Genomic DNA, 46327 nt, shown 5'->3' on the forward strand with positions numbered 1-46327 from the left:
TCGCCACCCCCGGCCAAACACATCCACCCACCCGGGCAGTTGACTCGCCGGGCCAGCGGTTCTCGGGGGTGGCCGGCTGGCAAGCAACACATCTACCCACCCGGCGTTTGCTCGCCGGGCCGTCGGTTGCGGGGGTGGTCGGCCGGCCAAGCGCACATCCGCCCACCCGGGCATTCGCTCGCCAGGCCGCCGGTTTCGGGGGCGGTTGGCTGGGCAAGCGCATCCACCCACCCGGGCATTCGTTGCCGGACAGGGGGTTCTGGGGTGACTGGTTGTTGTTGCTGCGCCGGTGGTTGGTGACCGGGCCAGAGGTTTGCGGGGTGGCTGGCCGGCTTTGGGGCATGCCCTGGGGCGGTGGTTGCTCCGGCGTGTGGGGCGGCGGCGGGTTCGGGGCGGTGTCTGTCGGTGTGCCGTTGCGCTAGTTGACCTCGGCGTTGGGGGCGGTCCAGGTGTCGCAGGCGTTGGTGTTGCGGCCTTCGAAGCCCCGGGTGGCCCAGCGGGCCTGGGTGTCGGGGGCGCCGTGGGTGTCGGTGCCGGAGGTGTCGGCGAAGCTTCGCAGGGCTTCGTCACCGAGGGCCGTGGTGATCGCGGCGCGGCCGGTGGCGGCGGCGAGGAAGAGGCCCGCGAAGCAGTTGGCCTGCAGTTCGGTGCGCCTGCTCAGGCGGAGGGCCCCCGCCTCGTCCACACCGGACTCCAACCTGGTGGAGTCGTCGAGGATGCCGCTGAGCGACTGGACGTGGTGGCCGTACTCGTGGGCCAGGATGGCCAGGTGGTAGGCGGGTTCCGGGCCCGCGTCGCGCAGCAGGCGCGTTCGGGGCATGTAGATGGTGGTGTCGCGGGAGCAGTAGAAGGCGGTGGCCTCGTCCTCGGCCGGGGCGAAGCCGCACTTCGCCGAGGGGCGGTCGCCGACGTCGAGGTACGGGGCGGTGAACGGCAGGCCGGTGGCGCGCAGGGTGGGGCGCCAAGCCTCGTCGAGGCAGCGGATGCCCGCCAGGTAGTAGGCCCGCAACTGGTCGGGGCCGGTACCAAAGGCGGGCAGCGCGCAGTCGACGGTGGGCAGGGTGGCGCCGGGGCTCAGCAGCGGGTTGTCGGCGATGTCTGCGGGGGAGACCGCGTCGGACCGGTGGCGGGCACCGGGGCCGTCCTCCCCCACCGCAAGCGCCGTCCCCGGCACGACCGTGGTGAGGCCGCGTGACACCACCCGGCCCACCACGGCGATCAGCAGCACCCCGACCATCAGGGTGATCAGCACGGCCACCAGCACGACCGGTGAGTTGCGGCGCTCCGGAGGACTGCTCATGACCACCCCAGCGTCAGGTTCCCCGATCCGCCGCCGAGTGTACGGTCAGCCGCGCGGGACGCAGAGGCAGAACGGGTGACCGGCCGGGTCGAGCAGGACCCGCCAGGTCTCACCGGGCTGGAACTCGGGCTTCGCCGCCCCCAGTTCCAGGGCCCTGGCCTCGGCGGCGTCGAGGTCGTCGACGTAGAAGTCCAGGTGGTAGCGCTTGGCGTCCGGGCTGTCGGCCGACCACTGCGGCGCGACGTACCCCTCGACCCGGCCGAAGCCGATCGGGGCGCCCTCGCCGGTGATCATCGCGTACTGCTCCTCGCTGTGCGCGACCTTCCACCCGAGCAGCTCGCTGTAGAACACGGCGAGCGCCTGCGGGTCGGGACAGTCCAGGCTGACCATGGCCAGGCTCGCGGTCACGGGACACCTCCGGGGTTTCGAGTGCTGGTGGACGCCCATCCTGGCACCGGGGACCGACATTCCGCTGCGACACCCCGGATCTGCGCACACCCCGGAAACAACGTGCCAACCACCACGGCAGCCGGTGAACCATCACCCGAAAGAGTCCGGCTCGACCTCGGCCAGCGCCAGCGCGAACCATCGGGCAACCTCGTGCTCGTACGGGAACGCCTCGGTGAGGTGCGCCGCGACGGCCCTGGCCCGCCCCTCGTCCTGGATCAGGCCGTGGCGCCCCGGCTCCGCGCCCACCACCTGCCGCGCGGAGTCGACGAGACCACCCAGGCACAGCCAGGTGTGGAATGACCCGCCACTCGGCCCGACCGGCTCGAAACCCAGCGGCACCCCGGTCCGGAACGGCGCCCGCCGCCGGAGCCGGTCCAGCAGGTCAGGGTCCCAGCACGCCTCGTCCAGGTCCTCCAGCAGCCCGTCGACGTCGGTTTCGGCGACCCCGACCGCGACGACCCGGGTGCCCGGGTACCTGCGCACGAGTTCGCCCGCGGCCTCCGCCCCCACCGGCGAGGCGGACCACTCGTCGAGTTCCCGCACGTCGACCAGGCAGTTGCTCACCGACGTGATCGCCCGGCCCACCAGGGCGCGGTCCACCCAGTCGGTGCCCACCACCGGGTCCGCGACCACGTAACCCGCCAGGACGTAACCCTCCACGGGGTCAGTGTCCCGGGCTGCGCAGGTCCGGACAAAGGGAATCCGGCGGGGGAAGGCGATGCGCCCTCCCCCGCCGGGACCGTCGCAGATCAGCTGCAGCCGGAGGTGGAGCCGCAGCCCTCGCAGACGTAGCAGGAGCCCGCGGGGCGCATCTTCGTGCCGCAGGTCATGCACAGCGGAGCGTCGGCCGCCTTGCCCAGGTGCAGTTCCAGCAGCTCGGTGGAGCTGTGGGCCGCGGTGGGCTTGGCCTCGACCTCGGTCGTCGGGGTGGCGTCGACCGTGGTGCGGAGGGCTTCGAGGTCGACGTCGGAGCCGGGGGCGTAGTCCACGGCGACCTGGGCGGAGCGCTCGTCGGCGGTGAAGATGCCGAGCTGGGCGCGGCTGTCGTAGGGCAGGTGGTCCAGGGCGAGCCTGCGGAACAGGTAGTCCAGGACGCTGGTGGCGATGCGGACGTCCGGGTCGTCGGTCATGCCCGCGGGCTCGAAGCGGAGGTTCTGGAACTTCGAGACGTAGAACTCCAGCGGGATGCCGTACTGCAGGCCGACCGAGATGGACATGGAGAAGGCGTCCATCACCCCCGCCAGGGTGGAGCCCTGCTTGCCCAGCTTGACGAAGATCTCGCCCAGGCCGTCGTCCGGGTAGGACCCCGCGTGCAGGTAGCCCTCGGCGCCGCCGACGGTGAACGAGACCGTCTGGCTGGGGCGCTTCTTCGGCAGGCGCTTGCGGACCGGCCGGTACTCGATGACCTTCTCCGGCTCGGCCTTCGCCGACGCCGCGTTGCCCTTGCCCGCCGACAGGGGCTGGCCGACCTTGCAGTTGTCGCGGTAGATGGCGAGGGCCTTGATGCCCATCTTCCAGCCCTGGAAGTAGATGTCCTCGACCTCCTCGACGGTGGCCGACTCCGGCATGTTGACCGTCTTGGAGATGGCGCCGGACATGAACGGCTGCACCGCGGCCATCATCCGGACGTGGCCCAGCGGGGCGATGGAGCGCTCGCCCATCGCGCAGTCGAACACCTCGTAGTGCTCGCGGCGCAGGCCGGGGGCGTCGACCACGTGGCCGTGCTCGGCGATGAACTCGACGATGGCCTCGACCTGCTCGTCCTGGTAACCCAGGGCCTTGAGGGCGCGCGGCACGGTCTGGTTGACGATCTGCATCGAGCCGCCGCCGACCAGCTTCTTGAACTTGACCAGCGCCAGGTCGGGCTCCACACCGGTGGTGTCGCAGTCCATCATCAGGCCGATGGTGCCGGTGGGGGCGAGCACGCTGGCCTGCGCGTTGCGCCAGCCGTTGGCCGCGCCGATGAGCAGCGCGGTCTGCCACTCGCGGGTGGCGATCCGCTGCACCTCGGAGTCGAGGTGGTCGTAGGTGCGGATGAGGTCGTTGGCGGCGGCGTGCTTGCGCATGACCCGCTGGTGGGCGTCGGCGTTGCGGGCGTAGCCCTCGTACGGGCCGACGACGCCCGCCAGCTCGGCGGAGCGGCGGTAGGCGGTGCCGGTCATCAGCGAGGAGATGGCCGCGGCCAGCGCCCGGCCGCCCTCGGAGTCGTAGGCGTGGCCGGTGGCCATCAGCAGCGCGCCCAGGTTGGCGTAGCCGATGCCGAGCTGGCGGAACTTGCGGGTGGTGTCGGCGATCGGCTCGGTCGGGAAGTCGGCGAAGCAGATCGAGATGTCCATCGCGGTGATGATGATCTCGACGGCCTTGGCGAACCGCTCGGCCTGGAAGACGCCGTCGTCGCCGAGGAACTTCATCAGGTTGAGCGACGCCAGGTTGCAACTGGAGTTGTCCAGGTGCATGTACTCGCTGCACGGGTTGGACGCGGTGATGCGGCCCGACTCCGGGCAGGTGTGCCAGGCGTTGATGGTGTCGTCGTACTGGATGCCGGGGTCGGCGCACTCCCAGGCGGCCTTGGCCAGCTTGCCGAACAGGGACTTGGCGTCGACCTGCTCGATGATCTCGCCGGTGGTGCGCGAGCGGAGGCCGAACTGGCCGCCGGACTCGACCGCGTGCATGAACTCGTCGGACACCCGGATGGAGTTGTTGGCGTTCTGGTACTGCACCGAGGTGATGTCGGAGCCGCCCAAGTCCATGTCGAAGCCCGCGTCGCGCAGCACGCGGATCTTGCGCTCCTCCTTGGCCTTGGTCTCGATGAACTCCTCGACGTCGGGGTGGTCCACGTCGAGCACGACCATCTTCGCCGCGCGCCGGGTGGCGCCGCCGGACTTGATGGTGCCCGCGGACGCGTCGGCGCCGCGCATGAACGAGACCGGGCCGGAGGCGGTGCCGCCGGAGGACAGCAGCTCCTTCGACGAGCGGATGCGGGACAGGTTCAGGCCCGCGCCGGAACCGCCCTTGAAGATCAGGCCCTCTTCCTTGTACCAGTTGAGGATCGAGTCCATCGTGTCGTCCACCGCGAGGATGAAGCAGGCGCTGACCTGCTGCGGCGAGGACGTGCCGACGTTGAACCACACCGGGGAGTTGAAGCTGAACACCTGGTGCAGCAGCATCCAGGTCAGCTCGTGCTCGAAGACCTCGGCGTCCTGACCGGACTGGAAGTAGCCGTGCTCGACGCCCGCGGCGACGTACTTGCCGACCACGCGGTCGATCAGCCCGCGCAGCGAGTTCTCGCGCGCCGCGCTGCCCGCGGCGCCGCGGAAGTACTTGCTGGTGACGATGTTCGTGGCGTTGACCGACCAGAAGTCAGGGAACTCGACGCCGCGCTGCTCGAAGTTCACCGTGCCGTCGCGCCAGTTCGTCATCACGACGTCGCGGTGCTCCCAGGTCACCTCGTCGTAGGGGTGCACCCCCTCGGTGGTGTGGACGCGCTGCACGCGCAGCCGCTCGCGCGGTGCCCCGCCGCGCTCGGCCGTGGTCTCGACGGTCTCGGTCATGACCGTTCCCTCTCGTTCGTCAGTCCGCTGCTGTGCTGTGGCCACGGCCGTGCTCGCCGTCCGCTGCGACCCCGTGCTCTTGCTGTGGTCCCCGCTGTTGTTCCCGCCGCGGGGGTGGGGCGGCGCCGAGCGCCGTCGCCTCGTCTGCCGCCTACTGCTCATCTCGTTGCGCCGCCCCGTCCGCCATGGCGGCGCGGAGGTCGGCGATCTCCTTCTCGAAGTCCTCCACCGAGGAGAAAGACCGGTACACGCTGGCGAAGCGCAGGTACGCCACCCCGTCGAGTTCGCGCAGCGGGCCCAGGATCGCCAGGCCCACCTCGTGACTGGGGATCTCCGCGCTGCCGGTGGCGCGGATGGTCTCCTCGACCTTCTGCGCGAGCAACTGGAGCTGGTCCTCATTGACCGGCCGCCCCTGGCAGGCCCGGGCCACGCCGCGCACGACCTTGTCGCGGCTGAACGGCTCGGTCACCCCGGAGCGCTTGACCACGGCGAGGATCGCCTCCTCGACCGTGGTGAACCTGCGCCCGCACTCGGGGCACGACCTCCTGCGCCGGATCACCTGGCCGTCGTCGACCTCCCGCGAGTCCACGACCCGCGAGTCGGCGTGACGACAGAACGGACACCGCACCGGCTTCCCCCACTTCCCTGTCCCGGCACCCGGCCACCACGACCACGGATGGTGATCAATCTGTGGACAACCCTGTGTACAACTGCCACAACCTGTGGACTACTTACAGGGGTGCAACTACCAGATGTTGTGGTGGACAGTAGAGGGCACCACCAGAGAAGACAAATTGACGCGCCGCCGTGTTCCCGGGAAATCCACTACCGCGCGTGACTCGACCAGGGCACGCGGAGGCCCGGGAGTCACGGAGGCGAGACCTCGGCGCCGCGGCACCCGGCGACGACCTGCCAACACACCCGAAGCGGTCATCGGCCGACAGCGGACGGTTCCGCGCAGGCGACCACGGACCGTGAATACACCGAGGAGTGACCCCGGCCACCCCGGCCCGCGCGAGTGGGCATGATCATGCCAGGTCGCGGGACGTCGGCACCGCGGACGACCGGAGTGGGGCGGGTCAGCGCGAGAACGGGACGGTCAGCGGCTGGCCGGATCGCAGGGAACCGCCGGACAGCCGGTTCAGCTCCCGAATCCTGGCGACCACGGCGGCGTTGTCGCTGTCGGGAGCCATCCGCGCGGCCACGTCCGACAGGCCCTCCCCGGGCTGCACGCGGACCACCGTGGTCGTCACCGGGACGTCCGCGCCGCCCGCGACCGAACCCGCGAACAGGCCGAGGCCGTAGACCGCGGCGGCGGCGAGGGAGGCGAGGCCGAGCAGCACGGGGACCGGTACGGGTCCGCGCCGGGCGCAGCGGGCCTGCGCCACCACGCGCGGCGCACCGGCCACCCGCCTGCGCGTCGGCGGGCGCAACCTGCCCTGCCCCGGGCGGCGCGCGGGGCGGTCGAGCGGCGGCACCGGTATGGTCCGCACAGGGGTCATGAGCTGCGCGTACTTCCCGCCGGTGGGGATGACCGACTCAGCCGCAGGCGCTGCCGCCATCGCTGCCTCCTCGAACTGTCGTTCGATCGAACGTCCGTGCGAATGTCTACCACCCGGAACCGGTGGAATTCCAGACCCGACCGGCGTGTCGCTCGAACAGGTGTTTGATCTCCGCAGGTCGGCGGACTACCGTCGGGTTCGGAGATGATCGACAGTTGATCGACCGGCGATCGGCTCGGACTCAGCCCGGCGCGCGGTGCCGCGCCGGTACGCACGGGAGGCACAGCAGTGGCAGGCACAGGTGGTCGGAAGCCCTCGGGGGCGCCGAAGAGGAAGCCGTTGGCGGGGGGCAACGTGCGCAGCTTCCCCGAGCTCGACCAGACGCCCGACGGCGTGGAGCTGCCGCTGCGCCAGCGCCAGGTGCTGGAGGTCATCCGGTCCTGGGTCCAGCGCTTCGGCTACCCGCCCAGCGTGCGCGAGATCGGTGAGGCCGTCGGCCTGACCTCCACCTCCTCCGTCGCCTACCAGCTGCGCGCGCTGGAGGAGAAGGGCTACCTGCGCCGCGACCCGAACCGCCCGCGGGCGATCGGCGTGCTCCCCGCGGACGCGGGCCAGGCGCGGCTGCGCGGCGAGCAGGTCGCCCCGGTGCTCATCGAGCAGGCCGACCAGGGCCCGGTGCCCGCCTACGTGCCGGTCCTCGGCCGGATCGCCGCCGGTGGTCCGATCCTGGCCGAGCAGGCCATCGAGGACGTGTTCCCGCTCCCCAAGGAGCTGGTCGGCGAGGGCGCGCTGTTCATGCTCAAGGTCGCGGGCGATTCGATGATCAACGCCGCCATCGCCAACGACGACTGGGTCGTGGTGCGCCAGCAGCCGACCGCGGACAACGGTGAGATCGTCGCCGCCATGATCGACGGCGAGGCCACCGTGAAGACCTTCAAGCGCCGCGAGGACGGCCACGTGTGGCTGCTCCCGCACAACGACGCCTACGACCCCATCCCCGGCGACGAGGCGACCATCCTGGGCAAGGTCGTCGCGGTGCTGCGCAGGCTCTGACGACCGGGGGCCGGTGGTCACCCGGAAACCGCCGGCCCCGGTTGTGCCGCTGCTCGGGTGGACCCGCCTCGGACGAGGCGCGGCCTACGAGCGCCGGACCGCCCGCCGGTGCATGGCGAAGAGGATGCCGCCGACGACCACCGCGGTCACCCCGAGCGCCGGGAGCGTCGACAGCCCGCTGTCCTCGCTCGCCACCGCTTGCACCCCGTCGGTGGCAGCCGCGGCTCCCTCGCTGCTCCTCGGTGCGGTCGTGGACCCACCGGTCGCGGCGGGCGCGAGCGCCGCCGCACCCGGGACCACCCGGATCGGCTGACCGACCCCTTCCGAGGCCGAGACCAGCGAACCGTCCGGTTGGAACGCGATCGCCTCCCCCTGCTTCTCCCCCGCCAGGGGTATCCGCGCCGCCGTGCCCTTCAGCAGCGCGGCGGCCACATCACCACCGGGCGCCGAGAAGACGTACGCGTCGGTGTAGGTGCGCAGGGCGACGAGGTTCCCGTCGGCGCTGACCGACCCCCCGGTCACGGCCATCGAGCCGATGATCGGGTTGATGGGCCCGCCCTTGGTGTCGGTCCCCTCGATCTGCACGGACCCGAGGTGCTCCAGCGCGGTCGGTCCCGGACTGCTCAGCGGCCCCTTGGGCCGGTAGATGTCGGAGACGCCGAACGGGCTCTTGGCCACCAGGTACGGGACGCCGTTCTTGTCCAGGAGCAGCGTCTCGGTGTCGTGTGCACCGTCCGGGTAAGTCAGTCGGTGGAGGGTGGCCTTGCCCCCGGGGGTGAGGGCGATGAGCGCCACCGTCTCGCGCTTGCCGCCGTTGTCCCCGGTGTCGGACAGCCAGAACGTGCCGTCCGCGCCGCGTGCGAGGTCCTCGACGTCGAACGGGTCCACCGGGCCGCTGATGACGTCCTGGACCTCGCAGGTCTCGCGGCTGAGGACGTAGACGGTCGACTTGGTGCCGCCATCGTTGACCGCGTACCAGTTCTCCCCGTCGGACACGAGCCCGGACAGCTCGTTGAGCCGTTTGTCGTTCATCACGCAGGCGTCGACCGGCGCGGGCTGCGCGGACGCCACCGCGGGCCAGAGCACGGCGAGCGCCGTGGTGGCCAGGGCGACGAGCACAGCCCGCACCGGGGTCGACGCGGGTCGCACCGCCGGGGTCAGGCGGACGAGCCGTTGACCGCGAAGCGCTCCAGCGCTCCCGCGAGGTCGGGCTTGACCTTGGCGTGCAGCGCCGTGCCCGTCTCGGTGTGCCGCTCGCCGAGCACCTCGCCCTCCCGGTGCACCCGGGCCACGACCTCGCCCCGGTCGTAGGGGACGAGGACGTCGACCTCGACGTCGGGCCGGGGGATCAGCTCGGCGATCCGCTCGCGCAGTTCGTCGATGCCCTGCCCGGTCCGCGCGGAGACGAACACCGCGCCGGGCAGCAGGTGCCGCAGCCGGGCCAGCGCGATCTCGGTGCTCGCGTCGACCTTGTTGACCACCACCAGCTCCGGCGGCATCCGCGTGTCGCGGCGGTCGCCGATGTCGTTGAGCACCTCGCGCACGGCGGTGACCTGCCACTCCGGCATCGGGTCGGCGCCGTCGACGACGTGCACGACCAGGTCCGCGTCGGCGACCTCGTCCAGCGTCGAGCGGAACGCCTCGACGAGCTGGTGCGGCAGGTGCCGGACGAAGCCGACGGTGTCGGTGAGGGTGTAGACGTTGCCCTCGGTGGTCTCGGTGCGCCGGGTGGTCGCGTCGAGGGTGGCGAACAGCGCGTCCTCCACCAGCACCCCCGCCCCGGTCAGCGCGTTGAGCAGGCTCGACTTGCCCGCGTTGGTGTAGCCGGCGATGGCCACGCTGGGCACGTCGTTGGCCACCCGGCGACTGCGCTTGGTGTCGCGGAAGGCGGACATCTCCTTGATGTCCTTGCGCAGCTTGGAGATCTTGTTCCGGATTCGGCGCCGGTCGGTCTCGATCTTCGTCTCACCGGGGCCGCGCAGACCCACACCGCCGTTGCCACCGCCCGCCCGGCCACCGGCCTGCCGCGACAGGGTGGCGCCCCAGCCGCGCAGCCGGGGCAGCAGGTACTGCAACTGGGCCAGCTCGACCTGGGCCTTGCCCTCCCGCGAGCGGGCGTGCTGGGCGAAGATGTCCAGGATGAGCGCGGTGCGGTCGACGACCTTGACCTTGAGCCGGGCCTCGAGCTGCTGCAACTGCGACGGCGACAGCTCACCGTCGCAGATCACCGTGTCGGCGCCGGTCGCGCGGACGACGTCGGCCAGCTCGGTGACCTTGCCGGAGCCGATGTAGGTCGCCGGGTCCGGCCGGTCGCGCCGCTGCACCAGGCCGTCGAGGACCTCAGAGCCCGCGGTCTCGGCGAGTCGGGCCAGCTCGGCCAGCGAGGACTCGGACTCCAGGGCCGTGCCCTCGGTCCAGACGCCGACCAGGACGACCCGCTCCAGCCGCAACTGGCGGTACTCGACCTCGGTGATGTCCTCGAGTTCGGTGGAGAGTCCGACGACGCGCCGGAGCGACGAGCGCTCCTCGAGTTCGAGTTCACCGAGGGAGAGCTCAGCCGGACCGGTCCCGTCGCCGTGGATGTCGCGCTGGATGCTTTCCTCAGTCACGTGGTGAACCCGTCCTTCGTGTCGGTCGCCAGGCCTGCCCCGCGAGGGGCCGTGACCCCATCTTCCCACGTCGGCGCTCCCATTTCGACCTGATTGCCCACCGGGGTGGAGCACGACGTGGACGGCGGTCCGCTCCGGGCGCGGGGCGCGCCGGGGTGGCCGCTGGTGGTGGCGGGCTTCGTGGTGGTCGGCCTGGGGTGCTGGTGCCCGGTCCGGTGGTGCGGGTCAGACCTGGGCGTCCCACCAGGCCTGGTCGAGTTCGCCATGGGCGACGAAGGCGGCCGGGCCGGTGAGGGTGCTGCCGGTCCCGGTGATCTCGACGGTGACCGTGCCGCCGGGGACGTGGACGGTGACCGTGCCGGTGGTGCGGTCCTGGGCCGCCAGCGCGGCGGCCGCGGCGGCGACCGTGCCGGTGCCGCAGGACCGGGTCTCGCCGACGCCGCGCTCGTGGACGCGCATCCGGACCTCGTCGGCGCCCAGGGGTTGCACGAACTCCAGGTTGACGCCGTTCGGGAACACCGCCCGGTCGAAGTCCGGCTGGGTCGTGAGGTCCAGGGTGGGCACGTCGTCGGTGACGCAGGCCAGGTGCGGGTTGCCGACGTCGATGCCGAGACCGGGGTAGGTGCGGCCGGTGACCGTGGTCTCGGAGCGGCCGGTGCGACGCACCGGTCCCATGTCGACGGTGACCTGCCCGTCGGGGTGGACGGTGGCCGGGCGCAGGCCCGCGCGGGTGCCGACCGGGAACACCGGGCCGTCGACCAGGCCCTGGTCGCTGAGGTGGCGGGCGAAGACGCGGACGCCGTTGCCGCACATCTCGGCGAGGGAACCGTCGGCGTTGCGGTAGTCCATGAACCAGACGTCGCCGTCGATGCCCTCGGGTGCGTCGGGCAGGGCCTTGGTGCGGATGACCCGGAGGACGCCGTCGGCGCCGAGGCCCCGGCCGCGGTCGCACAGGGCGCGCACCCTCGCCCCGGTCAGGTCCAGGTCGCCGTCGGGGTCGGGCAGCAGCACGAAGTCGTTCTCGGTGCCGTGCCCCTTGCGGAACTCGATCGCCACGGCACCAGGTTACGACCGGGCGAGCGCGAGGGCGGCGGCGGCCAGGTCGGGGCGGGCGGCGTCGAGCCAGGTGATGCGGCGGTCGCGGCGGAACCAGGAGCGCTGCCTGCGGACGAACCGGCGGGTGGCGCGGGCGGTCTCCTCGGCGGCGGCGGCCATCGGGGTGTCCTCGTCGAGGGCGGCGAGGACCTGCTGGTAGCCCAGCGCGCGCGAGGCCGTGCGGCCCTCGCGCAGGCCGCGGGCGTCGAGCGCGCGGACCTCCTCGACCAGGCCGCCCGCGAACATCCGCTCGACCCGCAGGTCGACGCGGGCGTCGAGTTCGGCCGGGTCGCGGTCCAGGCCGAGCAGGACCGCGCCGTAGCGGGGTGGGCCGGGTTTGGGCATGGTCGCCGAGAACGGCTCGCCGGTCAGCTCGATGACCTCCAGCGCCCGCACGACCCGCCTGCCGTTGCTGGGCAGGATCGCCTCGGCGGCCACCGGGTCGAGGCCGCCGAGCCTGCGGTGCAGCGCCTCGGCGCCGACGGAGACGAGTTCGCCCTCCAGCCGGGCCCGCACCGCCGGGTCGGTGCCCGGGAAGCGCAGGTCGTCGACGACGGCCTGGACGTAGAGGCCGGAACCGCCGACCAGGATCGGCACCCGGCCGCGGGCGAGCACGTCCTCGACGGCCGCGCGCGCGTGCCGCTGGTAGGCGGCCACGGACGCGGTCTCGGTGACGTCGAGGACGTCGAGCTGGTGGTGCGGCACCCCGCGCCGCTCGGCCGGGGTGATCTTGGCGGTGCCGATGTCCAGGCCGCGGTAGAGCTGCATGGCGTCGGCGTTGACCACCTCGCCGCCGAGGCGCTCGGCCAGCTCGACACCCAGGTCGGACTTGCCGGTGGCGGTCGGTCCGACCAGGGCCAGGGCGGTGCTCATCCGGTCACCGGCGCCCAGACGGCCACGTGGTAGGCGACCCCGAAGGGCACGAAGGTGCGCGAGCGGGTGCCGCGCCAGCGCCTGCCGTCGGCGCGCACGGCGGCGGCCAGCACCTGCCACGGGGCGCGGCCGACCGCGCCGAGCTCGGTGGCCAGCCGCGCGTCGAGCCGGTCGAGGGCGTCGAGGTCGGCCGCGGCCAGGGCGCGGGAGACCGCGGCGTCGAAGTCGGCGGCCCGCTCGTCCGGCCTGCCGACCGCGTGGTCGCCGTGGCGGTGCGAACCGTCGCCGAGGACCAGCAGGCCCACCGGGTCGGGTCCGGCCAGCTCACCCGCCAGCGCGGCGCCGTCGTGGGCGCAGCGGGCGGGGTCGGAGTCGGCGGCGACCAGCCGCACGCCGACGTCCTCGGCGTCCGCCTGGCCGCGCAGCCAGGCCGCGACCAGCACCGGCAGCGGCAGCTCCGGGTCCGGCGCGGTGGGGTTCACCCGGGAGAGGGATACCGGGACGTCGACGCCGAACCCGCGGAAGGTGCCCGACACCCCCGCGTCGAAGCGCGCCGCGGCGGGGTGCGCGCCGACGGCGAGCCAGTGCCGCGAGCTGTCGGCCAGCGCCTTCGCCGCCTCGACGCACGCCGCGCGCACGGCGGCCGCCCGCGGGTCGTCCCCACCGACCAGTTCCGGGACGACGAGGGGCGGCTGCGGCAGCACCGCGACACACGAGATCACGGTGGCGAGGTTACTGTCCGTCGAACTATCTTGGCCGCCGCAGCCCACGGATGGACGATTTGCGGCACCATGATGACCACAGCGGCTCTCGAAGTACCCTGGCGCGCCCTGACCTGTTTGAATGCGCCCGGGTACGCCAGAGCCGCACGGCCCGTGGGCCGTACGCACAGTGCTGGGCCCCGCGCGAGCGGGGCGCCCGCGGGGCACGCGGGCAACGCAGGCGGGAGGAGCCGGGTATGACCGACAACAACGAGAGCGCCGAGGTGGCGGCCGAGGACGGCACCACCGCGACCCCGGACGCGGCCCCCGCCGCCGCGCCGGTCGACACCGCCGCCACCGAGACGACGGCCCCGGCCGGGGCACCCGCCGAGACCGCCCCCGAGGCGACCAGGGACGCCGCGACCGGCGGCGCGGCAGCGGACGACACGGCGGTGGACGACACGGCAGTGGATGCGGCCGCAGCCGACGAGCCTGCCGCGAGCGAGCCGCCCGCCACCGCGCCGAGCCCGGCGGCGGTGAGCCCGGCCTCGATCAGCCCGGCCTCGGTCACCCCCGCCACCGTCACCCCGGCGACCGTCGCGGCCCCGGCGGCGGCACCGGCGGCGCCCACCGCACCCGTGGGCACTCCCCCGGTGGTGGCCGTCGCCTCGTCCGACCCCGGCAGGTGGGGCCGGGTGGACGCGGACGGAACGGTCTACGTCAAGACCGCTGACGGCGAGCGCGCCGTCGGCTCGTGGCAGGCGGGCGAGCCCGCCGAGGGGCTGGCGCACTTCGCGCGCCGCTTCGACGACATCCGCACCGAGGTCGAACTGCTGGAGGCCCGGCTGACCTCCGGGTCCGGCGACCCGAAGCAGGCCGCGGCCAGCGCCAAGCAGATCCGCGAGAGCCTGGACGAGGCGCACGTGGTGGGCGACCTGGCGGCGCTGTCCGCGCGCATCGACTTCGTGCTCGGGCACGCGGCGGTCGCCCTGGACAAGGCCAAGCACGCCCGCGAGGAGGCCAAGGCCGCGGCGGTCGCGCGCAAGCAGGCGCTGGTCGAGGAGGTGGAGCGGCTCGCCGAGGAGTCCACCCAGTGGAAGGTCGCCGGTGACCGCCTGCGCGCCGTCCTCGACGAGTGGAAGACCATCAAGGGCGTCGACCGCAAGACCGACGAGCAGCTCTGGCGCCGCTTCTCCAAGGCCCGCGACACCTTCAACCGCCGCCGCGGCTCCCACTTCGCCGACCTGGACCGCCAGCGGGCGACGGCGAAGTCCCGCAAGCAGGAACTCGTCGAACTGGCCGAGGCCCTGTCCGAGTCCGACGACTGGGGCCCCACCGCGGGCCGCTACAAGGACCTCATGCAGGAGTGGAAGGCGGCGGGCCGGGCCCCGAAGGACGCCGACGACACCCTGTGGCAGCGCTTCCGCGCCGCCCAGGACAAGTTCTTCGCCCGCCGCTCCGCGGTGTTCGACGAGCGCGACGCCGAGTTCTCCGACAACGCCAAGGCCAAGGAGGAACTCCTCGTCGAGGCGGAGAAGATCGACCCCGCCACCAGCGGCCTGGAGGCGGCCCGCGGCGCCCTGCACAAGGTCCAGGAGCGCTGGGAGGAGATCGGCAAGGTCCCCCGCGAGCGCATCCGCGAGCTGGAGGGCCGCCTGCGCGCGGTCGAGGACCGGGTCCGCCAGGCCTCCGAGGCCCAGTGGCGCCGCACCGACCCCGAGGCCGAGGCCCGCGCCGCCCAGTTCCGCGAACGCGTGGCCCAGTTCGAGGCCCAGGCCGCCAAGGCCCGCGCCGCGGGTGACAAGCGCCGCGCCGAGCAGGCCGAGGCCCAGGCCGCCCAGTGGCGGGAGTGGCTCGCCGCCGCCGAGCAGGCGGTCGCCTCCCGCTGAGCGGTCCGCACCGACGAGAGCCCCGTTTCCAGTGCGGAAACGGGGCTCTCGCGGTTCGTCGGACGGTGCGGGTGGCCCCGCGGGCCGTCAGTCGCGGGACCAGGCGGTGCGGAACCAGAGGACGGCGAGGACGACCATGGCGACCTCGCTGATGACCATCCCGATGCCGGGGCCGCCGGTGTTGCCCGCGGACTGCCGGGTCCAGATGGCGAGGACGCCGTCGACCGAGGCGAACCAGCCGCCCAGGGCCGCCACCCAGGTCAGGGCCCAGCGGCGGGTGGTGAGGGCGAGCGCCGAGGTGAGGATGCCGAACAGGATGGACGTGCCCGCGAACAGCCGGGGCACCGCCCCCGCCTTGCCCGCGGCGTCGCCCTGGGCCAGCAGGACCTGCCAGCCCGCCGCGTCACCCATCCACGGCAGGACCTGCCCGACGATCAGGACGAACACCGCCACCGAGATCACCACGGCGCGGGCGCCCAGCTCGACCGTGCGGGCCGCCGGGCGCTCGATGGCGTCGATCTCGTCGCGGAGCTGGTTCTCGCTCATGTGACGGCGCATCCTTCCGCGGCGGGGGTGGGCGGCGGGGCGCCGAACGACGGCAACCCCAGGCCCACGCCGCCCGTCTTGGGGCGCAGGCCCGCCTCGTGGTTGTCCCCCGCGCGGGTCCGGCGGTGGGAGAGGGGTTCGCCGTCGGCGACGAGGTGGTGCGGGGCGGCGTAGGTGATGACCGTCTCCACCACGTCGCCGGGGCGGACGTCCGCCGCGCCGGGGGCGAAGTGGACCAGGCGGTTGTCCCTGGCCCGGCCGCTCATGCGGTGGGTGTCGGCGTCCTTGCGGCCCTCGCCCGTGGCGGCGACGACCTCGACGGTGCGGCCGACCTGCTCCTTGTTGAGCTGCCAGGCGATGTCGTTCTGCAGGGTGACCAGGCGGTCGTAGCGCTCCTGGACGACCTGCTTGGGCAACTGGCCGGGCATCGTCGCGGCGGGGGTCCCGGGGCGCTTGGAGTACTGGAAGGTGAACGCGCCGGAGAAGCGGGACTCGCGGACCACGTCGAGGGTGGCCTGGAAGTCCTCCTCGGTCTCACCGGGGAAGCCGACGATGATGTCGGTGGTGATGGCCGCGTCCGGCATGGCCGCGCGGACCTTCTCGATGATCGACAGGTAGCGCGCCGAGCGGTACGAGCGGCGCATCTCGCGCAGCAGCCGGTCCGAGCCCGACTGCAGCGGCATGTGGAGCTGGTGGCACACGTTCGGCGTCTCGGCCATGGCGGCGATGACGTCGTCGGTGAAGTCCTTCGGGTGCGGGGAGGTGAAGCGGACCCGCTCCAGGCCGTCGACGTCGCCGCAGGCGCGCAGGAGCTTGCCGAAGGCGAGGCGGTCGCCGAACTCCACGCCGTAGGAGTTGACGTTCTGCCCCAGCAGGGTCACCTCCAGCACACCCTCGGCGACCAGGGCCCGCACCTCGGCCAGCACGTCGCCGGGGCGGCGGTCGCGCTCGCGACCGCGCAGCGACGGGACGATGCAGAAGGTGCAGGTGTTGTTGCAGCCCACCGAGATCGACACCCAGCCCGAGTGCGCCGAGTCGCGGCGGGCGGGCAGCGTGGAGGGGAAGACCTCCAGCGACTCCAGGATCTCGACCTCGGCCCGCCGGTTGTGCCGGGCCCGCTCCAGCAGGGCGGGCAGCGAACCGATGTTGTGCGTGCCGAACACCACGTCGACCCAGGGGGCCCGGCGGACGATCTCGCCGCGGTCCTTCTGCGCCAGGCAGCCGCCGACGGCGATCTGCATGTCCGGGTTGTCGGTCTTCGCGGGGGCCAGGTGGCCCAGGTTGCCGTACAGCTTGTTGTCGGCGTTCTCCCGGACCGCGCAGGTGTTGAAGACGACCACGTCGGCCGTGGTGCCCTCGGGCACGGCGACGTAGCCCGCGTCCTCCAGCAGGCCCGAGAGCCGCTCGGAGTCGTGGACGTTCATCTGGCACCCGTAGGTGCGTACTTGGTAGGTGCGCGCGCTCATCTCGGTGTCCGAGGGTACGCGGACCCCGGTGGGCCGGTTCTGGCACCATCGGCGAATGGCGCGCACTCCACGGCTGACCCGGCTCGGCGCGCTGGTCCTCGCCCTGCTCGCCGCGGCGGGCCTGACCGCGGGCTGCGACACGACCTTCCCCGGGACCAGCCTGCGCATCGCCACCGGCGTGCCCACGGGGGTCTACTCCAAGCTGGGCGGGGCGCTCGCCACCGCCTGGGAGGGGCAACTGGACCTGGCGCCGTCGGACGTCAAGTTCACCAACGGCTCGGGGGAGAACGTCCAGCTCCTGCTCGACGGCGAGGTCGACGTCGCGTTCTCCGCCGCCGACGTGGCCACCGAACCCAGGGTGGGCGAGCATGGGGTGCTGGCCCTGGCCCGCATCTACGACGACTACCTGCACGTGGTGGTGCGCTCCGACGGTCCGATCCACTCGCTGGGCGAGCTGGCGGGCAAGCGGGTGTCGGTGGGCACCCGCGACTCCGGCACCTCGGTGATCGCCAAGCGGGTGCTCAAGGTGACCGGGCTGCCCACGCAGATCACCGAGTACAACCTCGACGAGTCGATGGCGCGGTTGCAGCGGGGCGAGGTCGACGCGTTCTTCTGGTCCGGCGGCCTGCCCACCGGCGGCATCACCGCCGCGGGCGACTCGGTGCGGCTGGTCGACCTGGCCGAGGAGCTGCCCGCCATCCGCGAGCAGTTCCCGATCTACAACGCCTCGTCGGTCCCGGCCGCCGTCTACGGCAGCGAGACGGCGGTGACCACGCTCGCGGTGCCGAACTTCCTGCTGGTCAGCGACCTGATGTCGGACGACGTGGCGGAGGCCCTGGTCAGCGGGATGTTCGCCGCCCGGGGGGAGCTGGTGCGGGCCAACCGGGCGGCGCAGGCGATCGACGTGCTGCCCGGGATCGAGACCGACCCGGTGCCGCTGCACCCCGGCGCGGTCCGCTACTACCGCGAGGCCGACATCTAGTCGGCGACCGGGATCTCGACGGTCACCGCCAGGCCGCCGCCGTCGGGCAGGACCAGGGTCAGTTCGCCGTCGACCCGTTCCACCAGTTTGCTGACGATGGCCAGGCCGAGGCCGGAGCCGGGGACGTTCTGGTGGCTGTTGCCGCGCCAGAAGCGGTCGGTCGCGCGGACCAGTTCCTCCTCGCGCAGGCCCGGGCCGTGGTCGCGGACGGTGAGGCGGACGCGGTCGTCGTCGACCGAGGCGGACAGCTCGACCGCGCTGCCCGGTCCGGTGAACTTGAGGGCGTTGTCGAGGAGCGCGTCGAGGATGGCGTCGACGCCGCGCGGGGGCATCAGGACCCGGGTGGGGCCGACCGAGGTGTCCACCTCCAGGGTGGTGCGCCTGGCGTCGGCGACGACCCGCCAGTCCGCCGCGCGCTCGGCGACGACCGCGTCCACGTCGACCGGCACCAGGTCGCCCCGGGTGTTCTCGGCGCGGGCCATGGCCAGGAGTTCGTCGAGGATGCGGTTGAGCCGGTCGGACTCGGCGACCGCGGCCGTGCGGTGGACGTCCGCGGCGTCGTCGACGTGGCCCTCCAGGTTGACCAGGCGCAGCTTGAGGGCGGTCAGCGGGTTGCGCAGTTGGTGCGAGGCGTCGGCGACGAAGGCGCGCTGGGCGGCGAGGGCGTCGCCGACGCTGGCGGCCATCCGGTCGAACGAGCGGCCCAGCTTGCGCAGCTCCGGCGGGCCGTGCGCGTCGCCGACCGGGTCGACGTCGCGGCCGCTGACCACGGCCGAGACCAGGTCGCCGGTGGCCTCGTCGAGCCTGCGGACCGGGCGCAGAATCCACTGCACGACCGGCACCGCCAGCGACAGCGCCAGGCCGAACGCGAGCAGCCCGCCCGCGCCGATGGCCAGCCACCACAGCGCGATGCTCTCCCGGCTGGCGTCGGTCGGGGAGACGATGACGACCGCGCCGCGCACCTCGCCGTCGGCCAGCACCGGACCGGCCAGCACCAGCGGGTCGCCGTCCCAGGGCGTCAGCAGCGAACCGGGGCTGCCCCGGCGGCCCGCCAGCGCGGCCTGCAGCGCGGTGGCGACCACCGGGTCGGCGGTGCTGATCGCGGGGCGGCCCGGGACGGGCCGGGAGTCGACCGCGGGCTCCTGCTCCGGGTTCACCACCAGCACCGACACCCCGTAGACCTCGGCGTAGCGGTCGAGCTTGCCGCGCAGCAGTTCCGGCTGGTCGTCGGTCAGCGGTTGCTGGGCCAGCGACGAGAACCGGTTGAGCGCGGTCAACCGGTCCAGGAACAGGTCCTGCTGCTCCGCGCTCGCCACCGACAGGGCGAGCGGGACGCCGAGGCCGAACACCAGCAGCGCGACCAGGAACCACACCATGCCCAACAGCCGTGCCCGCACGAGAACCCCTTCCCCCGACCGCGGCTCAGCCGGGCTGCCCGGACAGCCGGTACCCGACCCCGCGCACCGTCTTGATCAGCTCCGGCCTGCCCAGCTTGGTGCGCAGCGTGGCGACGTGCACGTCGAGCGACCGGTTCTCCGCGGGCGAGGCGTGCCCCCACACCTCGTCGAGGATCAGCTCCCGCCCGCAGACCGCGCCGCGCGCGCCGAAGATGAGCGCGAGCACCTGGAACTCCTTGCGCGACAACGCCACCGGCCTACCGTCCACAGTGACCTCGTGCCGGTCCAGGTCGACCCGCACCCCGTCCAGCTCGGTGCTCCCCGACGGCCGCGCGGCGCGGTCGGTGCGGCGCCTGCGCACCGCCTGCATCCTGGCCACCAGCTCGTCGACGTTGTACGGCTTGACCACGTAGTCGTCCGCGCCGGAGCCCAGCCCCAGAATCCGGTCGTTGACCTCGCCGCGGGCGGTCACCATGATGACGGCGACGTCGCCGGAGACCTCGCGGATCTGTCGACAGAGGACCACGCCGTCCACGTCGGGCAGGGTCAGGTCGAGCAGGATCACCTCGACCTCGGGCACCGCGTCGAGCACCCCGGCGGCCGAGGGGAGCCTGCGCACCGACAGGCCGCGCCGGGTCAGGGCCGGGATGAGCGCCTCGGCGACGGGGTCGTCGTCCTCCACGAGCAGCACTCGCACGCGTGTCCTCCGCTTCCGGGACGGTCTGTGTGACAGAGTTGAGACCCTAAGTGTTGCTCAAGCGACATGGACAACGGCACGAGCGAGGGTAGGTTTCCGCCATCGCGAGCCAGTCATCCAGCGCCAAACCGTCACGAAAGCCCTCGTGGGAGGACTCAATGACCGCCTCGGAACCCTCCGAGCCGATGATCCGCATGCAGTCGGTGGAGAAGCACTTCGGCCCACTGCACGTGCTCAAGGACGTCAACCTGGAGGTTCCCCGGGGGCAGGTGGTGGTCGTCCTCGGGCCGTCCGGCTCCGGGAAGTCCACGCTCTGCCGGGCCGTCAACCGGCTCGAGCCGATCGACTCCGGCGTGATCGAGATCGATGGGAAGCCGCTGCCCGCCGAGGGCAAGGAGCTGGCCAGGCTGCGCGCCGAGGTCGGCATGGTGTTCCAGTCGTTCAACCTCTTCGCGCACAAGACCATCCTGGAGAACGTCACCCTCGCCCCGGTGAAGGTGCGCGGCACCAGCCAGGCCGAGGCCCGCAAGACCGGGTTGGAGCTGCTGGAACGGGTCGGCATCGCCAGCCAGAGCGAGAAGTACCCGGCCCAGCTCTCCGGCGGGCAGCAGCAGCGCGCGGCGATCGCCCGCGCCCTGGCGATGCGCCCCAAGGTGATGTTGTTCGACGAGCCGACCTCGGCGCTGGACCCGGAGATGGTCCAGGAGGTGCTCGACGTGATGACCGGCCTGGCCGGTGAGGGCATGACCATGCTCGTGGTCACCCACGAGATGGGCTTCGCCCGCAAGGCCGCCAACCGGGTCGTGTTCATGGCCGACGGCGAGATCGTCGAGGACACCGTCCCGGACAAGTTCTTCACCGCCCCGGAGTCCGCGCGGGCGCGCGACTTCCTTGGCAAGATCCTCACGCACTGACCTGACAGAACGAACCACACCGCTCGGCTCCCTCGGGGCCGACGAGAACAAGGAGCAGACATGCGACTCCGGGGCCTCATGGTCGGCGCCGTGACCGCCGCCCTCGCCGTCTCGACGGCCGCGTGCGGCGGGTCGAGCGACACCTCGAACCAGCCGTCGGTCAACACCGACGTGACCTTCGAGTCCGGCACCACCATGGCCACGCTCAAGTCGGCGGGCAAGGTCAAGATCGGCACCAAGTTCGACCAGCCCCTGTTCGGCCTCAAGGGCCTCGACGGCAAGCCGACCGGCTTCGACGTCGAGGTCGCCAAGCTGATCGCGGCGAAGCTGGGCCTGGCCGCGGACAAGATCGAGTGGGTCGAGGCCCCCTCGAAGGTCCGCGAGGAGGTCATCGAGCAGGGCAAGGTCGACTTCGTGGTGGCGACCTACACCATCAACGACAAGCGCAAGGAGCGCATCTCCTTCGCCGGGCCGTACTACGAGGCGGGCCAGGACCTGATGGTCAAGTCCGACGACTCGGCCATCACCGGCCCGGAGGCCCTCAAGGCCGCCAACGCCAAGGTCTGCTCGGTCACCGGGTCCACCCCGGCCGAGAAGATCAAGGAGTACGCCGACCCGGCGAACATCGTGCTCTTCGACGTGTACTCCAAGTGCGCCGACGCGCTGCGCACCGGCCAGGTGCAGGCCGTGACCACCGACAACGTCATCCTGCTGGGCCTGGTCGACGGCTCGAAGGGCGACTTCAAGCTGGTCGGCAAGCCCTTCACCAAGGAGCCGTACGGCATCGGCATCAAGAAGGGCGACACCAAGTTCTGCGAGTTCATCAACAAGACGCTGACCGACGCGGTCGCCGACGGCAGCTACGACAAGGCGTGGAAGGACACCGCGGGCAAGGTCTCCCCGGAGGCCCCGAAGCTGCCCGCGCTGGGCACCTGCAGCTGACCACCGTTTGATCCCGTGCCCGGGGCGCCCGCCTTCCCGCCGGTCGGCAGGCGCCCCGAGCCGTGACCGGGCTCGGAGACCACGTTGAACGTCATCCTCGACAACTTCGCCTATTACCGGGACGGGTTCTTCACCACGCTGGAGTTCTGCGCCTACGCGCTCATCGGGTCACTGCTCCTCGGCACGATCATCGCCGCGTTCCGCGTCTCGCCCGTCCCGCCGCTGCGCTGGGTCGGCACCTCCTACGTGAACGTCTTCCGGAACTGCCCGTTGACCGTGGTGCTGTTCTTCTGCGCCTTCGGCCTGCCCGAGATCGGGGTCAACGGCAAGTACTTCTGGTTCGGCGTGGCCGGGCTGGTGCTCTACACCGCCGCGTTCGTCTGCGAGGCGGTCCGCGCGGGCATCAACTCGGTGCCCGCGGGCCAGGCCGAGGCGGCGCGCGCGGTGGGCCTGACCTTCACCCAGTCGCTGTCGAACGTCATCCTGCCGCAGGCGCTGCGCACCGTGGTGCCGCCGCTGGGCAGCGTCATCATCGCGATGGTGAAGAACTCCGCCATCGCGGGCGCCTTCGGCGTCGGCGGCGACCTGTTCTCGGTCAGCGACACGCTGACCAGCTCGCGCGGCGAGGCCATCCTGCCGGTGCTGATCGGTGTCGTGATCGGCTACCTGGTGATCACGATCCCCGGTGGCCTGCTGCTGAACCTGCTCGAGCGCAAGGTGGCGATCGCCCGATGAGCACCACGTCCGTCCTCTACGACGTCCCCGGCCCGCGCGCCAAGCGCCGGGTGCTGGTCCTCAGCGTCATCGCCGGGCTAGCCGTCCTCGCGGCGCTCGCCCTGGTGGGGATGCGGCTCAACGACCAGGACCAGTTCGCGCCGGAGAAGTGGGCGCCGCTGTTCGACCCGACCGACGAGCAGTTCCCGCTGGTGTGGGAGCGGATCGGCACCGCGCTCGGCGCCACGCTGACCGCCGCCGCGCTGGCGATGGTGTTCTCGCTGGTCATCGGCACCCTGCTGGCGGTCACCCGGGTCACCGCGGCCCGCTGGTACCGCTGGGCGGTGGTCGGGCTGATCGAGTTCCTGCGCGGCGTCCCGGTCGTCATCGCGATCTTCTTCGCCGCCCGCGTGCTGCCCACGCTGGGCGCGGACATGGACCCGCTGTGGTACCTGGTGATCGGCCTGACGCTCTACAACTCGGTGGTCATCGCCGAGATCGTCCGCGCGGGCATCAACTCGCTGCCGCGCGGGCAGAAGGAGGCGGCCGACTCGCTGGGCCTGACCCGGGGGCAGGTGCTGCGGCTGGTGCTGCTGCCGCAGGCGTTCCGGGCGATGCTGCCCGCGCTGATCAGCCAGTTGGTCGTGGTCCTCAAGGACACCTCGCTGGGCTTCATCATCAGCTACGAGGAACTGGTGCGGGTGGCCGGGCAGATCAAGGAGGTGCTCAGCAACCCGATCCAGACCTACCTGCTGATCGCCATCATCTTCATCGTGGTCAACTACGCGCTGAGCAGGCTCGCGGTCTACACCGAGCGCCGGTTGAGCCAGGGCAAGAAGACCGCCCGCAACGACGACGGGGAGGCGGCGATGCTGACCGCGACCGCGGTCGGGGGCGCCGGAACGGGCGCGGGGGCGGCAGGCGGCGGCGGCTGATCGCCCGCACAGCCGACAAAGCACGGTGGCCCGGTCCTCCTGGACCGGGCCACCGCTCTTTCCACGGAAGTCTCAGCCGCGCCGGAACAGCTTGTCGCCCAGCCACACGATCGGGTCGTACTTGCGGTCGGCGACGCGCTCCTTCATCGGGATCAGCGCGTTGTCGGTGATGGCGATGTGCTCCGGGCAGACCTCGGAGCAGCACTTGGTGATGTTGCAGAAGCCGAGGCCGTGCTCGTCCTGGGCGGCGGCGACGCGGTCGGCGGAGTCCAGCGGGTGCATCTCCAGCTCGGCCACCCGCATGAGGTAGCGGGGGCCGGCGAAGTTCTCCTTGTTCTCCTCGTGGTCGCGGACCACGTGGCAGGTGTTCTGGCACAGGAAGCACTCGATGCACTTGCGGAACTCCTGCGAGCGCTCCACGTCCACCTGCAGCATCCGGTACTCCCCCGGTGCCACGCCCGGCGGCGGCGCGAACGACGGGACCTCGCGGGCCTTGGTGTAGTTGAACGACACGTCGGTCACCAGGTCGCGGACGACCGGGAAGGTGCGCATCGGGGTGACGGTGACCGTCTCGTCCTCGGTGAAGGTGGACATCCGGGTCATGCACAGCAGCCGGGGGCGGCCGTTGATCTCCGCGGAGCAGGAGCCGCACTTGCCCGCCTTGCAGTTCCAGCGGACGGCCAGGTCGGGGGTCTGGGTGGCCTGGAGGCGGTGGATGATGTCGAGGACGACCTCGCCCTCGTTCACCTCGACCAGGTAGTCCCTCAGCTCGCCGTCGCTGTCGTCGCCGCGCCAGACCCTGAACTTCGCCTCGTAGGCCATCTCACTCCGCCCTTCCCGGGTGGGCGGCGAGTTCGCCACCGGTGTAGTACTTCTCCAGCTCCGGGAGTTCGAAGAGGGCCAGCAGGTCCTCGCGCATCGGCACCTGCTCCTTGCGCTCCACGGCGACCGCGTCCCCGTCGGTGGAGCACACCAGCAACGTGTTGCGCCACTGGGAGTCCATCGCCGGGTGGTCGTCGCGGGTGTGCCCGCCGCGGCTCTCGGTGCGGGTGAGGGCGGCACGGGCGACGCACTCGCTGACCAGGAGCATGTTGCGCAGGTCGAGGGCCAGGTGCCAGCCGGGGTTGAACTGGCGGTGCCCCTCGACGACGAGGTTGGGCAGGCGGCGCTTGAGATCGTCCAGCGTGGCCAGCGCCCGCCGCATCTCGTCCGCCTTGCGGATGATGCCCACGAGGTCGTTCATGGACTGCTGGAGTTCGTTCTGCAACGTGTACGGGTTCTCCGCCGGACCGCCCACCTCCGGGTCGAACGGGTCGAGCGCCAGCGCCGCCGCCGCGTCGACCGCGTCCGGGGCCACCGCGGGCCGGGTGTCCAGGCCCGCCACGTAGGCGGCCGCACCCAGGCCCGCGCGCCTGCCGAAGACCAGCAGGTCCGACAGGGAGTTGCCGCCGAGGCGGTTGGAGCCGTGCATCCCGCCCGAGCACTCCCCCGCCGCGAACAGGCCGGGCACCGACGCCGCGCCGGTGTCCGGGTCGACCTCGACGCCGCCCATGACGTAGTGGCAGGTGGGGCCGACCTCCATCGGCTCGGCGGTGATGTCGACGTCGGCCAGTTCCTTGAACTGGTGGTACATCGACGGCAGCCTGCGGCGGATCTCCTCGGCGGGCAGCCTGCTGGCGATGTCGAGGAACACCCCGCCGTGCGGGGAGCCGCGCCCCTCCTTGACCTCGGTGTTGATCGCGCGGGCCACCTCGTCGCGGGGCAGCAGGTCGGGGGTGCGCCGGTTCTGCTCCTGGTCGGCGTACCAGCGGTCGGCCTCGTCCTCGCCCTCGGCGTACTGGCCCTTGAACACGTCCGGCACGTAGCCGAACATGAACCGCTCGCCGTCGCTGTTCTTGAGCACGCCGCCGTCGCCGCGCACGCCCTCGGTGACCAGGATGCCCTTCACGCTCGGCGGCCAGACCATGCCGGTGGGGTGGAACTGGACGAACTCCATGTTGATCAGCGTGGCGCCCGCGCGCAGCGCCAGCGCGTGCCCGTCGCCGGTGTACTCCCAGGAGTTCGAGGTGACCTTGAAGGACTTGCCGATGCCACCGGTCGCCAGCACCACGGCCGGGGCCTCGAACAGCACGAAGCGGCCGGACTCGCGCCAGTAGCCGAACGCCCCCGCGATCCGGTCGCCGTCCTTGAGCAGCTCGGTGACGGTGCACTCGGCGAAGACCTTGATCCGCGCCTCGTAGTCGCCCGATTCGGCGAAGTCCTCCTGCTGCAACGACACGATCTTCTGCTGCATGGTGCGGATCAGCTCGAGGCCGGTGCGGTCGCCCACGTGCGCCAGCCGGGGGTAGGTGTGCCCGCCGAAGTTGCGCTGGCTGATCCGGCCGTCGGGGGTGCGGTCGAACAGCGCGCCGTAGGTCTCCAGCTCCCACACCCGGTCGGGGGCCTCCTGGGCGTGCAGCTCGGCCATCCGCCAGTTGTTGAGGAACTTGCCGCCGCGCATGGTGTCGCGGAAGTGGACCTGCCAGTTGTCGTTGGGGTTGGCGTTGCCCATCGACGCCGCGCAGCCGCCCTCGGCCATCACCGTGTGCGCCTTGCCGAACAGCGACTTGCACACCACCGCGACGCTCAGGCCCCGCTCCCTGGCCTCGATCACCGCGCGCAGCCCCGCACCCCCGGCACCGATCACGACGACGTCGTAGGAGTGCCGCTCAACCTCGGTCATTGACGTCCTTTTCCTCAGATGATCCGCAGGTCGGAGATGGCGCCGCTGGCCACGAGCATCACGTAGAGGTCCGTGAGCACCAGGGTGCCCAGGGTCGTCCACGCCAACTGCATGTGGCGCGCGTTCAGCCGGGAGACGAGCGTCCAGGCGCGGTAGCGCACCGGGTGCTTCGAGAAGTGCTTGAGCCTGCCGCCGACGACGTGCCTGCACGAGTGGCACGACACCGTGTACGCCCACAGCAGGACCACGTTGACCAGCAGGATGACGTTGCCGAGGCCGAGGCCGTGGGTGAACGCCACGACGGCGTCGTAGGTGTTGACGACCGAGACGAGTACGGCGACGTAGAAGAAGTAGCGGTGCGCGTTCTGCACGACCAGCGGCAGCCGCGTCTCACCGGAGTAGCTGCCGTGCGGCTCGGCCACCGCGCAGGCGGGCGGCGACTGCCACACCGAGCGGTAGTAGGCCTTGCGGTAGTAGTAGCAGGTCAGCCGGAACCCCAGCAGGAACGGCAGCGCGATGAAGCCCAGCGGAACCCACCCGGGCAGCTCCGGCAGCGGGGTGCCGAAGTGGCTGGCCCCCGGCAGGCAGGAGTCGCTGAGGCACGGCGAGTAGAACGGCGTCAGGTACCCGTACTCGCCGACCCAGTACCACTTGCCCATGAACGACCTGATCGTCGCGTAGACGACGAAGGCCAGCAGGCCCAGGTTCGTCATCAGGGGCGGGAGCCACCACCGGTCGGTCCGCAGCGTGCGCGCGGTGATCTTCGCCCGGGTGGGGGCGCCAACGCCTGACGTCATGGATTCCTCGTCTTTGAGAAGTGGTCCGGGTCGGCGAGCGCCGGGTCAGCGCTGGTAGCCGCCGACCCCCTCGTCGTCGGCGCCCTGCCACAGCGCCGGGTCGTAGGGGGTGTCGGGGATGTGCACGAACTCCGTCTCGGCGAAGACGGGAACCCGGGGTGCGGGTGCCGCCGGGGCGGCCACCAGGTCACCGGCATCGATGTCGATGCGCTCCAGGTCGTTGGTCAGCCGTTGCACAGCGGGGACGTCGCCATAGCGGGCCCGCAGCGCCCCCACGCAGTGCCGCAGTTGTCCGATGGTCCGCTGCAGCTCGCTGAACTCCGTGCTCGTCATGTCGCACCTCCAGTACACCGATCCATTCGCGGCCTGTGGCCGATACGCCGTCGTACCGGTGCCGCTCCCCACCCACTTTTCCGGTCGAGAGCAGATGTGACAAGTACCACAGGGTTTTCGGGCGGAGGGCGCCACGCCCTCCAGGTGGCGCAAAAGCGCGTATGACGTGCACCACATGGCAGTCGCCCTCGACCCGGGGCTCCTCCTTGTTTCGCCTGGTCAGGTGATGAAAATGACGAGGCTGACCGGATGTGAAGCGCGCCACTGGCCGCCGTCGGAGGCAGGCGGTGGGGCGGTCGAAAAACAAGGGGGTCGGCGTCTCGCAGTGCGGGATGAGCGGGCTCGCTCAGGGCGCTCGGGGGTGCCCCTCGGGGTGGTCGACATCGCCTCGGGATCGCACCTCAAGGCACCCGACGCCCTGGAGGCGACCAAGGCGACAGACCGGGCGCAGGCAACCCCCACCCCGAGTGGTGCCTGCAAGCAGGCACCACTCGGGTGGACAGCAGCCGGGACAGGCGGCAACCCGGGCCGACCAGCGGCCAGAACAGGCGGCAGCCCAGGCCGGCCAGCAGCCCGAGGCAAGCGGGCCACCCAGGCTGGCCAGCAGCAGCCAGAACAAGCAGCAGCCCAGGCCAGTCGGCAGTCAGAACAGGCAGCAGTTCGGGGCAGCAGGCAGCCCGAGGCAAGCGGCGGCCAATGCAGGCAGCAGTCCGGGGCAGCAGGCAGCCCGGGGCAAGCGGCAACCGGGGCTGCCAGGAGGCCGGTGTGGGCGGCAGCCCCGGGGCGGGCAGTCGCGGGGACGCGGGCTGCCCGCCAGGGTGCGCTGCGGGTGGGATCGAGCGGGGTGGGTCAGTCGAGGTCGGCGGACCAGCCCGGGGTGTCCGCGTCCGCGTCGATGCCCTCGTTCTCCAGCTCACTGCGGACCACGCGGAAGGCGAGGCCCTCGGCGTAGCCGCGGCGGGCGAGCATGGCCACCAGCCTGCGCAGGCGGACCTGGGGGTCCTGCCCCCGGGTGCCGCCGAGCTTGCGGCGGACCAGGTCGTGGGCCCGGGACTCCTCGGCCTCGGCGTCGACAGCGGCCAGGGCCTCGGCGGCGGTGGTGTCGTCAACCCCCTTGCGGCGCAGCTCCTGGGCGATGGCACGGCGGCCGAGGCCGCGGTGCCGGTGCCGCGCCTCGACCCACGACTCGGCGAACGCCTCGTCGTTGATCAGGCCCGCCTTGTCGAACTTGCCCAGGACCACCTGGGCGATGTCCTCGGGGATCTCGCGGCGGAGCAGGGCCTGTTCGAGCTCGAGGCGGGTGTGGTCGCGCAGGGCCAGCAGCCGGTAGCAGATGTCCCGGGCGCGGGCGGCCGGGTCCTGCTCGTCGGCGGCGCGGGGGTGTTCCCGCGCGCCGGGGGCCCGGGAGGTCGAGTCGGTGCCCGACCCCCCGGTTCTGCGCGCGTACCGGCGTTCGGTCATGACGACCGGCCGATCAGAACTCGACTGGGGCGGCCGCCTCGACCGCGGGGGTCTCGTCGGCGTCGAGCTTGGCACCGATGCCGAGCTTGTCCTTGATGCGCTTCTCGACCTCGTTGGCCACGTCCGGGTTCTCCAGCAGGAACTTGCGGGCGTTCTCCTTGCCCTGCCCGAGCTGGTCGCCCTCGTAGGTGTACCAGGCACCCGACTTGCGCAGGATGCCCTGGTCGACGCCCATGTCGATGAGCGAGCCCTCGCGGCTGATGCCCTTGCCGTAGAGGATGTCGAACTCGGCCTGCTTGAACGGCGGGGCGACCTTGTTCTTCACGACCTTGACCCGGGTGCGGTTGCCGACCGGCTCGCCGCCGTCCTTGAGGGTCTCGATCCGGCGCACGTCCAGGCGCACCGAGGCGTAGAACTTGAGCGCCTTGCCACCGGTCGTGGTCTCCGGCGAGCCGAACATGACGCCGATCTTCTCGCGGAGCTGGTTGATGAAGATCGCGGTGGTGCCCGAGTTGCTCATCGCACCGGTCATCTTGCGCAGCGCCTGGCTCATCAGCCGGGCCTGCAGGCCGACGTGGCTGTCGCCCATCTCGCCCTCGATCTCCGCGCGCGGCACCAGGGCCGCCACCGAGTCGATGACCAGGATGTCGAGCGCGCCGGAGCGGATCAGCATGTCCGCGATCTCCAGCGCCTGCTCACCGGTGTCCGGCTGGGAGACCAGCAGGGCGTCGGTGTCCACGCCGAGGTTCTTGGCGTAGTCCGGGTCGAGCGCGTGCTCGGCGTCGATGAAGGCCGCGATGCCACCGGCGCGCTGGGCGTTGGCCACCGCGTGCAGGGCCACCGTCGTCTTGCCGGAGGACTCCGGGCCGTAGATCTCGATCACGCGGCCACGCGGCAGGCCGCCGATGCCCAGCGCCACGTCCAGCGCGATGGCGCCGGTGGGGATGACCTGGACGGGGGCGCGCCCCTCCTCGCCGAGGCGCATCACCGAGCCCTTGCCGAAGTTCTTGTCGATCTGGGCCAAGGCGAGTTCGAGCGCCTTGTCCCGGTCGGGTGCTGCTGGTGCCATCTTCGATCCACCTCGAGTCTGTTTCGTACTCACGCCGTCGACGCTACGGGCAGGGTCTGACGATTTCCGGCAGGCACCGCCGTCTGTGGACAACTCGGCCGTCGGATCTGCGCTGTGCCGGTCAGGGTAGCGAACACGTGTTCGATCGGCGGCACCGACACACCCGGTCGGGGTCAGCGGCGCTCGACCGGGACCTCGAAGGCGTCGCAGACGGCCTGCCAGATGTCCTTGGTCGGCAGGCCCGCGTCGAGGGCCTGGTCGACGGTCCGGCCGCCGAGGGCGGCGAAGACGTGGTCGTGGGCGATGGTGTCGGCCCGGAGCGCGCCGAACTCCTCGGCGAGCCGGGCTCGGAAAGCGGTGATGCGCATCGGTGCCCAGTCTACGGCCGGCAGGATGGGGGCATGCTGCTGCTCGCGATCGACCAGCCCACGGCCGCCGAGGGCCTCTGGCTCGACATCGGCGTGGCCGCGAGCTGCGTGGCCGCGCTGGTGTTCGGGATCGCCTGGTTCGTCCGCAACCGGCGGCGGTAGGTCAGGTGCCGGGCTGGACGCGCTGGGCGAAGTAGTCCGCCAGCGCGTCCGGGGTGAGTTCGGCGGACTCGTCGCCGCCGGAGCGGGAGAGCCAGCCGACCAGCGGGCGGCCCTCGACGGTGAAAACCAGCACCCCGGTGCCGCCGCTGACCCCGGCCCGGTACTTCCCGTCCAGGCCGTTGCCGTGCCAATCGGCCAGCACGTGCTCGCCCTCGGTCATCTCGCCGAGTTCGGCGCGCAGCACGCCCTGGACCTCGTCGGGTGAGCCGACCTGGGCGTAGCTGACGGTGTAGGAGTCCGGCAGCGCACAGGTGACGTCGGCCGCCGCGTCGGCGTCGGCGGCCTGGCACCGGTTGCCGTCCGGCACCGCCCCGGCCAGTTGCCGCAGGCACGCGGTGAAGCCCTGCGCGTCCCGGGCACCCGCGGTCCGGCACGACTCGGCGGTGGGCAGGTCGTCGCCGGAGGTGAACAGGAAGATCCCGCCCACGACGGCCAGCGCGAGGACCACCGCGGCGGCCACCCCGACGAGGACCCCGGGCCGCTTGCCGCCCGGCCGGGGCGGGGTGGGGAAGTCGTTCTGCCGCGGCGGGGTGGGGAAGTTGGCCTGCTGCGGGAAGCCCTGCGGGGTGGCCGGGAAACCGCCGGTCGGCAGCGGTTGCGCGGCGGTCTGCGGCCCGGGGTTCGGCAGCTGCGGCGCGTGCGGGGGCTGCTGGGTGGGGAAGGGCCCCGAGCCGGGCTGGGCGGAGCCGGGCGCGACACCCGCGGTGCGCAGGCTGATGCCCTCCTGGGTCACCTGGTGCGCGCCGAGGGCAACGGCGGTCTCCGGCTGGTCGAGGCTGGTCGGCACGATCCGCAGTTGCTCGGCGATCAGCGTCGCCACCAGCGGGATGCGGCTGGAACCGCCGACGAGGTAGACGCCGCCGAGGCGGTCCGGGCCGAGCCCGGTGGCGCGGATGGTCGACGACAGCAGCTCCACGCTGCGCAGCAGGCTCGGCCGGATCAGCGCCTCCAGCTCGGCGCGGGTGACCAGCACGTCGTCGAACGGCTCCGGCATCGGCACCTCGGTCTGCGGGTGCCGCGACAGCGCCTCCTTGGCCGCCTTCACGTCCTCCTGCAGGGCGCGGCGGGCGCGGCGATCGGCCGTGGACTCCGGGCGCAGCAGGTGCTGCCAGCCGCGCGGGTCGCGGTGCGAGACCTGGCGGCCGACGTGCTCGAGCAGGGTCTGGTCGACGTCCATGCCGCCGAGGTCGTGCAGGCCGTCCTCGGCGAGCACGGCGAACCCGGCCTGGGTGGCGGCCACGACGGCGACGTCGAAGGTGCCCGCGCCCAGGTCGTAGACGGCCAGCGCCTGCCCGGGGCGCAGGGCGTGCCCGAGCGAGGCGAAGTGCGCGGCGGCGGCGACCGGCTCGGGCACCAGCACCAGCGCCGAGCCCAGGCCCGCGAGCCGGGCGGCGGTGAGCAGCACGTTGCGCCGGACCGGGCCCCACTGCGCCGGGTGGGTCAGCCGGACCTCGTCGGGGGCGCCGCCGCCGAGCTGGCGGGAGGTCTCGTCGGCGACCCGCTTGAGCACCGCGGCCAGCGCCTCCGACACCGGGACGACGGTGTCGCCGAGCAGCAGCGTGCCGTCGTCGATGCGGCGCTTGGGGTTCGGCTCGAACCGGGACGGGTCGAGGCGGGCGCGGCGCTCGGCGTCGCGGCCGACGACCAGCCCGCCGTCCTCGGCGGCGAAGACCGCCGACGGCATCGTGGCGGAACCGTCCACTTCGATCACCCGGGGTGGGCGGCCGTGCGCGGAGAGCACCGCGACGGTGTTGGACGTGCCGAGGTCGACGGACAGAACCCGCATGTTTCCCTCCGGATCGGGGACGGGTTCAGTCTGGCACAGGCGGTCCGGGGGCTCCCGCCGGTTCAGCCGCCCGGTTTGACGCTGCTGGTGAAGTAGTCGATCAGGCTGGTGTCGGAGGCGGCGCTCAGGTTCAGCACGGCGCCCAGCAGCGGGCTGTCGTCCACGGTGAACAGCAGCAGGCCCCGCCCGCCGACGTCGACGGAGTAGTACGTCCCGGACAGCCCGGAACCGCTCCAGGTGGCGGTCTCGGCCTGCGCCTTCGACACGCCCATCTCGGAGAACGCCTGGTCGATGTTGGACGACACCGCGGCCTGGTTGGGGAACTGGTAGTAGATGGCGTAGTAGCCGTCGGAGAGGGTGCAGGTCGCGGCGGTGGCGCCGGGGGTGCTGACGACCTCGCCGTTGAGGTTCATGCCCGCGGTGCACTCGCCGGAGGCGATGGACCCGGCCAGGGTGCGCATGCACGGGGTGAAGCCCTGCGCGTCGGTCTTGGTGTCAGTCCCGCAGTCCTCGACCCCGCCGCCGGAGGTCGCGAGCACGATGCTCACCACGGCGATGAGCACGACCAGGCCGACCGAGCCCAGGACGATCCACAGCTTCGCCGGGTTCGACCCCTGCCGCTGCTGCGGGAACTGCGGCATCGGCGGCCGCTGCTGCATCTGCTGCTGCGGGTGCCCGGACTGCGGCAGCGGACCGGACTGCGGCGCCTGCTGCACCGGCAGCGGACCGGACCGGGGCTGCTGGGCGCCCTGGTGCGGCGCCTGCTGCTGGTTCTGCGCGGGGATCGGCCGCGACGGCGGGTTCTGCGCCGGGCGCTGCTGCTGCGGGTTGGTCGGGAACTTGGGGTGCCGCACGGTCGCGGTGGCGCCGCTGCCCGCGGTGAACCCGCTGGTGCGCGGCGGGATGACCGCACGGGTCCGGGCCACGGCGTCGAGCGCGCCGCTCATGTCGCCGGTGCGCATGGTGATGCCCTCCTGCGGCACGTGGTGCGCGCCCAGGGCGACGGCGGTCTCCGGCTGGTCGAGGCTGGTCGGGACGACCCGCAGTTGCTCGGCGATCAGCGTCGCCACCAGCGGGATGCGGCTGGAACCGCCGACGAGGTAGATGCCGACGAGCTGATCGGGGGTCATGCCGGTGGAGCGGATGGTCGCGGCGAGCAGTTCGACGCTGCGCAGCATCCCCGGGCGGATCAGCGCCTCCAGCTCGACCCGGGTGACCAGGACGTCCTCGAACGGCTCCGGCAGCGGGACCTCGGTCTGCGGGTGCCGCGACAGCGCCTCCTTGGACGCCTTGACGTCCTCGCGGAGCGCGCGCTGGGCGCGCCGGTCGCCGGTGGAGGTGGGGCGCAGCAGGCGTTGCCAGCCCGCCGGGTCCCGGTGCGACACCTGGCGGCCGACGTGTTCGAGCAGGGCCTGGTCGACGTCGAGGCCGCCGAGGTCGGGCAGACCGGCCTCGGCGAGGACGGCGAACCCGGTCTGGGTGGCGCCGACGATGGCCACGTCGAAGGTGCCCGCGCCGAGGTCGTAGACGGCCAGCGCCTGCCCGGAGCCGAGCTTCTGCCCGGGGAAGGAGGCGAAGTGCGCGGCGGCGGCGACCGGTTCGGGCACCAGCACCAGGTTGGACCCCGCGCCCGCCTGCCGGGCCGCGGACAGCAGCACGTTGCGCCGGACCGGGCCCCACTGCGCCGGGTGGGTCAACCGGACCTCGTCGGGCTTGCCGCCGCCGAGCTGGCGGGTGGTCTCGTCGACGACGCGGCGCAGCACGCCCGCGAGCGCGTCGGTGACCGGGACGACGGTGTCGCCGAGCAGCAGCGTGCCCTCGTCGACGCGGCGCTTGGGGTTGGGCTCGAACCGGGCCGGGTCGAGGCGGGCGCGGCGCTCGGCGTCGCGGCCGACGACCAGGGTCCCGTCCTCACCGGCGAACACCGCCGACGGCATCATCGAGGAGCCGTCGACGTCGACCACGCGCGGCGGACGGCCGTGCGCGGACAGCACGGCGACGGTGTTCGACGTGCCGAGATCCACCGACAGGACGTTCACTGCTCTCCCCTCATCACCAACCCGGACACCGCTGACCCCCCGGGTTGTGTCGCTGATGCTCCCACGAGCGATACGGGCGACGGCCCCGGTCCGTCGATCTCACCGGGGCCGTCGGGATCGCCGCAGCTCAGCGGACGAGGGGAGCCCGCCGACCTCGGGACCGGTCGGCGGGCTCGTCCCGGTCAGGGCAGGGTGATGAGGCCTTCCCCGAGCAGGAAGTCGCGGGCGACCTCCACCGGGTCGGCGCCGTCGACGTCCACTCGGGCGCTGAGCCGCTGCATCGTCTCGTTGTCGAGGCGCTCGACCAGCGGTTGGAGGATCGGGCGCAGTTGCGGGTGTTCGGCGAGGAAGTCGGTGCGGATGACCGGCGCGACGTTGTACTGCGGGAAGAACTTGCGGTCGTCCTCGATGATGGCGAGGTCCAGGGCCAGGTTCCGGCCGTCGGTCGTGGTGACCTCGCCGATGGCGCAGGCCCCGTTGGCCAGCGCCTGGTACACCGCGCCCGCGCCGAAGATCTTCACGTTGCCCGGCGGCACCGAGAACCCGTAGGCCTTCTGCACCCCGGGGAACCCGTCGTCGCGGCTGATGAACTCCGTCTCCAGGCAGAACACGCCCTGGCCCGGGTCCTGCCGGATGACCTCCGCGAGCTGGCTGGTTGTCTTGATCCCCAACTCCTCGGCGACCGGTTTGCGCATGGCGAACGCGTAGGTGTTGTTCAGCTCCGCGTAGTCGAGCCACTCCAGGCCGTTGGCGCGGTCGGCTTCCCGGACCGCCTCGAACTGCTCGCGCTCGTCGGGGATCGGCGTGCTCCGCGCCAGGTAGCTGACCCAGGCGGTGCCGGTGTACTCCCACTGCACGTCGATGTCGCCGGAGAGCAGCGCCTGCCGCGAGCTGTTGGAGCCCTGGATGTTGGTCAGGTCGACCACGTCGGCGCCCGCGGCGGCGAGCAGGAACTCGGTGAGGTGGCCGATGATGATCTGCTCGGTGAAGTCCTTGGACCCCACCACGATCCGCACGTCGGTCAGGTCGGCCCGCACCGCCTCCGGTCCGGGCAGGACGTCCAGTGGGAGGGCGAAGTTGCTCTCCAGGCCGCAGCCGGCGAGCAGCCCGCAGGCCGCGGCGACGGCGGCCAGCCTGAGCCCGGTGTTCGGCTTGGGCATCAGCGCAGTCCCTTCGGTCCGAGCCCGCGCTCGGCGACCGCGCCGAGCCAGTCCACCAGCAGCGCCAGGCCGACGGCCAGCACCGCGCCGGTGACCAGGACGGTCGGCCGGTTGAGCTTGTAGCCGGTGTCGATGAGCAGGCCGAGGCCGCCGCCGTTGACGAACGCGCCGAGGGTGGCGGTGCCCACCGCGAGCACCAGCGAGGTGCGCAGCCCGGCCAGGATCAGCGGCACGGCCAGCGGCAGCTCGATGCGGCGCAGCACGGCACCGCCGGACATGCCGATGCCGCGACCCGCCTCCACCAGCGCCGGGTCGACCGACTGGATGCCGACGACGGTGTTGCGCAGCACCGGGAGCAGCGAGTAGAGCGCGATCGGCAGCGCCGCGGCCCACAGCCCCTCCCACTCGGTCCACAGGAAGAACAGCACCAGCACGCCCACCGCGGGCGCTGCCTGCCCGACGGTGGCGATGCCGAGCACGACCGGTGCCGCCCAGCGGGCCCAGCGGCGGGTGACCGCGACGCCCACCGGCACCGCGACCGCGAGCACCAGCGCGGTGACGACGACCGACAGGACCAGGTGGTCCCAGGTGTCGCGGAGCAGCTTCGCGGCGTTGATGTTGGCGCGCTCGATGGAGTCGAGGTCGCGGGTGAACGCCCAGGCCAGCACCCCGCCGACGAGCAGCACGACGGCGACGGGCTGCCCGAGCAGCCGCATCCGGTCCGCCCGCCGGGCGCGGGCCTCCAGGGCGGTCACGGGGTCACCCCCTCGCTGTCCGCCCGCGGGCCGGTGCGGTCGTCAGCGTGATTGTCACTGTGATTGTCACTGTGATTGTCAGCGTGATTGTCACTGTGGTCGTCGCTGTGCTCCTCGCGCAGCGCGGCGATGGCGTCGGTGACCGTGCCCAGCCCGATGGTGCCCAGGTACTCGCCCCGGGGACCGGTGACCGCGGCGTTGCCGCCCTCGGTGAGGATGGCCTCCAGCGCGTCCTGGAGGGTGGACTGCACCGAGACCGAGTCGCCGACCGGCTTGCCCGCCCCGGCCAGCGAGGTGGCCGCGTTCAGGTCGCGCACGTGCACCCAGCGGACCGGCCGGTTGCGCCGGTCGAGCACCAGGGCGAACTTGGTCCGGCTCTCCGCGAGCTTGCCCCGCAGCTCCGGCACCGGGTCGTCGACGCCCGCGGTGACCACGCCGGTGCGGTCGATCTCGACGTCGCGCACGCGCAGCAGGGTGAGCTGCTTGAGCGAGGCGCCCGCGCCGACGAAGCCCGCGACGGTGTCGTCGGCCGGGTTGGCCAGGATGGCCTCGGGGGTGTCGAACTGCAGCACCTTCGACCGCGGCCCGAGCACGGCGATGCGGTCGCCGAGCTTGACCGCCTCGTCGAAGTCGTGGGTGACGAACACGATGGTCTTGCCCAGTTCCGATTGCAGGTTGAGCAGCTCGTCCTGCAGGTTGCCCCGGGTGATCGGGTCGACCGCGCCGAACGGCTCGTCCATCAGCAGCACCGGCGGGTCGGCGGCGAGCGCGCGGGCCACCCCGACGCGCTGCTGCTGGCCGCCGGAGAGCTGCCGGGGGAAGCGGTCGGCGAACTCGGCGTCCAGGCCGACCAGGTCCAGCATCTCGGCGGTGCGGTCGGCGGTCCTGGCCCGGTCCCAGCCGAGCAGGCCGGGGACCATGCCGATGTTCTGGGCCACGGTCAGGTGCGGGAACAGGCCCGCCTGCTGGATGGCGTAGCCGATGCCGCGGCGCAGCCTGTCCGGGTCCATCGACAGCACGTCGGCGCCGCCCACGGTGATCGTCCCGGAGGTCGGCTCGATCAGCCGGTTGATCATCTTCATGGTGGTGGTCTTGCCGCAGCCGGACGGCCCCACGAAGACGGTGATCCGCCCGGCGGGCAGCACGATGCTGACGTCCTCGACCGCCGCCTCCCGCTGCCCCGGGTAGTGCTTGGTGACGTGGTCGAGCGTGATCTCCACACCCGACCGCTCGCCTGCGCTGTGCTGCTCAGTCACGGATTCCCCTTGAAACGGTCAGTCGGCCGACGAGCACGAAGACCCCGTCGACCAGCAGTGCGAGCACCACGATCCCGAGCGTGCCCGCCAGGGCCTGGTTGGTGGCGTTGGCGCTGCCCGCGCGGGCCAGCCCGGAGAAGATCTCGGTGCCCAGACCGGGCCCCTTGGCGTACGCGGCGATCGCCGCGATGCCCATCAGGAGCTGGGTGCTGACCCTGATGCCCGTCAGGATCGCGGGCCAGGCCAGCCGCAGCTCGACGCGGGTGAGCACGCGCAGCCGGTTCATCCCGATGCCGCGCGCCGCGTCGGTGATCGCGGAGTCCACACCGGACAGCCCGACGATGGTGTTGCGGACGATGGGCAGCAGGGCGTAGAGCACCAGCGCCACCACCGTCGGCGGGACCCCGAGGCCGAGGACCGGGATCAGCAGGCCGAGCAGGGCGAACGACGGCACCGTCAGGATGGCGCTGGTGAGCGCCGTGGCGAGCGCCGAGCCCGCCGGGCTGCGGTACACGGCCACGCCCAGCGCGACGCCCGCGACCGCGGCGATGATCGTGCACTGGATGACCGCGCTCGCGTGCAGAGCGGCCTCGGGCAGGAGTCGATCCCATCGCTGGACGATGAAGTCCCACAGGTCCACCGGCCACCTCCCTTCGTTTGACCGAGCAACCTTCCCTACTCGCGGCCGGTGGGCAACTCACCGTCCACAGGGTCAGCCTGGCAGCCGCCCGCGGGCCTGTGGATGGTTTCGGGCGAATGTCGGTGTCTTCGGCGACCATGGGCCCATGCCAGCCGACGCGCTCGACCTGTTCACCCCGGCCACCCGCCAGTGGTTCACCGGGGCGTTCGCCGCGCCAACGGACGCCCAGGCAGGGGCTTGGCGGGCGGCCGCTGCGGGCGAACACGCGCTGGTGGTCGCCCCGACCGGCTCCGGCAAGACCCTGGCCGCCTTCCTGTGGGCCCTCGACCGGCTCGCCGAGAGCGGTCCGCCGGAGGAGCCCAAGCACCGCTGCCGTGTGGTGTACGTCTCACCGCTGAAGGCGCTGGCGGTGGACGTGCAGCGCAACCTGCGGGCCCCGCTGGCCGGGATACGGCAGGCCGCGCACCGGCTGGGCGCCCCGGAGCCGGACATCACCGTCGGCACCCGCACGGGTGACACCCCGGCCGACGAGCGCCGGGCGTTCGCCCGCACCCCGCCGGACGTCCTGGTGACCACCCCGGAGTCGCTGTTCCTGATCCTCACCTCGGCCGCGCGGGAGTCGCTGCGCGGGGTGCGCACGGTGATCGTCGACGAGGTGCACGCGGTGGCGGGCGCCAAGCGCGGCTCGCACCTGGCGCTGTCGCTTGAACGGCTGGACGCGCTGCTGGAGCGGCCCGCCCAGCGCATCGGGCTGTCGGCGACGGTGCGGCCGGTGGAGGAGGTCAGCTCGTTCCTCGGCGGTGGCAGGCCGGTGACGCTGGTGCAGCCGAAGCTCGCCAAGACGATCGAGGTCGGCGTCGAGGTGCCGGTGGAGGACATGTCCGCGCTGACCGAGCAGCCGCGCGCGGTCCCGGACGACCCGGACTCCCCCGAGGCGCCACAGCAGGCCTCCATCTGGCCGATGGTGGAGCGGCGGGTGCTGGAGCTGGTCCGCGCGCACCGCTCCACGATCGTGTTCGCCAACTCCCGGCGGCTGGCCGAGCGGATGACCGCCCGGCTCAACGAGCTGGCGAGCGAGGAGGTCCCGACCCCGGTCCCGGTCCCGGTCCCGGTCCCGGCGAGGTTCCCGGCCGAGGCGATCGGGCAGTCCGGGCAGAGCACCGGGGCGGAACCCGTGGTTGCCAGGGCGCACCACGGGTCGATGTCGCGCGAGCAGCGCACCCTGGTGGAGGAGGACCTCAAATCCGGGCGGCTGCCGTGCGTGGTGGCCACCTCGTCGCTGGAGCTGGGCATCGACATGGGCGCGGTCGACCTGGTGGTGCAGATCGAGGCGCCGCCGACGGTGGCCGCCGGGTTGCAGCGGGTCGGGCGGGCCGGGCACCAGGTGGGCGCGGTGTCGCACGGGGTGATGTTCCCGAAGTTCCGCGGCGACCTGGTGTCCTGCGCGGTGGTGGCGGAGCGGATGTCGGCGGGGGCGATCGAGGCCGTGCGCTACCCGCGCAACCCGCTCGACGTGCTGGCACAGCAGGTCGTGGCGATGGTGGCGCTGGAGCCGTGGGCGGTCACCGACCTGGCGGCACTGGTGCGCCGGGCCGCGCCGTACGCGTCGCTGCCGGACTCCGCGCTGTACTCGGTGCTGGACATGCTGTCCGGGCGCTACCCGAGCGAGGAGTTCGGCGAACTGCGACCCCGGGTGACCTGGGACCGGCTGACCGGTGAGCTGCGCGGTCGGCCGGGGGCGCAGCGGCTGGCGGTCACCTCCGGCGGCACCATCCCCGACCGCGGGCTGTTCACCGTGATGACCCCGCCGAACGAGCGCGGCGCGGGCTCGCGGGTCGGCGAGCTGGACGAGGAGATGGTCTACGAGTCCCGGGTGGGCGACACGTTCCTGCTCGGCACCTCGTCCTGGCGGGTGCAGGAGATCACCCACGACCGGGTGATCGTCACCCCCGCACCGGGTGAACCGGCGCGGATGCCGTTCTGGAAGGGCGATTCCCCGGGCAGGCCGCTGGAACTGGGCCGGGCGCTGGGCAAGTTCGTCCGCGAGGTGTCCTCGATGGACGGCGAGCGGGCCAGGGTGCGCACCGCGGCGGCCGGGCTGGACGCGTGGGCGAGCGACAACCTGCTGGCGTACCTGGGCGAGCAGCGGGAGGCCACCCGGCACGTCCCCGACGACCGGACGCTGCTGGTGGAGCGGTTCCGCGACGAGCTGGGCGACTGGCGGCTGGTGGTGCACTCGCCGTTCGGCGCGCAGGTCAACGCGCCGTGGGCGCTGGCGATCGCGGCCAGGCTGCGCGAGCGCCGGGGGGTGGAGGCGCAGATCGCGCACGCCGACGACGGCATCGTGCTGCGGCTGCCGGACGCGGTCGACGACACCGGGCAGGAGGTGGTGGCGGGCGCGGAGGACGTGCTGCTGGAACCGGACGAGGTCGAGCAGGTCGTGGTGGCCGAGGTGGGCGGCTCGGCGCTGTTCGCGGCCCGGTTCCGCGAGTGCGCGGCCCGGTCGCTGCTGCTGCCCAAGCGCGACCCGCGCAGGCGGTCCCCGCTGTGGCAGCAGCGGCAGCGCTCGGCGCAACTGCTGTCGGTCGCGGCGAAGTACGAGCAGTTCCCGGTCGCCCTGGAGGCGATGCGCGAGTGCCTGCAGGACGTGTACGACATCGCGGGCCTGCGCGAGCTGATGGCCGACGTGCGCGGGCGCAAGGTGCGGGTGGTGGAGGTGGAGACCCCGTCCCCGTCGCCGTTCGCCCGCAGCCTGCTCTTCGGCTACGTCGGGATGTTCCTCTACGGCGACGACGTCCCGCTGGCCGAGCGGCGGGCAGCGGCGCTGTCGCTCGACAGCGCGCTGCTGGCGGAGCTGCTCGGCTCGGAGGCGATCCGCGAACTGCTCGACCCGGGCGTCCTCGACGAGGTCGAGCGCTCCCTGCAACGGCTCGACCCGGCGCGGCACGCCCGCCACGCCGAGGACGCCGCCGACCTGCTCCGCTTCCTCGGCGACCTGTCCGAGGCCGAGGCCGCCGAACGCGGGGTGCGCCCGGAGTGGCTGACCGAGCTGACCGACGCGCGCCGCGCCCTGCGGGTCCGGATCGCGGGCGTCGAGCGCTACCTCGCGGTGGAGGACGCGGGCCGGGTCCGCGACGCGCTGGGCACCGCGTTGCCGGTGGGCGTGCCGGAGGTGTTCACCGAACCGGTCGTCGACCCGCTGGGCGACCTGCTGTCCCGGTACGCGCGGACCCACGGGCCGTTCCCGGCCGTCGAGGCGGCGACCCGCTTCGGCCTGGGCGTGTCCGTGGTGACCGGTGTCCTGGAACGCCTGGCGGGCAGTGGGCGGCTGGTCCGCGGCGAACTGCGCCCGGGCGGCACCCACACGGAGTACTGCGACGCGGACGTGCTGCGCCGGATTCGGCGTGGGTCGCTGGCCAAGCTGCGGGCCGAGGTCGAACCGGTGGAGCAGGCCGCCCTCGGGCGGTTCCTGCCCGGCTGGCACGGCATCGGCCGCGGCAGGCGCTCCACCCCGTCCGCCGACGACGTGCTGTCCGTCGTGGAACAGTTGGCCGGGGCACCGCTGCCCGCGAGCGCGCTGGAGTCGTTGGTGCTGCCCTCGCGGCTGCCCGGCTACTCCCCCGCGCTGCTCGACGAGCTGACGGCGGCCGGGGAGGTCACCTGGTGCGGCAGCGGAGCGCTCGCGGGCGGGGACGGGTGGGTCGCCCTGGCACCGGCCGACGTGGCGGACCTGCTGCTGCCGGACGTGGAGGAGGCCGTGCCGGACACCCCGCTGCACGCGGCGGTCCTGTCGTCCCTGGACGGTGGAGCCCTGTTCTTCCGCCAGGTCGCGGACCGCACCGGCGCGGTGCTGCTGGACGGCGGCGCGGGAGCACCGTCCGACCCGGACGTGGTCTCGGCCCTGTGGGACCTGGTGTGGGGCGGACTCATCACGAACGACACGATCGCCCCCCTCAGGGCACTGGTGTCGGGAAGGGGCGCGGCGCACAAGCCCCGCGCCACCGCCCCCCGGGGCCGGTACGCCCGCCTGCGGACGGCGCGACCGGCGATGCCGAGCCGATCCGGCCCACCCACCGCGGGCGGCCGGTGGTCCCTGGTGGTCCCCCGGGAACCGGACGCGACACGCCGGGCCCACGCCAGGGCGGAGGCGTTCCTGGAACGACACGGTGTGCTGACGCGCGGCGCACTGGACACCGAACGGGTCGTCGGCGGGTTCAGCGGGGTGTACAAGGTGCTGCGGGCCATGGAGGAATCCGGCCAGATCGTGCGCGGGTACGTGGTGGAGGGCCTGGGAGCGGCCCAGTTCGCGGCCCGGGGAGCCGTCGACCGGCTGCGCTCCCTGTCCAGAGTGGACTCCACCGAGGTGGGCGAGGCCGTGGTGCTGGCAGCCGCGGACCCGGCCCAACCATATGGAGCGGCACTGGGCTGGCCCACGGTCCTCGGCGAGGGGAAGCACCGCCCCGGGCGGAAGGCCGGGGCACTGGTGGTCCTGGTGGACGGAGTGCCCGTCCTGTACGTGGAGCGGGGTGGCCGTTCACTGCTGTCGTTCACGGAAGACGCGGCGGTGCTGCGAACAGGCGCCGAGGGGTTGTCACGGGCCGTGCGGGAGGGGTGGCTGGGCGCGCTGTCGGTACAGAAGGCCGACGGAGAGGTGGCGTTGACGTCCGCACTGGGAGACGTACTGCGGGAGGTGGGATTCCGGGCGACACCGAAGGGGTTGCGGCTGCGGGCTTGAGCCCCTGCGCCGGGGCTGTCGGCTCGCGCCGACGACGTGCCTTGGTTGCGCGCGGCAGAGGCGCGTCGCTTCGGTTGGGCCGCTTGGGTTGCGCAGCAGGCTCACTCGGCGATCTCGGCTTGCACCAGGTGTGCCACGTTCTCCATGCCCAGGGCGTTGGGGTGGACGGGGGCGGCGTTGACGACGTCGACGATGCCTTCGATCCAGCGGGTGCCGGGGGCGGTGCAGGCCTCGTGGCCCTCGGAAGCGGTGCGGGTGTCGACGAAGGTGGCGTTGTTGGCGGCGGCGGTGGCGGCGAGGATGTGGGCGAAGGAGCGTTCCTTGGCCGCGAGGTAGGGGAAGTCGTTCTCGGCGACGATGGCCTTGTTGGGGTTGGCGGGGTCGCAGGCGGCCTTGGTGGCCGGGAGGATGGCCTGGTAGCCGACGAGGACGACCTCGGCGTTCGGGGAGCGGTGGTGGATGCCCTGGAGGACTGCGGCGATCTTGGGGGCCTTCTCGGCGAAGGTCCGCTCCAGTTGGTCCACACCGCCTGCGGTGTAGTGGTCGGTGCAGGGGTGGCCGGTGGGGTCGGACGCCGCCAGGGTGACGCAGGTGCCGATGATGCCCCCGAAGCCCACGTCGTTGCCGCCGATTCCCACTGTCACCAGGGTTGTGTCGGCGGTGAGGGCGTCGAATTGGGGGGCGGCGGAGCCTTGCGGGTCCTCCATGTTGGCGGTGACCGCCCCGCTGCAACTAACGTCGACGAACTCGGCGGGGTGGGTGGCCTGGGCCAGCAGGGACGGGTAGTTGCGGTCCGAGCGGGCGCAGGCGCCGCCGCTCTGGGTGGGGATGCCGGGGCCCGCCGTGAAGGAATCGCCCAGGGCCACGTACCTGGTCGCCGTGTCCTGCGGTTGGGCCGCGCCCGCGAAGGGGGCCGCGACCAGCGCTGTGGCGGCCACGCCCGCCGCGACGGTCAGGGCCGCGCCTGCGCCCAGCAGTGTTCGGGACTTCGCCGTGCCGAACCGCGAGAAAATCACGACTGACCTCCACAACCCGGGAATTGGTGCCGGACCTGTAGGTTTCTTCCCCGCCCGCGCGGAAGTCAACCGGCGCCCGGGGGAAATCGGGGGAATCAGCCCTGGGGCGACAAAGTTCTCCGCCGCTTTGCTTGCAGGGAGACAACGGTGGGTGGGAAGGCCCACGGGGCGGCCTCGACAGGTCTGGTCCGCGAGGTGCCGGGGTTCCTGGCAACCAGAGTGGCGCCCGGTCAGGTGACGAGCCCCCGGGTCAGCGGGAGGTGAGGACACAGAACTCGTTGCCCTCCGGGTCAGCCAGCACCACCCACGGCACGTCGCCCTGGCCGATGTCGAGGGGGGTGGCGCCCAGGTCGCGCAAGCGGGCGACCTCGGCGAGCTGGTTCTCCCCCGGGTGCGCGGCGACGTCGATGTGCAGGCGGTTCTTGGTCGACTTCGGCTCGTCGAGGGCGAGGAACTCCAGCCACGGGCCCCGGCCGTCGGCGGCGCGGAGGGAGGCCACGGTGCGGTCGTCGCGGACGATGCGGTGGCCGGTGGCGGCGGCCCAGAAGTCGGCCAGGGCGTTGGGGTTGGCGCTCTGGACGATGATGGCCGCGACCGAACCGGTGTCGGCGTACTCCGGGCGCGGGTCGAGGACGCAGAACTCGTTGCCCTCCGGGTCCGCCAACACCACCCACAGCACGTCGCCCTGACCGATGTCGGCCGGGGTGGCGCCCAGGGCGACCGCCCGGTCCACCAGGGCCAGTTGGTCGGCGGTGGAGACGCTGGGCAGGTCGAGGTGCCAGCGGTTCACCCCCACCTTGGCCCGGGCACCCGGGTCGACCGGGACGAAGACCAGGTCGGCCTGCCAGCCGTCCTCGGCCGGGGCGCGCACGTCGACCTCGTCGGGGGTGGTGGCGGTGATCGACCAGCGCAGCAGTTCGGCCCAGAAGCGGGCGAGCGCGGCCGGGTCGGCGGCGTCGACCACGAGGTTGACCATGCGGGTGGGCATGGGGCGGACGCTAGTGCAGCGCGGGGCCGACCGATAGCCGGTTCCGGTGCGACAACCACCCCGGAACCGGCGCGGGAACGAGCGGGGCCCGGACCCGGCTCAGTCAGGGCCGCGGGCGGCGTTGTCGGTGGGCGCTCAGGTGCGCACCCGGGCGGGCAGCAGGCGGAACTCGTTGCCCTCCGGGTCGACGAAGGCCAGCGCACCGTCCGGGTCCGGGCCGCCGGGCAGCTCGGTGGCGCCCAGTGCGATCAGCCGGGCCGCCTCGGCGTCGCCGTCCGGGCGGTCGGCGAGAACCGCCACGTCGAACCGGATGCGGTTCGGGCCGCGCTTGGTGTCGGGCACCCGCAGGAACTCCAGCCACGGGCCGCTGGTGCCCGCCGAGCGCAGCGCCGCCGCCCCCGCACCGGTGTGCACGCTGGGCCAGCCGGTGGCCGCAGCCCAGAAGCCCGCCATCGCCGCCGGGTCCGCTGAATCCACGACCAGCGCGGCCAGCGGACCGGTGCGCTGGTACAGGTCGCCGGGCTCCAGGATGCAGAACTCGTTGCCCTCGGGGTCGTGGAAGACCGTCCACGGCACCTCCGGGCCCTGCCCGACCCGGCCCTCGCGGGCACCCACGTCGACCGCCAGGGAGGTGAGGACCTGGTACTCGTGCGGGCTCTCGGTCGCCAGGTCCACGTGGATGCGGTTCTTGGCGGACTTGGCCGAGGGGACCCGCCGGAACACCAGATCGATGCCGCTGCCGCCGACGTCGGGGGCGAGGAGGCGGTAGCCGCCGTCGCGCTCCGGGGTCGCGGTCCCGCCGAGCATGATGTACCAGAACTGGGCGACCGCGGCCGGGTCGGTCGCGTCGATCACGAGACTCGCCAACCGGGTGGACATGGCCGACACGGTAGCCGCGTTTCCCTGGGGGCCGCCGGGCAACACCGGTCACCTGCGGTGATGCGCGCGTGCTCCGAGCGGTGCCCGGGGCACCGGGCACCGCTCGGGCACCGGACCGGCGCGGGACCGATCCTGGCGGGTGGCCCGGATTTTCCGGTGGTGTCCGGGTGGATTTGCTCGGCCGTTCCCCGGTTGAGAGGCTGGTTGGTCGCTGGGGTGCCTGGGTGGGCGTGTTTGGCCGTGTCTTCGAGCCACGGGGTTTTGGTGGGTGTGCGCGGGCGGGGGGATGACTCGGCCGTGCCGCTGTTCAAAGCTGGGTTCCGGTGGGGGTGCGCGGCTGGGTGGATGTGCTCGGCCGTGCCTTCACGAGCCCGGTCGTTTGGTGGGTGGTGCCCGGGTGGGTGGATGTGCTCGGCTTTCGAGCCCGGGACTTTGTCGGTGGTGCCCGGCTGGGTGGATGTGTTTGGCCGGGGCCCCTATGGCGA

40 protein-coding genes are annotated in these 46327 nt (G+C 72.5%); 9 read left to right on the plus strand and 31 right to left on the minus strand.

Annotation, left to right across the window (positions count from 1 at the left end; genetic code table 11):
- Window positions 1-418: 418 nt before the first annotated feature.
- From UO65_RS31550 to UO65_RS38500, 6 genes are all read right to left on the minus strand, one after another.
- On the minus strand, window positions 419-1300 hold the full coding sequence (locus tag UO65_RS31550) for a neutral zinc metallopeptidase (protein WP_035290294.1): 882 nt from the start codon (window positions 1298-1300) through the stop codon (window positions 419-421).
- 45 nt (window positions 1301-1345) lie between these two features.
- Window positions 1346-1708: a VOC family protein gene (locus UO65_RS31555; RefSeq protein WP_233427921.1), complete on the minus strand. Its 363-nt coding sequence runs from the start codon at window positions 1706-1708 to the stop codon at window positions 1346-1348.
- Window positions 1709-1840: 132 nt separating this feature from the next.
- Window positions 1841-2410 (minus strand): hypothetical protein, encoded by a 570-nt coding sequence (locus UO65_RS33895; protein ID WP_052022075.1) that lies wholly within the window; start codon window positions 2408-2410, stop codon window positions 1841-1843.
- Window positions 2411-2499: 89 nt separating this feature from the next.
- Window positions 2500-5301 (minus strand): vitamin B12-dependent ribonucleotide reductase, encoded by a 2802-nt coding sequence (locus tag UO65_RS31565; RefSeq protein ID WP_035290217.1) that lies wholly within the window; start codon window positions 5299-5301, stop codon window positions 2500-2502.
- A 151-nt stretch (window positions 5302-5452) separates the two neighbouring features.
- Window positions 5453-5929 carry a transcriptional regulator NrdR gene (nrdR, locus tag UO65_RS31570; RefSeq protein WP_035290220.1) on the minus strand — a complete coding sequence of 159 codons (477 nt, stop codon included), beginning with the start codon at window positions 5927-5929 and terminating at the stop codon, window positions 5453-5455.
- A gap of 451 nt (window positions 5930-6380) precedes the next feature.
- Entirely contained in the window at window positions 6381-6863 is a 483-nt protein-coding gene (locus UO65_RS38500) for a LysM peptidoglycan-binding domain-containing protein (RefSeq protein ID WP_152552375.1), read from the minus strand.
- 279 nt (window positions 6864-7142) lie between these two features.
- Here UO65_RS38500 and lexA point away from each other — a divergent pair, with 279 nt between their 5' ends.
- Window positions 7143-7856 carry a transcriptional repressor LexA gene (gene lexA / locus UO65_RS31580; RefSeq protein ID WP_035290223.1) on the plus strand — a complete coding sequence of 238 codons (714 nt, stop codon included), beginning with the start codon at window positions 7143-7145 and terminating at the stop codon, window positions 7854-7856.
- An 84-nt stretch (window positions 7857-7940) separates the two neighbouring features.
- Here the strand turns inward: lexA and UO65_RS31585 are convergent, their stop codons facing one another.
- The 5 genes from UO65_RS31585 to UO65_RS31605 form a co-directional block, all read right to left on the minus strand.
- Window positions 7941-9005 (minus strand): hypothetical protein, encoded by a 1065-nt coding sequence (locus UO65_RS31585; RefSeq protein WP_411431390.1) that lies wholly within the window; start codon window positions 9003-9005, stop codon window positions 7941-7943.
- Window positions 9006-9013: 8 nt separating this feature from the next.
- The gene (gene hflX, locus UO65_RS31590) at window positions 9014-10465 is read right to left on the minus strand and encodes a GTPase HflX (RefSeq protein ID WP_411431391.1); all 1452 of its coding nucleotides are present in this window, start codon (window positions 10463-10465) and stop codon (window positions 9014-9016) included.
- A gap of 225 nt (window positions 10466-10690) precedes the next feature.
- Window positions 10691-11521, minus strand: a complete 831-nt coding sequence (dapF, locus tag UO65_RS31595) for a diaminopimelate epimerase (RefSeq protein WP_084176436.1) — start codon at window positions 11519-11521, stop codon at window positions 10691-10693.
- 9 nt (window positions 11522-11530) lie between these two features.
- On the minus strand, window positions 11531-12433 hold the full coding sequence (gene miaA / locus UO65_RS31600; RefSeq protein WP_035290226.1) for a tRNA (adenosine(37)-N6)-dimethylallyltransferase MiaA: 903 nt from the start codon (window positions 12431-12433) through the stop codon (window positions 11531-11533).
- A complete protein-coding gene (locus UO65_RS31605) occupies window positions 12430-13155 on the minus strand; it encodes a class III extradiol ring-cleavage dioxygenase family protein (RefSeq protein ID WP_035290229.1) in 726 nt (241 codons plus the stop codon). Before UO65_RS31605 ends, miaA begins: the two co-directional genes overlap by 4 nt.
- A gap of 236 nt (window positions 13156-13391) precedes the next feature.
- Here UO65_RS31605 and UO65_RS31615 point away from each other — a divergent pair, with 236 nt between their 5' ends.
- Complete coding sequence (locus UO65_RS31615) at window positions 13392-15023, plus strand: DUF349 domain-containing protein (protein WP_084176437.1); 1632 nt, start codon at window positions 13392-13394, stop codon at window positions 15021-15023.
- Window positions 15024-15110: 87 nt separating this feature from the next.
- Here the strand turns inward: UO65_RS31615 and UO65_RS31620 are convergent, their stop codons facing one another.
- Both UO65_RS31620 and miaB read right to left on the minus strand, forming a co-directional pair.
- Window positions 15111-15569, minus strand: coding sequence for an Rv2732c family membrane protein (locus UO65_RS31620; protein WP_035290233.1), 459 nt, complete (start codon window positions 15567-15569; stop codon window positions 15111-15113).
- Window positions 15566-17035, minus strand: a complete 1470-nt coding sequence (miaB, locus tag UO65_RS31625; protein ID WP_035290236.1) for a tRNA (N6-isopentenyl adenosine(37)-C2)-methylthiotransferase MiaB — start codon at window positions 17033-17035, stop codon at window positions 15566-15568. Before miaB ends, UO65_RS31620 begins: the two co-directional genes overlap by 4 nt.
- A 55-nt stretch (window positions 17036-17090) precedes the next feature.
- Here miaB and UO65_RS31630 point away from each other — a divergent pair, with 55 nt between their 5' ends.
- Window positions 17091-18017, plus strand: coding sequence for a TAXI family TRAP transporter solute-binding subunit (locus UO65_RS31630; RefSeq protein ID WP_063936052.1), 927 nt, complete (start codon window positions 17091-17093; stop codon window positions 18015-18017).
- Here UO65_RS31630 and UO65_RS31635 read toward each other — a convergent pair.
- Together UO65_RS31635 and UO65_RS31640 are read right to left on the minus strand one after the other, a co-directional pair.
- The gene (locus UO65_RS31635) at window positions 18014-19414 is read right to left on the minus strand and encodes a sensor histidine kinase (protein ID WP_035290239.1); all 1401 of its coding nucleotides are present in this window, start codon (window positions 19412-19414) and stop codon (window positions 18014-18016) included. The two genes, UO65_RS31630 and UO65_RS31635, sit on opposite strands and share 4 nt — an antisense overlap.
- Window positions 19415-19439: 25 nt before the next feature.
- Window positions 19440-20111: a response regulator transcription factor gene (locus UO65_RS31640; protein ID WP_035290242.1), complete on the minus strand. Its 672-nt coding sequence runs from the start codon at window positions 20109-20111 to the stop codon at window positions 19440-19442.
- Window positions 20112-20296: 185 nt separating this feature from the next.
- On the opposite strand from UO65_RS31640, the gene UO65_RS31645 reads away from it, so the two are divergent.
- From UO65_RS31645 to UO65_RS31660, 4 genes are all read left to right on the plus strand, one after another.
- On the plus strand, window positions 20297-21025 hold the full coding sequence (locus tag UO65_RS31645) for an amino acid ABC transporter ATP-binding protein (RefSeq protein WP_181400126.1): 729 nt from the start codon (window positions 20297-20299) through the stop codon (window positions 21023-21025).
- A gap of 60 nt (window positions 21026-21085) precedes the next feature.
- Window positions 21086-21967, plus strand: a complete 882-nt coding sequence (locus UO65_RS31650; protein ID WP_035290248.1) for a glutamate ABC transporter substrate-binding protein — start codon at window positions 21086-21088, stop codon at window positions 21965-21967.
- An 84-nt stretch (window positions 21968-22051) separates the two neighbouring features.
- Complete coding sequence (locus tag UO65_RS31655; RefSeq protein ID WP_035290251.1) at window positions 22052-22702, plus strand: amino acid ABC transporter permease; 651 nt, start codon at window positions 22052-22054, stop codon at window positions 22700-22702.
- Window positions 22699-23616 (plus strand): amino acid ABC transporter permease, encoded by a 918-nt coding sequence (locus tag UO65_RS31660; RefSeq protein WP_035290254.1) that lies wholly within the window; start codon window positions 22699-22701, stop codon window positions 23614-23616. The genes UO65_RS31655 and UO65_RS31660 overlap by 4 nt, the downstream gene beginning before the upstream one ends.
- Window positions 23617-23688: 72 nt before the next feature.
- On the opposite strand, the gene UO65_RS31665 is transcribed toward UO65_RS31660, so the two are convergent.
- From UO65_RS31665 to UO65_RS31700, 7 genes are all read right to left on the minus strand, one after another.
- Entirely contained in the window at window positions 23689-24438 is a 750-nt protein-coding gene (locus tag UO65_RS31665) for a succinate dehydrogenase/fumarate reductase iron-sulfur subunit (protein ID WP_035290256.1), read from the minus strand.
- A 1-nt stretch (window position 24439) separates the two neighbouring features.
- On the minus strand, window positions 24440-26338 hold the full coding sequence (locus tag UO65_RS31670; protein ID WP_035290259.1) for a fumarate reductase/succinate dehydrogenase flavoprotein subunit: 1899 nt from the start codon (window positions 26336-26338) through the stop codon (window positions 24440-24442).
- Window positions 26339-26352: 14 nt separating this feature from the next.
- Entirely contained in the window at window positions 26353-27135 is a 783-nt protein-coding gene (locus tag UO65_RS31675; RefSeq protein ID WP_035290261.1) for a hypothetical protein, read from the minus strand.
- Window positions 27136-27180: 45 nt separating this feature from the next.
- Window positions 27181-27468 carry a hypothetical protein gene (locus UO65_RS31680; protein WP_035290264.1) on the minus strand — a complete coding sequence of 96 codons (288 nt, stop codon included), beginning with the start codon at window positions 27466-27468 and terminating at the stop codon, window positions 27181-27183.
- Window positions 27469-28317: 849 nt separating this feature from the next.
- Entirely contained in the window at window positions 28318-28929 is a 612-nt protein-coding gene (locus UO65_RS31690; protein ID WP_084176438.1) for a regulatory protein RecX, read from the minus strand.
- Between the two features lie 13 nt (window positions 28930-28942).
- Window positions 28943-29998, minus strand: a complete 1056-nt coding sequence (gene recA / locus UO65_RS31695; protein ID WP_035290269.1) for a recombinase RecA — start codon at window positions 29996-29998, stop codon at window positions 28943-28945.
- Between the two features lie 173 nt (window positions 29999-30171).
- On the minus strand, window positions 30172-30366 hold the full coding sequence (locus tag UO65_RS31700) for a DUF3046 domain-containing protein (protein ID WP_035290272.1): 195 nt from the start codon (window positions 30364-30366) through the stop codon (window positions 30172-30174).
- Window positions 30367-30399: 33 nt separating this feature from the next.
- On the opposite strand from UO65_RS31700, the gene UO65_RS38790 reads away from it, so the two are divergent.
- On the plus strand, window positions 30400-30528 hold the full coding sequence (locus tag UO65_RS38790; RefSeq protein ID WP_267880633.1) for a hypothetical protein: 129 nt from the start codon (window positions 30400-30402) through the stop codon (window positions 30526-30528).
- Window position 30529: 1 nt separating this feature from the next.
- Here the strand turns inward: UO65_RS38790 and UO65_RS31705 are convergent, their stop codons facing one another.
- From UO65_RS31705 to UO65_RS31730, 6 genes are all read right to left on the minus strand, one after another.
- Complete coding sequence (locus tag UO65_RS31705) at window positions 30530-32374, minus strand: Hsp70 family protein (protein WP_035290275.1); 1845 nt, start codon at window positions 32372-32374, stop codon at window positions 30530-30532.
- A 62-nt stretch (window positions 32375-32436) separates the two neighbouring features.
- Window positions 32437-34413, minus strand: a complete 1977-nt coding sequence (locus tag UO65_RS31710) for an Hsp70 family protein (protein WP_035290278.1) — start codon at window positions 34411-34413, stop codon at window positions 32437-32439.
- A 182-nt stretch (window positions 34414-34595) separates the two neighbouring features.
- Entirely contained in the window at window positions 34596-35573 is a 978-nt protein-coding gene (locus tag UO65_RS31715; protein ID WP_035290281.1) for a glycine betaine ABC transporter substrate-binding protein, read from the minus strand.
- Window positions 35573-36289 carry an ABC transporter permease gene (locus UO65_RS31720; protein ID WP_052022080.1) on the minus strand — a complete coding sequence of 239 codons (717 nt, stop codon included), beginning with the start codon at window positions 36287-36289 and terminating at the stop codon, window positions 35573-35575. The genes UO65_RS31715 and UO65_RS31720 overlap by 1 nt, the downstream gene beginning before the upstream one ends.
- A 35-nt stretch (window positions 36290-36324) precedes the next feature.
- Window positions 36325-37584, minus strand: coding sequence for an ABC transporter ATP-binding protein (locus UO65_RS31725; RefSeq protein ID WP_084176439.1), 1260 nt, complete (start codon window positions 37582-37584; stop codon window positions 36325-36327).
- Window positions 37577-38224, minus strand: coding sequence for an ABC transporter permease (locus UO65_RS31730; protein ID WP_035290286.1), 648 nt, complete (start codon window positions 38222-38224; stop codon window positions 37577-37579). Before UO65_RS31730 ends, UO65_RS31725 begins: the two co-directional genes overlap by 8 nt.
- Window positions 38225-38369: 145 nt before the next feature.
- On the opposite strand from UO65_RS31730, the gene UO65_RS31735 reads away from it, so the two are divergent.
- Window positions 38370-42959 (plus strand): ATP-dependent helicase, encoded by a 4590-nt coding sequence (locus tag UO65_RS31735; RefSeq protein WP_035290289.1) that lies wholly within the window; start codon window positions 38370-38372, stop codon window positions 42957-42959.
- Between the two features lie 101 nt (window positions 42960-43060).
- On the opposite strand, the gene UO65_RS31740 is transcribed toward UO65_RS31735, so the two are convergent.
- From UO65_RS31740 to UO65_RS31750, 3 genes are all read right to left on the minus strand, one after another.
- Window positions 43061-43975, minus strand: coding sequence for an SGNH/GDSL hydrolase family protein (locus UO65_RS31740; protein WP_233427922.1), 915 nt, complete (start codon window positions 43973-43975; stop codon window positions 43061-43063).
- Window positions 43976-44225: 250 nt separating this feature from the next.
- Complete coding sequence (locus tag UO65_RS31745) at window positions 44226-44963, minus strand: VOC family protein (RefSeq protein ID WP_035290292.1); 738 nt, start codon at window positions 44961-44963, stop codon at window positions 44226-44228.
- Window positions 44964-45098: 135 nt separating this feature from the next.
- Window positions 45099-45842: a VOC family protein gene (locus UO65_RS31750; RefSeq protein WP_035290330.1), complete on the minus strand. Its 744-nt coding sequence runs from the start codon at window positions 45840-45842 to the stop codon at window positions 45099-45101.
- Window positions 45843-46327: the final 485 nt, after the last annotated feature.

It is taken from the genome of Actinokineospora spheciospongiae (assembly GCF_000564855.1).
GTDB lineage: Bacteria > Actinomycetota > Actinomycetes > Mycobacteriales > Pseudonocardiaceae > Actinokineospora > Actinokineospora spheciospongiae.

Bases quoted from the DNA above. Each gene is read 5' to 3' on its own strand.
- UO65_RS31550 (WP_035290294.1), bottom strand. From the start codon at position 1,300: ATGAGCAGTCCTCCGGAGCGCCGCAACTCACCGGTCGTGCTGGTGGCC.
- UO65_RS31565 (WP_035290217.1), bottom strand. From the start codon at position 5,301: ATGACCGAGACCGTCGAGACCACGGCCGAGCGCGGCGGGGCACCGCGC.
- UO65_RS38500 (WP_152552375.1), bottom strand. From the start codon at position 6,863: ATGGCGGCAGCGCCTGCGGCTGAGTCGGTCATCCCCACCGGCGGGAAG.
- miaA (WP_035290226.1), bottom strand. From the start codon at position 12,433: ATGAGCACCGCCCTGGCCCTGGTCGGACCGACCGCCACCGGCAAGTCC.
- UO65_RS31615 (WP_084176437.1), top strand. From the start codon at position 13,392: ATGACCGACAACAACGAGAGCGCCGAGGTGGCGGCCGAGGACGGCACC.
- UO65_RS31620 (WP_035290233.1), bottom strand. From the start codon at position 15,569: ATGAGCGAGAACCAGCTCCGCGACGAGATCGACGCCATCGAGCGCCCG.
- miaB (WP_035290236.1), bottom strand. From the start codon at position 17,035: ATGAGCGCGCGCACCTACCAAGTACGCACCTACGGGTGCCAGATGAAC.
- UO65_RS31630 (WP_063936052.1), top strand. From the start codon at position 17,091: ATGGCGCGCACTCCACGGCTGACCCGGCTCGGCGCGCTGGTCCTCGCC.
- UO65_RS31645 (WP_181400126.1), top strand. From the start codon at position 20,297: ATGATCCGCATGCAGTCGGTGGAGAAGCACTTCGGCCCACTGCACGTG.
- UO65_RS31650 (WP_035290248.1), top strand. From the start codon at position 21,086: ATGCGACTCCGGGGCCTCATGGTCGGCGCCGTGACCGCCGCCCTCGCC.
- UO65_RS31660 (WP_035290254.1), top strand. From the start codon at position 22,699: ATGAGCACCACGTCCGTCCTCTACGACGTCCCCGGCCCGCGCGCCAAG.
- UO65_RS31665 (WP_035290256.1), bottom strand. From the start codon at position 24,438: ATGGCCTACGAGGCGAAGTTCAGGGTCTGGCGCGGCGACGACAGCGAC.
- UO65_RS31670 (WP_035290259.1), bottom strand. From the start codon at position 26,338: ATGACCGAGGTTGAGCGGCACTCCTACGACGTCGTCGTGATCGGTGCC.
- UO65_RS31675 (WP_035290261.1), bottom strand. From the start codon at position 27,135: ATGACGTCAGGCGTTGGCGCCCCCACCCGGGCGAAGATCACCGCGCGC.
- UO65_RS31680 (WP_035290264.1), bottom strand. From the start codon at position 27,468: ATGACGAGCACGGAGTTCAGCGAGCTGCAGCGGACCATCGGACAACTG.
- UO65_RS31690 (WP_084176438.1), bottom strand. From the start codon at position 28,929: ATGACCGAACGCCGGTACGCGCGCAGAACCGGGGGGTCGGGCACCGAC.
- recA (WP_035290269.1), bottom strand. From the start codon at position 29,998: ATGGCACCAGCAGCACCCGACCGGGACAAGGCGCTCGAACTCGCCTTG.
- UO65_RS31700 (WP_035290272.1), bottom strand. From the start codon at position 30,366: ATGCGCATCACCGCTTTCCGAGCCCGGCTCGCCGAGGAGTTCGGCGCG.
- UO65_RS38790 (WP_267880633.1), top strand. From the start codon at position 30,400: ATGCTGCTGCTCGCGATCGACCAGCCCACGGCCGCCGAGGGCCTCTGG.
- UO65_RS31705 (WP_035290275.1), bottom strand. From the start codon at position 32,374: ATGCGGGTTCTGTCCGTCGACCTCGGCACGTCCAACACCGTCGCGGTG.
- UO65_RS31715 (WP_035290281.1), bottom strand. From the start codon at position 35,573: ATGCCCAAGCCGAACACCGGGCTCAGGCTGGCCGCCGTCGCCGCGGCC.
- UO65_RS31720 (WP_052022080.1), bottom strand. From the start codon at position 36,289: ATGCGGCTGCTCGGGCAGCCCGTCGCCGTCGTGCTGCTCGTCGGCGGG.
- UO65_RS31735 (WP_035290289.1), top strand. From the start codon at position 38,370: ATGCCAGCCGACGCGCTCGACCTGTTCACCCCGGCCACCCGCCAGTGG.
- UO65_RS31745 (WP_035290292.1), bottom strand. From the start codon at position 44,963: ATGCCCACCCGCATGGTCAACCTCGTGGTCGACGCCGCCGACCCGGCC.
- UO65_RS31750 (WP_035290330.1), bottom strand. From the start codon at position 45,842: ATGTCCACCCGGTTGGCGAGTCTCGTGATCGACGCGACCGACCCGGCC.